This window comes from Gaoshiqia sediminis (assembly GCF_025907915.1).
GTDB classification, from domain to species: domain Bacteria; phylum Bacteroidota; class Bacteroidia; order Bacteroidales; family Prolixibacteraceae; genus Gaoshiqia; species Gaoshiqia sediminis.
Genome location: NZ_JAPAAF010000010.1, coordinates 57,672 through 115,342 on the forward strand (window position 1 = coordinate 57,672; position 57,671 = coordinate 115,342).

At 48.1% G+C, this 57,671-nt stretch carries 46 protein-coding genes (2 of these 46 cut by a window edge); 30 read left to right on the forward strand and 16 right to left on the reverse strand.

Features of this window, described 5'->3' with window-relative positions; genetic code table 11:
* The 3 genes from N2K84_RS09300 to N2K84_RS09310 form a co-directional block, all read right to left on the reverse strand.
* On the reverse strand, positions 1–754 hold the 5' portion of the coding sequence (locus tag N2K84_RS09300) for an L-threonylcarbamoyladenylate synthase (RefSeq protein WP_282591526.1). The gene continues 194 nt to the left of window position 1, outside the view; only the first 754 of its 948 coding nucleotides appear in the window; it begins with the start codon at positions 752–754; its stop codon lies beyond the left edge, outside the window.
* Positions 755–908: 154 nt separating this feature from the next.
* Positions 909–1,193 carry a hypothetical protein gene (locus N2K84_RS09305; RefSeq protein ID WP_282591527.1) on the reverse strand — a complete coding sequence of 95 codons (285 nt, stop codon included), beginning with the start codon at positions 1,191–1,193 and terminating at the stop codon, positions 909–911.
* 11 nt (positions 1,194–1,204) lie between these two features.
* Entirely contained in the window at positions 1,205–2,218 is a 1,014-nt protein-coding gene (locus N2K84_RS09310) for a phosphotriesterase family protein (protein WP_282591528.1), read from the reverse strand.
* Positions 2,219–2,375: 157 nt separating this feature from the next.
* On the opposite strand from N2K84_RS09310, the gene N2K84_RS09315 reads away from it, so the two are divergent.
* Positions 2,376–4,343 carry an alpha-L-arabinofuranosidase C-terminal domain-containing protein gene (locus tag N2K84_RS09315; protein WP_282591529.1) on the forward strand — a complete coding sequence of 656 codons (1,968 nt, stop codon included), beginning with the start codon at positions 2,376–2,378 and terminating at the stop codon, positions 4,341–4,343.
* 71 nt (positions 4,344–4,414) lie between these two features.
* Here the strand turns inward: N2K84_RS09315 and N2K84_RS09320 are convergent, their stop codons facing one another.
* The gene (locus N2K84_RS09320; RefSeq protein ID WP_282591530.1) at positions 4,415–5,338 is read right to left on the reverse strand and encodes a DMT family transporter; all 924 of its coding nucleotides are present in this window, start codon (positions 5,336–5,338) and stop codon (positions 4,415–4,417) included.
* Between the two features lie 251 nt (positions 5,339–5,589).
* Entirely contained in the window at positions 5,590–8,043 is a 2,454-nt protein-coding gene (pheT, locus tag N2K84_RS09325) for a phenylalanine--tRNA ligase subunit beta (protein WP_282591531.1), read from the reverse strand.
* A 169-nt stretch (positions 8,044–8,212) separates the two neighbouring features.
* Between pheT and N2K84_RS09330 the strand changes: the two genes are divergently transcribed.
* Together N2K84_RS09330 and N2K84_RS09335 are read left to right on the forward strand one after the other, a co-directional pair.
* Positions 8,213–8,461, forward strand: a complete 249-nt coding sequence (locus tag N2K84_RS09330) for a hypothetical protein (protein WP_282591532.1) — start codon at positions 8,213–8,215, stop codon at positions 8,459–8,461.
* Positions 8,462–8,915: 454 nt separating this feature from the next.
* The gene (locus N2K84_RS09335; protein WP_282591533.1) at positions 8,916–11,027 is read left to right on the forward strand and encodes a M3 family metallopeptidase; all 2,112 of its coding nucleotides are present in this window, start codon (positions 8,916–8,918) and stop codon (positions 11,025–11,027) included.
* 519 nt (positions 11,028–11,546) lie between these two features.
* Here N2K84_RS09335 and N2K84_RS09340 read toward each other — a convergent pair.
* The 5 genes from N2K84_RS09340 to N2K84_RS09360 all read right to left on the reverse strand — a co-directional run bounded on the left by N2K84_RS09340 (position 11,547) and on the right by N2K84_RS09360 (position 17,628).
* Positions 11,547–13,004, reverse strand: coding sequence for an MFS transporter (locus tag N2K84_RS09340; protein WP_282591534.1), 1,458 nt, complete (start codon positions 13,002–13,004; stop codon positions 11,547–11,549).
* Positions 13,005–13,059: 55 nt separating this feature from the next.
* The gene (locus tag N2K84_RS09345; RefSeq protein WP_282591535.1) at positions 13,060–13,728 is read right to left on the reverse strand and encodes a bifunctional 4-hydroxy-2-oxoglutarate aldolase/2-dehydro-3-deoxy-phosphogluconate aldolase; all 669 of its coding nucleotides are present in this window, start codon (positions 13,726–13,728) and stop codon (positions 13,060–13,062) included.
* A gap of 79 nt (positions 13,729–13,807) precedes the next feature.
* Complete coding sequence (locus N2K84_RS09350; RefSeq protein ID WP_282591536.1) at positions 13,808–14,845, reverse strand: sugar kinase; 1,038 nt, start codon at positions 14,843–14,845, stop codon at positions 13,808–13,810.
* 100 nt (positions 14,846–14,945) lie between these two features.
* Entirely contained in the window at positions 14,946–16,346 is a 1,401-nt protein-coding gene (uxaC, locus tag N2K84_RS09355; protein WP_282591537.1) for a glucuronate isomerase, read from the reverse strand.
* A gap of 34 nt (positions 16,347–16,380) precedes the next feature.
* The gene (locus N2K84_RS09360; RefSeq protein WP_282591538.1) at positions 16,381–17,628 is read right to left on the reverse strand and encodes a tagaturonate epimerase family protein; all 1,248 of its coding nucleotides are present in this window, start codon (positions 17,626–17,628) and stop codon (positions 16,381–16,383) included.
* A 263-nt stretch (positions 17,629–17,891) separates the two neighbouring features.
* On the opposite strand from N2K84_RS09360, the gene N2K84_RS09365 reads away from it, so the two are divergent.
* The 14 genes from N2K84_RS09365 to N2K84_RS09430 all read left to right on the forward strand — a co-directional run bounded on the left by N2K84_RS09365 (position 17,892) and on the right by N2K84_RS09430 (position 34,394).
* Positions 17,892–18,950, forward strand: coding sequence for a LacI family DNA-binding transcriptional regulator (locus N2K84_RS09365; protein WP_282591587.1), 1,059 nt, complete (start codon positions 17,892–17,894; stop codon positions 18,948–18,950).
* Positions 18,937–19,788, forward strand: coding sequence for an SDR family oxidoreductase (locus N2K84_RS09370; protein ID WP_282591539.1), 852 nt, complete (start codon positions 18,937–18,939; stop codon positions 19,786–19,788). The genes N2K84_RS09365 and N2K84_RS09370 overlap by 14 nt, the downstream gene beginning before the upstream one ends.
* 186 nt (positions 19,789–19,974) lie before the next feature.
* Entirely contained in the window at positions 19,975–21,054 is a 1,080-nt protein-coding gene (locus N2K84_RS09375) for a sugar kinase (RefSeq protein ID WP_282591540.1), read from the forward strand.
* Between the two features lie 42 nt (positions 21,055–21,096).
* The gene (locus N2K84_RS09380) at positions 21,097–21,492 is read left to right on the forward strand and encodes a four helix bundle protein (protein ID WP_282591541.1); all 396 of its coding nucleotides are present in this window, start codon (positions 21,097–21,099) and stop codon (positions 21,490–21,492) included.
* Positions 21,493–21,512: 20 nt separating this feature from the next.
* Complete coding sequence (locus tag N2K84_RS09385; RefSeq protein ID WP_282591542.1) at positions 21,513–22,802, forward strand: nickel-dependent putative hexonate epimerase; 1,290 nt, start codon at positions 21,513–21,515, stop codon at positions 22,800–22,802.
* A gap of 113 nt (positions 22,803–22,915) precedes the next feature.
* Entirely contained in the window at positions 22,916–23,968 is a 1,053-nt protein-coding gene (locus tag N2K84_RS09390; RefSeq protein WP_282591543.1) for a Gfo/Idh/MocA family protein, read from the forward strand.
* Between the two features lie 31 nt (positions 23,969–23,999).
* Positions 24,000–25,121 (forward strand): 4-phosphoerythronate dehydrogenase PdxB, encoded by a 1,122-nt coding sequence (gene pdxB / locus N2K84_RS09395; RefSeq protein ID WP_282591544.1) that lies wholly within the window; start codon positions 24,000–24,002, stop codon positions 25,119–25,121.
* A 58-nt stretch (positions 25,122–25,179) separates the two neighbouring features.
* Positions 25,180–26,634, forward strand: coding sequence for a decarboxylating NADP(+)-dependent phosphogluconate dehydrogenase (gnd, locus tag N2K84_RS09400; protein ID WP_282591545.1), 1,455 nt, complete (start codon positions 25,180–25,182; stop codon positions 26,632–26,634).
* 234 nt (positions 26,635–26,868) lie between these two features.
* Positions 26,869–27,498 (forward strand): hypothetical protein, encoded by a 630-nt coding sequence (locus N2K84_RS09405; protein WP_282591546.1) that lies wholly within the window; start codon positions 26,869–26,871, stop codon positions 27,496–27,498.
* Complete coding sequence (locus N2K84_RS09410) at positions 27,495–27,791, forward strand: winged helix-turn-helix domain-containing protein (RefSeq protein WP_282591547.1); 297 nt, start codon at positions 27,495–27,497, stop codon at positions 27,789–27,791. The genes N2K84_RS09405 and N2K84_RS09410 overlap by 4 nt, the downstream gene beginning before the upstream one ends.
* Before the next feature lie 58 nt (positions 27,792–27,849).
* Entirely contained in the window at positions 27,850–29,169 is a 1,320-nt protein-coding gene (gene creD / locus N2K84_RS09415) for a cell envelope integrity protein CreD (protein ID WP_282591548.1), read from the forward strand.
* Positions 29,170–29,447: 278 nt separating this feature from the next.
* On the forward strand, positions 29,448–30,650 hold the full coding sequence (locus tag N2K84_RS09420) for an MFS transporter (RefSeq protein ID WP_282591549.1): 1,203 nt from the start codon (positions 29,448–29,450) through the stop codon (positions 30,648–30,650).
* Between the two features lie 74 nt (positions 30,651–30,724).
* Positions 30,725–32,779 (forward strand): hypothetical protein, encoded by a 2,055-nt coding sequence (locus tag N2K84_RS09425; protein ID WP_282591550.1) that lies wholly within the window; start codon positions 30,725–30,727, stop codon positions 32,777–32,779.
* A gap of 118 nt (positions 32,780–32,897) precedes the next feature.
* Positions 32,898–34,394: an IMP dehydrogenase gene (locus N2K84_RS09430; RefSeq protein WP_282591551.1), complete on the forward strand. Its 1,497-nt coding sequence runs from the start codon at positions 32,898–32,900 to the stop codon at positions 34,392–34,394.
* Positions 34,395–34,463: 69 nt separating this feature from the next.
* Here N2K84_RS09430 and N2K84_RS09435 read toward each other — a convergent pair whose 3' ends face one another.
* Positions 34,464–35,219: a flavin reductase gene (locus N2K84_RS09435; RefSeq protein ID WP_282591552.1), complete on the reverse strand. Its 756-nt coding sequence runs from the start codon at positions 35,217–35,219 to the stop codon at positions 34,464–34,466.
* Positions 35,220–35,497: 278 nt separating this feature from the next.
* Here N2K84_RS09435 and N2K84_RS09440 point away from each other — a divergent pair, with 278 nt between their 5' ends.
* From N2K84_RS09440 to N2K84_RS09455, 4 genes are all read left to right on the forward strand, one after another.
* Positions 35,498–37,180 carry a dipeptidase gene (locus N2K84_RS09440; protein WP_282591553.1) on the forward strand — a complete coding sequence of 561 codons (1,683 nt, stop codon included), beginning with the start codon at positions 35,498–35,500 and terminating at the stop codon, positions 37,178–37,180.
* A 161-nt stretch (positions 37,181–37,341) separates the two neighbouring features.
* Positions 37,342–37,689 carry a 50S ribosomal protein L19 gene (gene rplS, locus N2K84_RS09445; protein WP_282591554.1) on the forward strand — a complete coding sequence of 116 codons (348 nt, stop codon included), beginning with the start codon at positions 37,342–37,344 and terminating at the stop codon, positions 37,687–37,689.
* 131 nt (positions 37,690–37,820) lie between these two features.
* A complete protein-coding gene (locus N2K84_RS09450) occupies positions 37,821–38,744 on the forward strand; it encodes a YitT family protein (RefSeq protein ID WP_282591555.1) in 924 nt (307 codons plus the stop codon).
* A gap of 102 nt (positions 38,745–38,846) precedes the next feature.
* Positions 38,847–41,135, forward strand: coding sequence for a patatin-like phospholipase family protein (locus N2K84_RS09455; RefSeq protein WP_282591556.1), 2,289 nt, complete (start codon positions 38,847–38,849; stop codon positions 41,133–41,135).
* 5 nt (positions 41,136–41,140) lie between these two features.
* On the opposite strand, the gene N2K84_RS09460 is transcribed toward N2K84_RS09455, so the two are convergent.
* Together N2K84_RS09460 and N2K84_RS09465 are read right to left on the reverse strand one after the other, a co-directional pair.
* Entirely contained in the window at positions 41,141–41,476 is a 336-nt protein-coding gene (locus N2K84_RS09460; RefSeq protein ID WP_282591557.1) for a PAS domain-containing protein, read from the reverse strand.
* Position 41,477: 1 nt separating this feature from the next.
* Positions 41,478–42,929, reverse strand: a complete 1,452-nt coding sequence (locus tag N2K84_RS09465; protein WP_282591558.1) for a glycoside hydrolase family 16 protein — start codon at positions 42,927–42,929, stop codon at positions 41,478–41,480.
* A 134-nt stretch (positions 42,930–43,063) separates the two neighbouring features.
* On the opposite strand from N2K84_RS09465, the gene N2K84_RS09470 reads away from it, so the two are divergent.
* From N2K84_RS09470 to N2K84_RS09490, 5 genes are all read left to right on the forward strand, one after another.
* On the forward strand, positions 43,064–44,167 hold the full coding sequence (locus tag N2K84_RS09470) for a gamma-glutamyl-gamma-aminobutyrate hydrolase family protein (RefSeq protein ID WP_282591559.1): 1,104 nt from the start codon (positions 43,064–43,066) through the stop codon (positions 44,165–44,167).
* A gap of 62 nt (positions 44,168–44,229) precedes the next feature.
* On the forward strand, positions 44,230–45,804 hold the full coding sequence (locus tag N2K84_RS09475) for a peptide chain release factor 3 (protein ID WP_282591560.1): 1,575 nt from the start codon (positions 44,230–44,232) through the stop codon (positions 45,802–45,804).
* Positions 45,805–45,850: 46 nt separating this feature from the next.
* Positions 45,851–46,426: a DUF2179 domain-containing protein gene (locus tag N2K84_RS09480; protein WP_282591561.1), complete on the forward strand. Its 576-nt coding sequence runs from the start codon at positions 45,851–45,853 to the stop codon at positions 46,424–46,426.
* A 197-nt stretch (positions 46,427–46,623) separates the two neighbouring features.
* On the forward strand, positions 46,624–47,793 hold the full coding sequence (locus N2K84_RS09485) for a phosphoglycerate dehydrogenase (RefSeq protein ID WP_282591562.1): 1,170 nt from the start codon (positions 46,624–46,626) through the stop codon (positions 47,791–47,793).
* Between the two features lie 161 nt (positions 47,794–47,954).
* Positions 47,955–49,988, forward strand: a complete 2,034-nt coding sequence (locus tag N2K84_RS09490; protein ID WP_282591563.1) for a transketolase family protein — start codon at positions 47,955–47,957, stop codon at positions 49,986–49,988.
* A gap of 65 nt (positions 49,989–50,053) precedes the next feature.
* Here N2K84_RS09490 and N2K84_RS09495 read toward each other — a convergent pair whose 3' ends face one another.
* Complete coding sequence (locus N2K84_RS09495; RefSeq protein ID WP_282591564.1) at positions 50,054–50,821, reverse strand: SGNH/GDSL hydrolase family protein; 768 nt, start codon at positions 50,819–50,821, stop codon at positions 50,054–50,056.
* Positions 50,818–51,366, reverse strand: a complete 549-nt coding sequence (locus tag N2K84_RS09500) for an AAA family ATPase (protein ID WP_282591565.1) — start codon at positions 51,364–51,366, stop codon at positions 50,818–50,820. The genes N2K84_RS09495 and N2K84_RS09500 overlap by 4 nt, the downstream gene beginning before the upstream one ends.
* 256 nt (positions 51,367–51,622) lie before the next feature.
* On the opposite strand from N2K84_RS09500, the gene N2K84_RS09505 reads away from it, so the two are divergent.
* Positions 51,623–53,131, forward strand: a complete 1,509-nt coding sequence (locus tag N2K84_RS09505; RefSeq protein ID WP_282591566.1) for a tagaturonate reductase — start codon at positions 51,623–51,625, stop codon at positions 53,129–53,131.
* A gap of 32 nt (positions 53,132–53,163) precedes the next feature.
* Positions 53,164–54,651 (forward strand): UxaA family hydrolase, encoded by a 1,488-nt coding sequence (locus tag N2K84_RS09510; RefSeq protein WP_282591567.1) that lies wholly within the window; start codon positions 53,164–53,166, stop codon positions 54,649–54,651.
* 110 nt (positions 54,652–54,761) lie between these two features.
* On the opposite strand, the gene N2K84_RS09515 is transcribed toward N2K84_RS09510, so the two are convergent.
* Entirely contained in the window at positions 54,762–55,949 is a 1,188-nt protein-coding gene (locus tag N2K84_RS09515) for an FprA family A-type flavoprotein (protein WP_282591568.1), read from the reverse strand.
* A gap of 161 nt (positions 55,950–56,110) precedes the next feature.
* Here N2K84_RS09515 and mltG point away from each other — a divergent pair, with 161 nt between their 5' ends.
* A complete protein-coding gene (gene mltG / locus N2K84_RS09520; protein ID WP_282591569.1) occupies positions 56,111–57,172 on the forward strand; it encodes an endolytic transglycosylase MltG in 1,062 nt (353 codons plus the stop codon).
* Between the two features lie 274 nt (positions 57,173–57,446).
* Positions 57,447–57,671 carry the start of a hypothetical protein gene (locus N2K84_RS09525; protein ID WP_282591570.1) on the forward strand. The gene runs 297 nt beyond the window's last position, so the window shows 225 of its 522 coding nt (coding positions 1–225); its start codon is at positions 57,447–57,449; its stop codon lies off the right edge, out of view.

Here is a 57,671-nt window from a genome sequence, read left to right on the forward strand (position 1 = left end):
TGTGGTTGCCGGAATACGACAACAATCCGGCTTTCGTTTTGTCAACCCGCTGCAATACGGCATCGCTCAAAACATAAAACGGCTTAGTCGGACTGTAATGCGACTTCAGCATCCCGGGCGCAACCAGACTGGCAGGTTTTGCTTTTTCGGAATAATAAGGCACAACCTGCTCGATTTCTTCGCGGGTAATGATGCCATGACGCAGAATTTCAAAGCCTTTTTTGTTGAGGGTAATGATGGTGGATTCGATTCCGACATGCGTTTTGCCACCTTCCAAAATAAAATCAACCTCAGGCAGTTGTTTTCGGACATGCTGCGGAGTTGTGGGACTGATCCGTCCGAACTTATTGGCGCTGGGAGCAGCAATCGGGCAGCCGGATTTCCGAATCAGCTCCAGGGCAATTTCGTTATCGGGCATTCGGATGCCGACAGAGGACAAGCCCGAGGTAACCAGGTCGGGCACCAGATCTTTTTTGGGCAGCACCAGGGTTAACGGTCCGGGCCAGAACTTTTCAGCCAACCGGTAAACACGTTCATCACGGTTTAGCGTCAATTTTTCCAGATCGTTCAAATCGGCGATATGAACAATTAAGGGATCGAATGTGGGACGTTCTTTCAGCTCAAATATTTTGGCCACGGCCAACGGGTTCAACGCGTTGGCCCCCAGCCCGTAAACCGTTTCGGTTGGAAAGGCAACCAGCTTTCCTTCACGGATACACTGTGCTGCCTTTTCAATGCTTTCTTGCAAAGTCATTTTCATTGGTATTAATCCTAATTTCCCTTCGTCCGAAAATAATTCAGACGCTTCCAAACAGGTACTTGTTCCGGGCTGCAATTATCGCAATTTCCTTCCAATTTACCATCATCATGAACGATAACCCGTCCTGCTCTTGTTTGTATGGCCTATTTTAACAGCATTTTCGTTTCCTGGTACCGGCGCCGCCACCGCCAAAAAAGATCATCACGCCCAGCAGATAGCCAAAATTATACCAGCCTCCGGTATTTGGAAAGGCGTAAATTTCGTAGTCGGTAAACAGGCTCAGTATAAAACTGAACAGGATAATGAAACCGTGAAACAGTCCGTGAAGAAATCCGGGTGGATTTCCGGCGGGAACCACGCTTTGGGTGGCGCAGCCGGTGAGGAACAGGCTAACAGCCAACAACGTAAACAAATAAATGACTGATCTTTTCATGTTTTATGGTTTTATGGATTTGTGAATAGCCGTTTTTTTACGGTAAAGGCCGTGGCCGGATTGGTCACCAGCAGCTGGTTGAGCTCGGCATCGGTAAAGCCTTCCTGTCGCAGGCGAGGCAAAAGTTCGTCAAACAGCGGGGTGTATGGTTTGAAGGGCTGGTCGGGTTGGCCGGGATCGAACCAACCTGCATCGTGCGACAGCAATACGTTGTGCAGCAGCCCTTCTGATTTAAATTTGAGCAACAATCGGGGATAATCCTCACGATAGTCTTCCTTCCAGCCGTATTTGTCGAGCGAGATCCAGGCCCCCAGCCGGGCCACGCGAACCAACTTGTCCCAATCTTTCTCGTCGCTGGCGTGTGTCCAGATAAACGCTTCGGGCGAAACGCCTTCTTCGCGCAGTATGTCCAATTGCTGGAAAGCAGCCACAGCCGGCCCCGTATGGGCCATGATGGTGAGGCCGGTGGCTTTGTGGGTAATGGCGGCTGCCCGAGCCAGGGTGGCATGAAATTCGGACAGAGGCTTGCGGTCGACGCCGATTTTAATGAAGCCGGGCTTGATGCCGGTGCCTTCAATGCCTTGTTCAAACTCGGCAATCCAAAATTGGGCGATGGCCTCGGCGTCCATCAGTAATACCTGTTTGGGAATAAAACGGTTGTTTTGTGCGCCGTAAAAGCCGGTGTTGGTCAGGATGTGCAGGCCGGTTTCGTCCGACAGGCGTTTCAGCAGGCGCACATCGCGGCCCACATGCATCGGAGTACACTCCACGAAGGCTTTCACCCCGTGTGCCTGCAACTCTTTCAGAAAAGGAAGCACATGGGCAACGGCTTCATCCAGGGTGTAAGGTTCGGGCGCATTATCTGCCTGGCGGGTAAAATCAACCAGCACATGTTCGTGCTCAAGGGTTAGACCTAACTCATCGGCGCTAATTTCCCCGTTGACAGTGATAATTTTTCCCGCCTGGCGGGAAACGCAACCGGTTAGCAGCAGCATCAGTATAAGAATGGGTTGAATGCGCATCATTGGTTTGTATTGAATTAACCAAAGTTAAGCCGAAGAAGTTAATTTCTCTCATAAAAGTATTTGCTACTTTTATTTTTCATTCAAAACTGCCATATTTATGCAAGAATTTATCAACCAGTTTAATCATCAAACAATAACTATTTAACTACTCAAGACTATGCTAAAGAATTTAATGACCGGAATTTTCCTGTGGGCGCTGTTTGTGCAGCCGCAGGTTTTTGCACAGTCAACCATCACGGTGCAGGCCAACAAGCCTGGTGCTGAAATATCTCCAACCATGTGGGGTGTCTTTTTTGAAGATATCAACTTTGCTGCCGATGGCGGTATTTATGCCGAGCTGGTGAAAAACCGCTCGTTCAAATTTCCCGATCCCCTGATGGGCTGGAAAGTGCCCTTCCGCGACTCGATACGGGTTATCAACTCCCGGATCGACGAAAAAGACCACCGCTATCTGCGGTTGCCATCACTCAAGTCGACTCAACTCAACTATATTCAAAACCAAGGCTTCCGCGGCATGGGCATACACGGTGGCGAGAGCTATCGACTGGTGCTTGGCTCACGCGTAGCCGAAGGCAACAACCTATCGCTGCTGGTTGAATTGTTGAATGAGAACGGAGACCCAATCAGCAAAACCCAGCTTTCGGGTTTAACGACGAACTGGGACAAAAAAGAAGTGGTTTTTGAAGCTACAGCAACCTCGGCCAAGGCCAACCTGCGCATCAGCCTGCAAGGAAAAGGTGCCGTTGATTTTAACTACGTTTCGCTATTTCCGGTGAATACGTTTAAAAACCGCCCCAACGGCATGCGCGCCGATCTGGCTGAATTGCTGAATGGGCTGAACCCAGGCTTTCTTCGCTTCCCCGGTGGCTGTATCGTTGAAGGACATCACCTGGACTTACGCTATCAGTGGAAAAAGACAGTGGGCGACCTGGACGAACGCGAGCTGATCATCAACCGCTGGAACACCGAATTTATGCACCGCCATACACCCGATTATTACCAATCGTTTGGGTTGGGTTTCTTCGAATATTTTGTGCTGTCTGAGGATTTGGGCGCTGAACCGCTGCCTATTCTGAACTGCGGGATGGCCTGTCAGTACAACACCGGCGAACTGGCCCCGCTCGATGAGATGGAGGTGTACATTCAGGATGCGCTCGACCTGATCGAGTTTGCCAATGGCGATACTTCATCCAAATGGGGCAAGCTGCGGGCCGACATGGGGCACCCGGAGCCCTTCAACCTGAAATATGTTGGTATCGGAAACGAACAATGGGGGCACCAGTACCTGGAGCGCTACGACCTGATTGCTGCTGCCGTACGAGCCAAATATCCCGACATTCAGCTGGTCACCGGCTCGGGCCCTTCTGCTGATGGCGACCGCTTCGACTATCTGTGGAAAGAACTGAAAGGACGCCAGGCCGACCTGGTAGATGAGCATTATTACAAAGACCCCAACTGGTTTTTCAACAATGCCAGACGGTACGACAGCTACGAACGTGGCGGACTGAAAGTGTTTGCCGGCGAATATGCCAGTCACGTGCGCAACGAAAATATCAAGGAGGCCACTTCAAGCAACTGCTGGTTGGCGGCTCTCTCGGAAGCTGCTTACATGACCGGACTGGAGCGAAATGCCGATGTGGTGCACATGGCCTCGTACGCTCCTTTGTTTGCCCATGTAGATGCCTGGCAGTGGCGTCCCGACCTGATTTGGTTCGACAACCTGAAGGCAGTGGCGACCCCAAACTATTACGTACAACAACTGTATTCAACCCACAGCGGCACAAATGTATTACCGGTATCGGCTGATGGTGAGATTGTGGCCGGACAGGACAGCCTGTATGCCAGCGCCTCGCTGGATAAAAACACCGGTCGCATCTATCTGAAAGTGGTGAACGCCTCCAAAGAAGCGAAGGAGCTGGTGGTAAATTTCACCGGTCTGAAACCGGCCGCCAAAGAGGCCTTGCTGACCGAGCTGGCCGAAAACGACCTGACAAAATTCAACACACTGGATCAACCCGAAAACATTATTCCGCAGAAAGACAAAGCTGCACTGAAAGGCACCAAGCTAAGCCTGATGCTCAAACCGCAGTCGTTTGTGCTGGTGGATGTGGCGGGGAAGAAATAGGCTGTAAGATTTCGGATTAGCGATTACTGATCAGGGATTTTATGATTTTTTGGGATACCAAAGCCCTTCATTCATTCGGATGAGGGGCTTTCTGTTTTCTTCCGTTTCTTTTTCACCACCAACACGGCGCCGGTGAAAACAATAGCCGCACCCAGCAGTGAATACACTGAAAACCGTTCGGCATCTATCCACGAAACCTGTAATTCGGAAAAGATTCCCATCGTGATGAAGGTAATAATCGGGTTGAGCAGGATGATGATGCTGACTTTGTTGGCTTCGGTGTGGCGTAAGGCCACAGCCAACGAACTGTAGGCTATCAGCGTGTTTAGCCCCAAAAAGATCAGCAAGGCCCACCACACCCATTCCAGTTGAGCAAGCGGGGCAAAATCGACAAAGGGCAGGTAAACCAGCGCCGGAAACCCAAACAAAAACAGGTTGAGCACCGCCGGGGCATGGCTCTGAACCAGTTTCTTCTGCAGAACAGCATATATCGACCAAGCCGCCGCTCCGCTCAGGGTAAACAAGTATCCCAGGTTGTACTGGCTCTCCTGACCAATCATCAGCTTGATTTGCTGGCTGTAAAACAGGAGGAAACCGGCAATGGCGAGGACAAAGCCAAACAGTTGCTGAAGGCGAAGCCGCTCTTTGAAAAAAATAACCCCGGCCAACGCAAGCAGAATCGGGCCGGTTTGGATAACCAGCTGGGCATTGCTGGGACTGGTATAGTGGATCCCCAACATAAATCCCAGGTAGTTCCACGAAAGGGCTATGGCGGCAAAAATAAGCAGCAGTGGCGGACGCACCAGGATTTTCAGACTCTGGGGTTTGTGAACCAATTGCCAGACCGATAGCACACTAAAAGCCACGACAAACCGAAACCAAACAATGGTTTGCGGTTCCACTTTCTGCACGGCCACTTTCAGCGCAATGGCCAAGAAGCCCCAGAAGAAAGCCGTTAGGCAAGCAAATGCGATCCCTTTTTGGTTGCTGGTCATTGGTTACTGGTTATTGGTCATTAATTGTCAGTGGGCCTTCGACTCCCCCTTGCGCTTTTTCCTTAGATCATGAATCGTTATTCTGTAATCGCTAATCCGCTTACCTCATTCCAGGTGACCCGATCATGAAGTCATCAAACCATTTATCACCCCAATCCGATTGGGGGATATCGCTAACCCACCGCTTTCTCAACCCCGAAGCGGGTTGAACAAAAAAGCCACCGGATAAATTCTGGTGGCTTTCGGATCGTTTATCTGAGCTGTGCCCCAAGTTCTTTTTCAAAAGTGAAGATCAGCTTTTGCATGATTTTGTCAATTTGCTTATCGTTGAGGGTTTTCTCGTCGTCGCGCAGAATGAAGCTGACAGCATACGATTTTTTTCCTTCCGGAACGCCTTTGCCTTCATACACATCAAACAAATCAACCAAGCGCAACAATTTACGTTCTGATTTTACGGCCAGATCGCGGATTTGCACAAAGCGGACATTTTTATCGATCAACAAGGCGAGATCGCGACGAACTTCCGGGTATTTGGGCAGTTCAGCAAAAAGCGTTTTGTTGTTCTTTTGCTCCAGCAGCAGGTTGTCCATCAAAAAGTCGGCATAATACACCGGGTTTTCAATTTCAAACTCCTTCAGCAGCTTTTTATGAACGATTCCAAACTCCACCAGCTTGCGGCCGTTGGGGGCCGAATAGATCAATCCTTCTGCAAAAAAATCGGTGCTTAAGTCTTCCAATTTCAGATTTTCAGCTTTCAATCCTAATTTCAGCAACAGGTTTTCCACATATCCTTTCAGCTGGAAAAAGCTGCTGCCACTTTGCGGGATGGCCCAGCTTTCGCGTTCTTTTTGTCCCGAAATGAACAGCGCCAGGTGCTCGTCTTCCGAATAACTTTTCAGTGGGTTCTCAACCAACTCGGCGCCGGTAGTGTGGTAGCAATTGCCAAACTCGTACAGTCGCAGGTCGCCGTTGCGGCGGTTGGCATTGTAGGCGATGGCTTCCAGTCCGCCAAACAGCAACGTTTGACGCATGCTGCCCAGGTCGGCGCTCAAGGGGTTAAACAGCTTCACCGTATGTTCTGCAGATAAGCTCTCTCGATTTTCGTAGTACGAGGTTTTGGTGAGCGAATTCGACCAGATTTCGTTGAAGCCCTGAGCCGAAAGCATGTCGGCCATCAGGTTGCGCACCTTCACCGGATCCGGTTTTACCGAATATTGCAGCGAAGCATTCACCTGGGTAGGAATTTCAATGTTGTTGTACCCATAGATGCGCAAAATTTCTTCAATCACGTCGGCCTCGCGTTTCACGTCCACGCGGTAGGGAGGCACGGCCAGCGAAAGACCGGTTTCGGTTTCGCTTTCAATCTTGATTTCCAGCGCGGTCAAAATATTTTTGATGGTTTCGGCGCCCAGGTCTTTTCCGATCATCCGCTTGATGTTGACGTAAGTAACGTCAAATTTAAAATCCTCGATTGGCGTTGGATAAATGTCCACAATGTCGGACGAGATTTTTCCGCCAGCCACTTCTTTGATCAGCAGGGCAGCGCGTTTCAGGGCGTAAATGACGCCGTTGGGGTCGGTGCCGCGCTCGAAACGGAAGGATGCATCGGTATTCAAACCGTGGCGGCGGGCAGTCTTCCGGATGAAAACCGGGTCGAAACAGGCCGACTCCAGGAAAATGTTTTTGGTTTCATCTTTCACGCCCGATTTGATACCGCCAAACACACCGCCGATACACATGGCCTCTTCCGTGTTGCAGATCATCAGGTCGTCCTGATGAAGTTCGCGCTCCACCTCGTCGAGGGTGGTGAATTTGGTTCCGGCCGGCATGGTTTTCACCAACACTTTTCTCCCGGTAATTTCGTCGGCATCAAACGCGTGGAGGGGCTGGCCACATTCAAACAGCACGTAGTTGGTCACATCCACCACATTGTTGATCGGGTTCAGGCCAATCGCTTTCATCCGGTTTTTCAGCCAGTCGGGCGATTCTTTGATTTCCACCCCGCTGATGGTCACTCCTGCATAGCGCGGGCAGGCTTCGGGATTGAGCACCTCAACCGGGATTTGCAGCGAGTGGTCGTCCACGCAGAAAGCCTCCACCGAAGGCCTTTTATAATGAATATCCTGTGTTTTTTTCAGGAAGGCGGCCAGGTCGCGGGCCACGCCGATGTGCGAGGCGCTGTCGATGCGGTTGGGCGTCAGGTCCACCTCGATGGAGTAGTCGGACTCCACCTTGAAATACGTGCTGGCAGGCGTTCCCACCACGGCATCGCCGGGCAGCACCATGATACCGGCATGGTCGTGTCCCAGGCCAATTTCATCCTCGGCACTGATCATCCCTTCCGAAACTTCACCGCGGATTTTTGATTTTTTAATTTGAAATTCGTTGTCTCCGTCATACAGGGTTGTGCCGACTGTGGCCACCACTACCTTTTGTCCGGCCGCCACATTGGGCGCTCCGCAAACGATGGGCAGAATTTCGCCGTTGCCCACATCCACCGTAGTTTTGCTGAGATGGTCGGAGTTAGGGTGTTTTTCGCAGGTAAGCACCTGTCCGATCACCAGGCCGCGCAGCCCCCCTTTGATGCTTTCAACTTCGTCAATGCTGCCCACTTCCAGGCCAATCTGCGTGAGGATGTTCTCCAGGTCTTTCGGTTGCAGGTCGGTGTCAATGTAGTCTTTCAACCACTTGTATGAAATATTCATAATGCAATGCTTTTTTGCTGAGGTTCAGAGAGCGACAAAAGTAAGCATTTTTTGGCTGGAGCAAAAGACGATCCGATTAGAATTGCAGGGAAATCGTCTTTAAGATATAGTTCACCGGTTCAATGCGCACATGCTCAAAAACGTCAAATGGCAGAGGCGTTTCCGACAGATGCAGGATAAGTTAATATGGGCGTTCCACGGGGCAATGGCACGTTGGTTACGACGTGTCGTGACCAACGTGGCTTTCCCGTTTTGGGGCGTTTCGGATTTTATCCGGCGTGTAAGGGCACGGCATGCCGTGGCCGGACGAATGGTGATGAGCTTAAAAGGTCAGTTTAATATCTTCTCTTTGAAAGGACAGCATTATTCATTCCGAAAAGTGATTTCACTGGGGGTGAATTGCAGGGCTGGAGAGTAATTGCAAGGGCAACCCGGCAGGGAAATCGTCTTTAAAATATAGTTCACCGGTTCAATGCGCACATGCTCAAAAACGCCAAATGGCAGAAGCGTTCCCGACAGATGCAGGATAAGTTAATATGGGCGTTCCACGGGGCAATGGCATGTTGGTCACGACGTGTCGTGACCGTACGTGACTTTCCCTTTTTAGGGCGTTTCGGATTTTATCCGGCGTGTAAGGCCACGGTATGCCGTGGCAGAACGGGTGGTGACGACCTTAAAAGAGCAGTTTAACATCTTCTAATAGAAAGAATGGCATTTAATTCCTAAAAGCGATTTCCCTGGACAGCCAGAGGATTGTATTATTTTAGCCTTTTGCCATTTTACTTTTGCCTGCCTCGAACTAACATTTGTCAGGGAATTCGCGGCGGAGTTTTTGTATTTTTCGGGCCGAAATTCCAAAATCCAATCGTTATATGAAGAAAATTACTCCAACTCTTGTTGTATTAGTGGCTACTTTTGTGGCTTGTAATTCAACTAAAGAGACGAAAACAGACATGCAAAACCCATTTTTTGCGGCTTACGAAACGCCGTTCCAGGTACCGCCATTCGACCAGATCAAAGAGGAACATTACCTGCCTACTGTGGAAGAAGGCATTAAACAACACGAACAGGAAATTGCGGCAATTACTGCCAATACCGAAGCGCCCACTTTTGAAAACACGATTTTACCCTTCGACGAATCGGGTGATTTGCTGCGTCGGGTAGATGCCGTTTTTGGCAACCTGAACTCGGCCAATACCAACGAACAGATGCAGGCACTGGCCCGCGAAATCTATCCGAAGATGACGGCCCACGAAGACAACGTGATGCTGAACAAGGCCTTGTTTGAGCGGGTGAAAGCGGTGTACGAACAGCGCGAGGGAGCTGGTTTTGATGCCGAGCAAATGCGTGTGGTTGAAAAATATTACCAGGATTTTGTGCGCAACGGCGCTAACCTGTCCGATGAGGATCAGGCCAAACTGCGTGAGCTGAATCAGGAACTCTCGAAGCTGAGCCTTCAGTTTAGCGAAAACCTGCTGGCCGAAACCAACAAGAATTTTCAGCTGGTGGTGGACAACGAAGCCGACCTGAAAGGCTTGCCCGAAGGCGTAATTTCGGCAGCAGCCGATGAGGCTAAAAAAAGCGGGTTGGACGGCAAATGGGTGTTCACACTGCAAAAACCCAGCCTGATCCCATTCCTGCAATATGCCGAAAACCGCGATCTGCGGGAGAAAATTTACCGTGGCTATTTTATGCGCGGCGACAATAACAACGAGTTCGACAACAAGGAGATTATCTCCAAAATGGTTGAGCTGCGCGATGAGAAGGCCCGGCTGCTCGGCTTCGAAAACCATGCTGCCTATGTGATTGATGTAAACATGGCCAAAACACCGGAAAATGTGTACGATTTCCTGTATAAACTATGGAAACCGGCATTGGACGTTGCCAAAAAGGAGCGGGCTGAAATGCAATCCATCATTAAAAACGAGGGTAACAACTTCGAGCTGGCTTCGTGGGATTGGTGGTATTATGCCGAAAAGCTGCGCAAGCAAAAGTACGACTTGGACGAAGAAGAAACCAAGCCCTATTTCAGCCTCGACAACGTTCGGGAAGGAATTTTCTACGTATCGAACCAACTCTATGGCATTCAATTTGAACGGCGCACGGACATTCCGGTTTATCATCCCGAAGTGGAAGCCTGGGAGGTAAAAGAAGCGGATGGCTCGCATGTGGGTGTGTTGTATATGGACTTCCACCCGAGAGACGGCAAACGCGTGGGCGCCTGGAATACCGGCTTCCGCGACCAAGCCTACAAAGACGGCCAAAAAGTGCAGTACCCGATCACCTCGATCGTGTGCAACTTCACCCGACCGAGCGGCGACCTGCCGGCCTTGCTCACGTTTGATGAGGTGACCACCTTCTTCCACGAGTTTGGCCATGCCCTGCACGGCTTGTTTACCGATGGCCCGTACCAGCGCACTGCCGGTCGTGTGCCGCGCGACTTTGTGGAGCTGCCTTCGCAGATCATGGAAAACTGGGCCGCCGAACCGGAAGTATTGAAGGTTTACGCCAAACATTATAAAACCGGCGAGGTGATACCGGAAGCGCTGGTTCAGAAAATCGTAAACAGCGGACATTTCAATCAAGGGTTTGCCACGGTGGAATACCTGGCCGCTTCGGTGTTGGATATGGATTGGCACACACAGGAATTTTCCGGCGATGTAAACGCGTTCGAAAAAACGTCGATGGAGCGCATCGGACTGATCGACGAAATTATTCCGCGCTACCGGAGCACTTATTTCTCACATATTTTCAGCGGAGGTTATTCGGCCGGCTACTATGTGTACATCTGGGCTGCCGTGCTGGACACCGATGCTTTCCATGCATTCAAGGAATCGGGCGATTTGTTTAATGCGGAGCTGGCTGCCAAATTCCGCACATTGCTGGCCAAGTCGGGCTCGGACGAAGGCATGACAATTTACCGGAATTTCCGGGGGCAAGATCCGTCAACAGAGCCTTTGCTCGAAAAGCGTGGCTTGAAATAATCAAAACAAACACAAATAGCATTATGGGAGAGAGGGTTCCGGAGATTTCCGGGCCCTTTTTTTTGATGTATTTTTCGGGCTTTTCTCATGGTCAAGCTACAAGGCCTTTCTGCTTGTCAAGAAGAGCTACGGCCTACTGGCGACCAAACTAACACCCAAGATAATTCCGTCCGGAAGGGAAGGGTGCGCCCCCGATGCCGATGTGAAATTGACGGAAATAAACCTGAAAAACTGCATAGAAACTTGAAAATCAATGGAGCTGATTTGGTTCGGCCATGTCTGTAAGTTAACTAGTATTGTCACCCACAAAATAGACACAGGAACTACAACTCATACACACCGAACAGGAACAGACAGCAACTTTATCCGTTTGATAATTTCGGACTTAAAGCTGATTTGGACACCAAAATTAAAAAAAACCGGTATTGACAATTTGCACGAATAAAAAAATCCGGGAGGTCCTGCACCAAGCAAAACCATCCCGGATTTTATTTTAACCGTTAATTCGTCCTAATAAAATTAAGTCAGGTCGGTAATTGGTTTGTATTTCGGGACCAATGCTTTCATCACGACCCAGCCAATCAGGTAAGCAATGGCACAGATACAGAAAATGATGAAATAACCGGACTCTACACCTTTAAACCCGAAGAAGCTCATTTCGGTTTCGCGGGCAAAATCGAACAATACGCCGGAGCCTTTATTGATCACCACAGAACCTAAACCACCAGCCAAACCGCCAATACCGGTAATGGTAGCGATAGCAGCTTTCGGGAACATGTCGCCAACCGTTGAGAAGATGTTGGCCGACCAAGCCTGGTGTGCCGCACCGGCAATACCGATGATAACAATGGGGAACCAGTATGAAAAATGTCCTAAGGGTTGTGCAACTACAGCCAGCAGCGGGAAGAACGCAAAAATCAACATCGACTTCATACGGCCGGCATAAGGGTGCATTCCTTGTTTTTCGACAAAGTAAGTAGGCAGCCAGCCACCGATGATCGAAAGCAGTGTAATGGCATACAGAACAAACAGACCAAGCTGGGCTTTGGGATCAGATGATTCGAGTCCGTAAACCGAACTCAGGTAAGCCGGTGTCCAGAACAGGTAGAACCACCACACACCGTCAGTCATAAACTTACCAAAGGCAAAAGCCCAGGTTTGCTTGTAGCGCAGGCATTTCCGGAAGCTGATCCGCTTTCCGGCAGCCAGTCTTTTGGCTTCCGATGCTGCTTCATCAGCATCATGATCCTGGTTGATGTAGGCCAATTCAGAACCATTTACACGGGGGTGATGCTCCGGCTTATGGTAGCCAATCTGCCACCAGATCATCCAAAGAAAACCGAGGGCGCCAATCACAATGAAAGCTGACTCCCAGCCCCAATGTTTAGCAATCAACGGAATAGTGATCGGGGCGGCAAGTGCGCCCACCGTAGCACCGGCATTAAAAATACTGGTTGCATAGGCACGGTCTTTTTTGGGAAAATATTCAGCGGTTGTCTTAATAGCTGCCGGGAAGTTACCCGCTTCACCTATTGCCAATACAAGACGAGCAAAGATGAACAAGACCACGCTCACGTTCAATACCCGGGCAACATCCTCCACTCCTTCGATGATGTGACGGGCTTCGGCAAAACCAACAAACCAGTTGCCGGTAAGAATACCAGAAGTCGCGATTCCGCAAAATGCGTGAAGCACAGCGCCAACAGACCAGATACCAATGGCCCAGTGAAAACCTTTTTTGGTGTCCAACCAGTCGATAAACCGACCGGCCAAGACCAGGCTGATGGCGTAGAAGAGAGAGAACAGGGAAGTTATCGTTCCATAATCACTGTCAGTCCAGTGGAACTCTGGTGCGATAAAGTCTTTCCAGGTTAGCGATAACACCTGGCGGTCCAGGTAGTTAATGGTTGTTGCCATGAAGAGCATGCCAACAATTGTCCATCGGTACTTGGACATCTTCTCGTTAATTGTATTCAAAGACATAACAAATTTTAAATATTACTACTAGGTTTAATTGCTTATTGGTGTAAACTTACCGAAGCTTCTTTACTAAATCAAGCGCCTCCTTGCACTTATTGGTGATAAATGTCCAATCTTTATTTACCAACACTTCTTTGGGAAATAATTGAGAACCCATTCCCACACAATGAACACCGGCTTTAAACCAGCCAGCGAGGTTTTCTTCGTCAGGAGAAACGCCACCGGTAGGCATGATGCTGGCATACGGCATGGGGCCTTTTACAGCTGCAACAAAGCTGGGGCCTCCAACTTGCGAACCGGGGAAGATTTTCACCACTTCACAACCCAGTTCGTGGGCACGGCCAATTTCGGTAACCGAACCGCAACCGGGGCTCCAGGCTATTTTCCGTTTGTTGCAGATTTTCGCCATTTCTTCGTCAATCAGTGGCGACACAATAAAGCTGGCGCCCAACTGAATGTACAAAGCGGTTGTTGGCCCATCCACGATAGAACCAACGCCCAGCATCATTTCAGGACATGCTTTCGCTGCCCATTTGTTCAGCTCACCAAACACTTCGTGGGCAAAGTCGCCACGGTTGGTGAATTCGAACACGCGGATGCCGCCATCGTAGCAAGCTTTTACCACCGACTTGCATACTTCGACATCCTGATGGTAGAAAACCGGAACAATGCCAGTTTCTTTCATCTTAATTGCTACCTCAATGCGAGAAAAACGAGCCATAATTATCAGCTAAAAAGTAAATTAATACAATAAAAAACAAAACTCAAAAGCCCCCTCCTTTCGAAGGGGGCTTGAAAATTTATCGGGATACACGCCCGGAAGCGTCTCCACCCATCAATTTTTCAACTTCTGATACCGTTACCCGGTTATAATCACCGTAAATGGTATGCTTCAGGCATGAAGCTGCAACAGCGAAGTTCAGTGCTTTTTGATCGTCGCCGGTGTAAGTTAACAAACCGTAGATCAAACCGCCCATAAATGAATCGCCACCACCTACGCGGTCAACAATGTGGGTGATTTGGTAAGTTGGAGATTCGTACAGTTTTTGTCCATCCCAAAGAACACCGGCCCAACTGTTGTGGTTAGCGTTAACCGATCCGCGTAAAGTTGTAATAACTTTTTTCACGCGTGGATATTTCGCCATAATTTGTTTTGAAACCGACTCGTAAGCAGCTCCTTCCACATGACCACCGGTTACATCAACTCCTTCGGGGTGAATATCCAAAGCCATAGCGGCATCTTCTTCGTTACCCAATACAATGTCAGTCCCGGCAACCAAAGCAGGCATCACCTCGCCGCAAGCTTTACCGTATTTCCACAGGTTTTTGCGATAGTTCAAGTCACACGAAACAGTTACTCCCATTTCGTTGGCGATTTGAATAGCTTCCAAACAGGCATCGGCAGCACTTTGCGAAATTGCCGGTGTAATACCCGTCCAGTGGAACCATTTTGCATCTTTGAACACCTCTTTCCAGTTCACCATTCCTGGTTTGATTTCAGCGATAGCCGAGTGAGCGCGGTCGTAAACCACTTTCGATGCACGGCTAACAGCACCTGTTTCGAGGAAGTAGATACCCAAACGGTCGCCACCCCAAACAATGTGGTTTGTACCAACGCCATACTTTCTCACGTCCATACGGCAAGCTTCGCCGATGTCGTTTTTTGGCAAACGTGTTACAAATTCTACATCAATACCGTAATTGGCCAATGAAACAGCTACGTTTGCCTCTCCACCACCATAAGTAGCGGTAAACGTGTCGGTTTGTGCAAAACGCAAATAACCGGGAGTTGCTAAGCGCAACATGATCTCCCCGAATGTAACAACTTTCTTATTCATCTTTCAAATCATTAAATTTCTTTGTGCAATCGATTGCAAAAATAGAAATCTTTTTCTTTTTCACAAGATAAATGAATGTATTTCAGCTTATCTGGAATGACTAAAAATTAAAATAGTTCTTCGCATTATTGAAACAAATATTCTCGACCATGCTGCCCAGAAGTTCCATATCCGCAGGGATTTCGCCGTTCTCTACATCGTTGCCAAGTAAGTTGCACAAGGTGCGGCGGAAATATTCGTGACGGGTGTATGACAGGAAGCTCCGGGAGTCGGTAAGCATGCCCACAAAGCGGCTCAACAAACCGAGGTTCGACAGTGCGTTCATCTGTTTCACCATACCGTCTTTCTGATCGAGGAACCACCAGCCGGAACCGTACTGGATTTTTCCAGGCACCGAGCCATCCTGGAAGTTGCCCAGCATGGTGGCGTACAATTCGTTGTCGCGCGGGTTCAGGTTGTACAGGATCGTTTTGCACAGTTTGTTTTCCATGTCCAGGCGGTCGAGCAGCTTGGCCAACGGCTCAGCAACCGGTTTGTCGCCAATAGAGTCGAAGCCAGTATCAGGTCCTAATCTTTTGAACAAGCGGGTATTGTTGTTTCGTTGAGCGCCAATATGCAATTGTTGTGTCCAGCCACGCGAGTGGTCCATCACTCCAAATTCGTACAGCATGCACGACTGGAATTTTAGAATTTCTTCTTCAGTCAGTTTGTTACCGCCTCTAATTTTAGCAAAAATAGCTTCAATCTCACCGGCTGTATATTCCTCGGCATAAGCAGTGTCCAAGCCGTGGTCAGACAATCGGCAACCATTGTCGTGGAAGAACTGGTGACGCTTATCCAGGGCAGCAATCAAATCACCGAACGATTTGATGTCCATCCCGGCAGCTTTTTCCAACTGGCCCATATAATCGTTGAAGAAAACAGGGTCGGCCACCATCATGGCTTTATCGGGACGCCAGGCTGGCAATACGGCCACTTCGAAGCCGTCATTTTTGATTTGCTGATGGTATTCCAGCGTATCAACGGGATCGTCGGTTGTACAAATGGTGTGTGCATTGGCTTTGCGGATCAGGCCACGAACACTGTAGCCGGGTTTACTCAGCAATTCGTTGCAATGGTCGTAAATCTCCTTCGCCGTAGCCGGATTCAGTAATTTCTCTACACCAAAGAACTTCTTCAGTTCAAGGTGAGTCCAGTGGTACAGTGGATTACGCAACGTGTGCGGAACCGTTTCGGCCCACTTTTCAAACTTTTCCCAGTCTGAAGCGTCTCCGGTACAAAAGCGTTCGTCAACGCCGTTTGTACGCATGGCACGCCATTTATAATGGTCGCCGTAGAGCCACACTTCGGTGATGGTTTTAAACTGACGGTCGTCTGCAATATCTTTTGGATTGATATGACAGTGGTAGTCGAAAATCGGCATGTTGGCCGCATGATTGTGATACAACTTCTGTGCAGTTTCGGTCTGCAACAGAAAGTTTTCGTCCATGAACTTTTTCATCTTTCTATCTTATTTTCTGATTTTTGGTGTGTATTTACAAATTAAATAACCGTTTCAGGTGACGGTCGTAAATGTTTTCTTCCACACAACCACCAACGATGGCGGCATGCTTCTTCAGCAAACCAGTGTACTTCTCTCCCATTTCGGCAGCCACTTTATACCCCACATGAATCAACTGACGGAAATTGGAGTTATACTCCGGGTGTCCGGGAATGTGGCGTAGCGTACTGGCAAATTTTTCGCTGCTCCATCCGGCCACTTCTTCGGGGCTTGGCAGTTTCGAGTCGTCGATATCGATCACATCGGCATACGGCCCACAAAGTTCTTCTTTTCTGTCCAATGCCTTTGTATAAATTTCTTTGGCAGCATCGAGCGCCTCGCCACCTGCCACGGCCAAACCAATTACTTCTTCCAGCCAGGTGGTACCGGCTGTTTTCACATGCAAACCCTTGTCGTGTTTCTTGATAATATTGGCCATAATGGGATAAATGGTGAACTTGTCGCTTCCGGAATGCACGGATAGCTTCAGGTTTTTGGGCAATCCGAAATGCTTCACGGCATAGTCGATCACGAGCACATCCTGCTCAAATTCTTTGGCAAACTGATCAACATCACCCACATAGTCCACACCTTTATTAAAGCGGCCGGTAAATTTCGGAGCAATGGTCTGGGCGGGTATTTTTTCATCGGCAATCATTTTCAGGATAAAGAACATGTCAACCGGAGTTTGCGGCGTTTCCACTTCATCCATCGACACTTCGGTAATAAAATTACCTTTCCCTTTTACCGATTCGATGTGGCGGTAAATTTTGCCGGCTTCTTTGATGGCCGCCAGGAATTTTCCGGCAACTTTTTTCAACAAATCGTTGGTAATTACAATAGGTTCGGCAATACCTTCAATTTTCACTTCATTACCCAATGCTTTGCACGAAGCGATAAAAGCAGCTTCATCAGCAGCATCCGAGGGGTTACCAATATACATGGCCACATCCAGCGTAAAGAAGTCGGAATAATCGATAAAGCGGTCCACATTGCTCAGGTTGATGTGGTCGGCATCCACACAATACGCCCCCGTCCAGCCCAGCGCCTTAACAGCAGCATCGGCTTCCTTACGGGTTTCAACTGGTTCGGAGTGCACAATGTTGTGCTCGCGGTTTGACTTGTTCCACACGGGTATCACTTCAACACCCTGTGCATTGGCTTTCATTAGCGCTTTCAACTGCGCTTCACCTTCATGACTGAAGCGGTCGCCTACCCCAAAGCTGTACTTTCCTAGTTCCATAATCGTATTGATTTATTGATTATTAATGTTAGGTTGACAAACAGCGGCAATCACCGTGTTCGCACACGAAAATAGACTTATTTATTTAGTTGGGCAATAAAAAAAGTGCAAATGCATCCAAAAATGTTTTTAAATATATTTGTCCGTGTGCGAACACGACAAATAGAAAAATTGTTTAGCTTTGTTTTCAACCTGAATTATCACATCCATTAACTCTAAATTACACTGCCATCAAACCAATAAAAAGAATACGGATTAAAGATATCGCCGAACAAGCCAACGTATCCATTGGCACTGTTGACCGGGTTATTCACAACCGGGGCGAAGTAAACCCGGCCACACGGGAAAAGATCATGAAAATACTGGCGGAGATGAATTACCAGCCCAACATTTTGGCAAGCACGCTGGCGTCCAAGAAAACCCATGTATTTGCCATTCTTTTCCCCGAGCCCCAGTCCGACGAAGCCTACTGGAACAAACCCATCACGGGGGTTCGACGGGCTTTCTCTGAACTTCAACAATATGGCATTCAAATTACCAGTTATCAATATTCCCAAACCGATCCGCACTCGTTCGAGGAAAAAGCTGCGGAAATTATAGATAGTCATCCCGAAGGAGTTGTGCTTGCCCCTTTTTATTCGCGCGAATCAAAAGCTTTTATCGCCAAGCTGAACGAACAAAACATACCCTTCATTTTTATTGATTCGAACCTGAAAGAGTGCAATAAAATCAGCTATATCGGGCAAAACTCATTTCAGTGCGGAGCGCTGGCTGCCAAGCTGTTCGACTTTTCGCTGCCAGGCCGGGCCAATATTCTCGTGGTTCATTTTGCCAAAGAGATGGACAACCAAAACCACCTGGTGCAACGGGAAAACGGTTTTTATGACTATTTCAACCAAACCGACCCCGGAAAGCAGAAGACCCTGCATACCCTGGAAATTGAAAATACAGCAGACACAAATTTCTACTACCTCCTTGACCAGGAAATAGAAAAACTGGGAGGGCTTGATGGCGTATTTGTGACCAACTCACAAGTTTACCGGCTGGCTGATTATTTGGTTGAGCGGGGCCTGAAGCATGTCCGTTTGATCGGTCACGATCTAATCCTGCAAAATGTGAAACACCTGCGCAGCGGCGTTGTTGATTTCCTGATTTGCCAACGACCGGAAGAACAGGGGTATCAAGCCATTAACACCCTATTCGAGCATGTCATACTAAAAAAACAGGTGGCTGCCGAAAACTATACCTCCATTGATATCGTTACCAAAGAAAACGTGGACTATTATAAAGAATTTAACCTAAGCAGTTATGGAACCAATTAGTTTTAAAGACCTAACCGGTAAAGTATGTGTAGTAACCGGAGGATACGGAGTCCTCGGTTTGGAAATGGTGAAAGCATTGGCCTCTGTAAAAGCCAAAATTGCCATTTTGGGACGAAACAAAGAAGCCGGTGAAAAAGCAGCTGCCGCAATCAGCAATCAGTACGGAACCACAGCCATTGGTGTCCAGGCCGATGTACTCGATCAGGAATCGCTGGTAAAAGCAAAGTCCATCATCAACGAAAAATTAGGCGACATCGAAATCCTGATTAACGGTGCCGGAGGAAACAGTCCGGCAGCGACAACGAAAGTTGAAGAAATAAACGACAGCAACATCGACAACCTGGAAGACTCCTTTTTTGGCTTGAAAATGGAAGGCTTCGACCACGTTTTCGATCTAAACTTTAAAGGAACCTTGCTCCCGACCATGGTGTTTGCCAAAGACATGATTAAAAACCGAAAAGGGGCGATCCTAAACATCACGTCCATGAATTCGTACAAACCATTGACAAAAATTCCGGCATACTCAGCAGCCAAAGCAGCTATCAACAATTTCACCGAATGGCTGGCCGTTCATTTCGCCAAAACCGGAATTCGTGTTAACGCTATTGCTCCGGGCTTCTTCATCACCGACCAAAACCGTTTTCTGGTATTGGATGAAAAAACCGGAGGTTACTCTGCCCGCGGACAGAAAATCGTGAATGGCACCCCGATGGGCAAATTTGGCGATCCGGACGATATGCAAGGTGCAACCTTATTCTTATTGTCCGACCTGGCAAAATTCATTACCGGCGTGGTCATTCCCGTTGATGGCGGCTTTAACGCTTACAGCGGCGTATAGGGATTGGTGAATGATGATTGGGGAATGTGGAATGGTCATCGGTCATCGGTCATCTGTCATCTGTCATTAATGTCATTCGTAGTCATTTCTTTACGATAAAAATCCTGGAACTTGAAACCTGGAACTTGGAACCTGGAACTTGAAACTTGGAACTTGAAACTTGGAACTCAAAATTTCACAAACGATATGAATCTTCAACTTAAACAAAATTGCAAATATGCGTTGCTTGTGCCCACCAGTATGGGCGTGCGCATTACACCGGTAAACGGACAACCGGTTCACAGCAGTAACCTCTTTGAAATGCAGGCCACCAGCGCCGAAACCAACGTGGCCAGCATTTCGTCGTACCTGGGTTTGCCGGTAAAAGTGCTTACTACGTTCGTAAAAGGCAGCCCGATTGCCGCCTTCATAAAAAGCAACCTGAAAGCCCGCCACATGGACTACGAAGGGCCGGAAGTTCCGCAAGGCGACCCATGGGGCTACCGGCACCAGTTTAACATTGCCGACAGCGGTTTCGGCTCACGCGGCCCACGTGTGCAAAACGACCGTGCCGGCGAAGTTGGCCGCACCCTGAATGTGAACGATTTTGATCTGGAACGGATTTTCGGACAGGAAGGCGTGCAAATAGTGCATCTGTCGGGATTGATTGCCGCGCTTTCGCCCGAAACCAGCACATTCTGCCTCGAAATTGCCCGTGCGGCCAAAAAACACGGCACACGCATCTCATTCGACCTCAACTACCGCGCTTCGTTCTGGAAAGGCCGCGAAGAAGAATTACGCAAAAATTTCGAGGAGATTGCCTCGGTTTCGGATATCCTGATTGGTAACGAAGAAGACTTCCAATTGTGCTTCGGCATTAAAGGACCGGAAGCCGGAGGGAAAGGTATCAAAGACGAAATTGAAGAATTCAAGGGATTGATCAACAACGTAAAAGCTGCCTTCCCGAATGCTCAGGTTTTTGCAACGACGCTTCGGCAGGTAATCAGTACCAACGAGCACCTTTGGGGAGCCGTATTGCGTGCAGGCGACGAATGGCAGGTGATCGAACCACGTAAAATTAACGTACTCGACCGTATCGGCGGAGGTGACGGTTTCGTGGGAGGAATGCTGTATGCCATCCTGAAAGGTTGGGAACCGGAAAAATGGCCGCAGTTTGGCTGGGCAACCGGCGCTTTGGCAACCACGTTCCTGACCGACTATGCCCAACCGGCCGACGAAGAAATGGTTTGGAGCATCTGGCAGGGTAATGCCCGCGTAAAACGCTAATTAAATTGACCATTTACAGATTTACGATTTCCCATTTTCAAAATGGATAAAGACATTCTGAAAAAGAGACTAAAGTCATTTGCTTTAAGAATAATCAAGCTTTCCGAGAGTTTACCCAACTCGATTACCGGGCGAACTCTCGGAAATCAAATTATCCGTTCGGGAACGTCACCTGGCGCAAACTATCGCTCCGCTTGCTTAGCAAAATCAGACCGGGATTTTCTGAACAAACTGAAAATGATCGAAGAAGAACTGGACGAAACCCTTTATTGGCTGGAACTCATCATTGAATCCAGTACAATTGAAGAAAAACTGTTGACAGATTTAATGCAGGAAAATCGGGAATTATTCAAAATTATTGCAAGTTCAGTTGTTACTATGAAACGCAAACTGAATTCGCAGTATTTGAATTCTAAAATGGTAAATGGTAAATGGTAAATAGCTAAATAGTAAATTCTATGATGTACTACGAAATTGGCTCAACAAGCCACGAGTTAAGCAAAGAAGACCTGAAAAAAGGTTTGTTTGCTGCGTTTGACCAATTAAAGGAAATAAACAAAGTTTTGGCTATTCCGCCCGACTATACCCGTTTACCCAGCCGCTCGGGCGATTTGACCGAATTGACCTGGCAATATTACGGCGATAAACTGACCGACGTGCTACCGGCTTTGGGCACTCACTCTCCGATGACTCCCGGGCAAATCAGCCACATGTTTGGAAGCCTGCCTGCATCGCTCATCCGTGAGCACGACTGGCGCAACGATGTGGTGACCGTGGGTACCGTTCCGGGAGAATTTGTAAGAGAAGTATCAGAAGGAGCTGTCGATTTCCCATGGCCGGCACAGGTAAATAAATTACTGATTGAAGGCAAGTTCGATTTGATTCTTTCCATCGGCCAGGTTGTTCCCCACGAAGTGGTGGGCATGGCTAATTACAACAAGAATATTTTTGTGGGAACAGGCGGCTCTGAAGGCATCAACAAAAGCCACTTTATTGGCGCTGCTTATGGCATGGAACGCATGATGGGCCACGCCGACACCCCGGTGCGCAAGGTATTTAACTATGCTTCGGAACATTTCACCAACGATTTGCCAATTGTATATGTGCAAACTGTTGTAGGACTGGATAAAACCGACGGTAAAATTAAGTGTCGCGGACTGTTCATCGGTGACGATTTCGAGGTGTTCGACAAAGCCGCCAAACTGTCGCTCGATGTCAACTTTGAGATGCTCGACCGACCGTTGAAAAAAGTAGTGGTCTGGCTCGATCCCACCGAGTTTAAATCAACCTGGCTGGGTAACAAGTCGGTGTACCGAACCCGCATGGCCATTGACGATGGCGGCGAACTGATTGTGCTGGCTCCTGCCCTGAAAGAGTTTGGCGAAGACAAAGAGATTGACCGTTTAATTCGCAAGTATGGCTACTTTGGCACACCTGCCACCCTGAAAGCCACTGCCGAAAACGAAGAGCTGCAAAACAACCTGGGGGCAGCGGCCCACCTCATCCACGGCTCTTCGGAAGGACGCTTCAGCATCACCTATTGCCCGGGTAAAAAACCAGGCAACCTGACTCAACAGGAAATAGAAAGTGTTGGCTTCATTTACGGCGATTTCGATGAAATGATGAATAAATACCAGGTGGAAAAACTGAAAGATGGCTTCAACATCCTGCCGGATGGCGAAGAAATCTTTTATATTTCGAACCCGGCCATTGGTTTGTGGGCGTACAAAGAACGGTTCAAATATTAACAGTCTCCCCCACCCCCTCCAAAGGAGAGGAGTAAAATACAACGTCATCCCGAACTTGTTTCGGGAACTGTAAAGAACGAAATTTCGAAACGCGGAACCTGAAAATCAAAACGTTGAACTCAAAACTCGAAACTGTCAACTGGGGCATCATTGGTTGCGGCGATGTAACCGAAGTGAAAAGCGGACCGGCTTTTCAAAAAACCGAACATTCGAAGCTGGTGGCCGTCATGCGCCGCAATAAAGAAAAAGCAGCCGACTACGCCCGCAGGCACGGTGTTCCCAAGTGGTACCACTCGGCCGATGACCTGATCAACGACCCGGAGGTAAACGCCATTTATATTGCCACGCCGCCCGACACCCATGCCAGCTATGCCATCCAGGCCATGCGTGCTGGCAAACCGGTTTACGTGGAAAAACCCATGGCCATGAACTACAGCGAGTGCCGTAAAATGATCCATGTTTCCAAAGAAACCGGCATGCCACTTTTTGTGGCCTACTACCGCCGTACGTTGCCTGCTTTTTTAAAGGTGAAAGAGTTGGTTGAAAGCGGCGCCATCGGCATCCCACTAAGCGTTTCGGTCACCTTAATAAAAAGTGCTGCCGAAAAAGGGAAAGATCCGGAAGAACACAACTGGCGTGTAAATCCTGAAGTTGCCGGAGGTGGCCATTTTTTCGATCTGGCCTCGCACCAACTTGATTTTCTTGACTTTGTGTTCGGACCGGTTAACGAGGTGCATGGGATAGCCTATAACCAAGCTGGCTATTACGAAGCCGAAGATACCGTCACCGGCACTTTTGCTTTCGAAAACGGCGTGGCCGGCACCGGGCTGTGGTGCTTCGTTGCCGACGAATCAGCCGAAAAGGACGATATCGAAATTATCGGCACCCAGGGAAAAATTAACCTGCCCTGTTTTATCCACGGCGATTTGCGCTTGACAACTGCCAAAGGCGCCATCAATTTTAGTTTTCAAAACCCGGAGAATATTTCTCACAACCTGGTTAAAAACGTCGTCAGTTCGCTGCGTGGCGAAGAGGAATGTGTGAGCACAGCAGAAACAGCAGCCCGCACCAACGCCGTGCTCGATGAAATGGTGAAAGAGTATTATAAAAACAAAGATTTTCTCCAAAAATCGACAAACCACAAAGGAAGTTGTCGTTTGGACTGATACTTTCGTGTATCAAATAACGATCAAAAAAATGAAATTTATAATCGACGATAAAATTCCTTACATAGAGGGAGCACTCGAACCGTTTGGCGAGGTGGTTTATCTCCCCGGTTCAAAAACTACTGCTAAGATTGTAAAAGATGCTGACGCCATTGTTACACGCACACGAACCATCTGCAACGAACAATTGCTGAATGGCTCGTCTGTGAAATTCATTGCCACAGCCACCATTGGCTTCGACCACATCGACACGAATTACTGTGATCAGGCCGGGATCAAATGGACCAATGCCCCCGGTTGCAACAGCAAATCGGTTGAACAGTACATCGCATCTGCCCTCTTCGTTTTGGCTAAGAAACACAAATTCAAACTAAAAGGAAAAACTATTGGCATTGTCGGTGTGGGCCAGGTAGGATCAAAAGTGGCCCGCTTATGCGAAATCATCGGAATGAAGGTGTTACTAAACGACCCGCCGCGTGAGCGCTCCGAGGGACCTGACCAATTTGTCAGCCTCGAAGAAATCAAACAGCAAGCCGACATTATCACCCTGCATGTTCCGCTGAATATGACAGGCGAAGATGCCACTTACCACTTGGCGGACGCCGTTTTTTTTAACAGCCTTGCGAAAAAGCCTATCCTCATCAACTCGTGCCGGGGCGAAGTTGTCGATGCGGCTGCGGTAAAAACAGCCTTGGATAAACAGCAAATTTCGGGACTGGTGCTCGACTGCTGGGAGAACGAACCTGATATCGACCTGGAACTGTTGGACAAATGCGACCTGGCCACTCCGCACATTGCCGGGTATTCAAAAGATGGAAAAGCCAACGGCACGAGCATGAGCATACAGGCCATCAGCCGGTTTTTCAAACTCGGAATTGATAACTGGCAAGCCCGCGAAGTGGAACTTCCTGCACAAACAGTAATCCGGCTGGATGGTTTGAATGGATCCGAGGAAGAAATCATCGGCAACGCCATTCTGGCTACATACGATATCCGGGATGACGACCGTGCCTTGAGAAACGATCCCGCGCAATTTGAAAAGCTGCGTGGTGATTATCCGGTGCGACGTGAGTTTCCGGTGTTTACCATCAAAGCGGAGAATGTGCCAACAGATGTTTTGGGGAAACTTCGTGAAATTGGCTTTAATTTTTAACCGCAAAGAGAACAGAGTGGTTAAAAAGAAATATACAAACATTTAAATTCATCATAAAATGAAAAAACTTGCAGATATTGGCTTGATTGGTTTGGCCGTGATGGGCGAAAACCTGGTTTTGAACATGGAAAGCAAAGGCTTCACGGTAGCCGTTTACAACCGTACGGTTGAAAAAGTGGACAATTTCATCAATGGACGGGGGGCCGGTAAAAATTTCATTGGCGCCCATTCCATCGAAGAACTGGTTGCCTCGTTGGAAAAACCGCGTAAAGTAATGATGTTGGTGAAAGCCGGAAAGCCCGTTGACGACTTCATCGAACTGCTGATCCCCCATCTGGAACCGGGTGATATCATCATTGATGGCGGTAACTCGCACTTCCCCGACTCCATTCGTCGTACTCAGTATGTGGAAAGCAAAGGCTTGCTGTTTATCGGCACCGGTGTTTCGGGTGGCGAAGAAGGCGCCCTGAAAGGGCCGTCGATGATGCCCGGCGGAAGCCCAGCTGCATGGCCAGCCGTGAAAGAGATCTTCCAGGCCGTGGCCGCCAAAGTGGAAGACGGCTCTCCCTGCTGTGAATGGGTGGGCGAAGACGGCGCCGGACACTTTGTGAAAATGGTCCACAACGGGATTGAGTACGGCGATATGCAAATCATCAACGAAGCCTACCACGTCATGAAAGACCTGCTGTGCATGAGTGCCGACGAAATGCACGAAGTATTTAAAAAATGGAATACCGAAGAACTGGACTCGTACCTGATTGAAATTACACGCGATATCCTGGGCTACAAAGATGAAGACGGCGAGCCGCTGGTTGAAAAAATCCTGGACACTGCCGGCCAAAAAGGTACCGGAAAATGGACCGGTGTTTCGGCCCTCGACCTCGGAATTCCGTTGACATTGATCGGCGAGTCGGTATTTGCCCGTTGCTTATCGGCACAGAAAGACCTGCGCGTTCAGGCTTCAAAAGTGATCAGCGGACCGAAACCATCGTTCACCGGCGAAAAAGCACAACTGATTGAAGACCTGAAAATGGCCTTGTACGGTGCAAAAATCATTTCGTACGCGCAAGGTTACAACCTGATGATGGAAGCCGCCAAAGAATACAAGTGGAACCTGAACTATGGCGGCATCGCGCTGATGTGGCGCGGCGGTTGCATCATCCGTTCGGCCTTCCTCGGCGACATCAAAAAAGCATTCGACAAAAATCCGGAATTGCCCAACTTGTTGCTCGACCCGTTCTTCAAAGAAAAAGTGGAAGCTACACAAGCCGGATGGCGTCGCGTGTGTGCCGCTGCCCTGACTAACGGCATCCCCGTACCAGCGTTAACTTCGGCCCTTTGCTACTTCGACGGTTTCCGCAGCGAACGTTTGCCAGCCAACCTGTTGCAAGCCCAGCGCGACTACTTCGGAGCCCACACCTACGAGCGCATCGACAAACCGCGTGGCCAATTCTTCCACACCAACTGGACCGGCCGCGGCGGCGACACCGCCTCGACAACTTACGAGGTGTAAGATACCAGCATCCACTGGCCCCTCCGAAGGAGGGAAAAGAAACTGCTCTGAGCGTAGTGAGGGATTCACTTTAAGCTGAGCCTTGACTGCGCCAAACACACAAAAGCCACTTCCGATTCAGGAGGTGGCTTTTTGTGTGAAAGCAGTCTGTGAAAAATCTTCTCCAAACGATTGTCTGGATGAAAAAAATGTTTTACTTTGCAATTCAAAGCACTTTTAATCCAACCAAGAGAAATGAAACCAACAGAACACTATCTGAACGAGATAACAGAGATAAAAAAAATGATGGAGCAATCGAGCCGCTTCCTCTCGCTAAGCGGACTGTCCGGAGTACTTGTGGGTATTTATGCACTAATCGGCGCTTTTATTGCCTATCAGCTAATTTACATTCCCGGTTCGTTATATTACCGTGAATATTACTCGAACCAGGTTTTGGGAGAAATGTTGCTACTGGCAGCTGTTCTGCTGGTGGTCTCGTTCGTCACGGTTATTTGGCTGACCACATCAAAAGTGAAGCGCAAGTCTGAAAAATTCTGGTCGCCCGGAACCCGGATGTTGTTGACCAACCTGGCCATTCCCCTGGTCACCGGCGGAATTTTCATGCTGATTTTTCTCTCCCGCGAAATTTACAGCGTTGTTGCCCCGTGCTGCCTCATTTTCTATGGATTGGCATTGGTAAATGCAGCCAAATACACCCGCCGGGAGATTTTCTACATGGGACTTTTTGAAATTGGATTGGGGCTATTGGCAGCTGTTTTGCCCGGCATGGGACTGTTTTTTTGGGTCGTTGGTTTTGGATTGGTGCATATTATTTACGGCACCATCATGTATTTTCGCTACGAACGAAAAACAGCAAACAAGTGAAAAATCTGTTTCAATACCTGGATAAAGCCTTCGAAAACAAGCTGCGGCTGGGCATTATGTCTATTTTGCTTGTCAACGCCTCGGCGACCTACAACACGCTCAAGGAGACACTCGAAGCAACCGACGGAAACCTGGCCAGTCACCTGAAACACTTGGAAAAACTAGGCTACATTTCGGTTTACAAAAGCTTTGTTGACCGCAAACCAAATACAGAATATGCCATCACCGACAACGGAAAAATTGCTTTCGAGAAGCATCTCAACACGCTGGAAGAAATATTGAAAAACCTGTAATTTTTTTATCCATACACTTTGAATGACAAAGTACTTTTACAACTTAAATTCTACCCGTATGAAAACACAAGAGTTCATCGAACAAAAAGTAAAAAGCCAAGGTTTTCGCATGAGCGTGAAATTGATCACCATCGCGATCATCGTCTTGTTTCTGCTTATTCCGAAGTTTATGATTATGGAGCTTATCCGGGAGCGCAAAATGACGGCAGACGCCGCCCAACTGGAAGTTGCCAACTCATGGTCGAACCAGCAAATTGTGAGGGGGCCAATGCTAACCATCCCATACACCGAACAGGTTTTGGACAAAGATGGGGAAACGGTCCAGGAGATTGTCCGCGAATACCATTTATTACCCAAAACACTTCGGGTTGAAGGTGAACTTTTCCCGAAAAAGCTCAACCGCAGTATCTACCAAAGCATTGTTTACGAAAGCAGCCTGCAACTGTCGGGGGCTTTTGAAAAACCTGACCTTTCGGGTTTGAGCATCAAGCCTGAAAATATAGAATGGGAAAAGGCCAAATTGGAAATCGCCATCAGCGACTTGCGCGGAATCAGCTCAGTAGTTGAGTTGAAATGGAACACGGAAACCATCCCGTTTTCACCGGGCATGCAAAACCGGATTTTAGGCAGCAACGGCATTTCGTTGCAACTGCCCGATTCGTCGATCCAATCCATGCCTGCCAATTTCCAGATCGACCTGAAACTGAAAGGTTCAAACTCCATCGCCTTTGCCCCGGTTGGCGAAACAACCGACGTGCATTTGCAGTCGGCCTGGAATGACCCGAGTTTCCAGGGTCAATTTTTACCTATCGACCGAAACATCAATAAAGACGGATTCACGGCCGATTGGAAAGTACTGAATTACAACCGCGATTTCCCGCAAAGTTGGATCGACAATGCCTATGATATAAAATCGAGCGACTTTGGTGTAAGCTTGATAAATATGGCAGACCATTACCAGAAAAATGAACGCAGCGCCAAATATGCCATCATGATTGTATTGCTGATTTTCCTTTCATTCTTCCTGAACGAAATGCTGACCAAACAGCGGGTACACCCTTTTCAATACATTCTGGTGGGCTTTTCAATCCTTATTTTTTACCTGCTCTTACTGTCGTTCTCGGAACACGTTGGATTCAACCTGGCTTATCTGGTCGCATCGATGTCAGTAATTCTGCTGGTACTGATTTACTCGAGGTCGTTCTTAAAGACCTGGGGCAATTCCCTTGCGCTGACGGCCATTCTGTCAATCTCGTTTCTATTCATCTTCATCTTGTTACAGCTTGAATCGTTTGCCTTGTTGGTGGGGAGCGTCGGTCTGTTTGTGATGTTAGCAATGACCATGTATTTCACGCGAAAAATAAATTGGTACGAATAAATTGACCACCAGAAAAAATCGATTTAACAAAGCTGTATTCCTAAAAGGATGCAGCTTTTTTTGCTCAAACAGCGTTTCTTGAATTGTCCTGTTCGCTGATGATTCCACCCCTCCTAACAATTCCTTCACAAACCCGTCAAAATAAACCCCATCCGATACGCGAAATCTCTTTTTTTATATTTTCGCCGCCATATTGTAGATCATACACAATAAACCGACAAACTGAACAACCCTACGCGTATTTCTGAATTCGATTTTAATACTGAAAAACCATGTCGTTGAAACGAATATTGCTATTGGACCGCAACTATTTTCCGGCTGCCCAGCTGTTTCTGAGCCTCAGCCTGATGTTTGGCACCTGGGTGGTGTACATTCCTTCCATCACCCAAAAACTGAACATGAGCAAAGGAGATTTGGGCATCGCCTTGTTTGCCGCTGCTGTTGGTTCGCTGATTTCCATTTACATCGGCAAAAAACTGGTGGTCCGTTTTGGTGAAGGGAAACTTGCCCTGGGCGGCGTACTGGGAATGACCCTGTTTATTTTTAGCTACTTCCTGGCCACTTCCTTTTTACAGTTGACCGTGCTGATGTTTTTCTTCGGATTGACCAGCGGAATCCTGCAGATTGGGCTGAACACGGTGGTTTCGACCCTTGAAAAGCGCGATAAAATTTCCATCATGTCATCCTGCCACGGCTACTTCAGCTTGGGCGGATTGTTTGCCGCAGGCTTTGGTACCGTCCTGCTCATCTTGCTGAACAATCCGGTATTGCATATCAGCCTGGCAGCCCTGAGTGTTGTATTATTACAAATTTTCACTTACAAGAAATTTATTTCCCTGAAATCGTCGGTTGAACAAGTCATCACCGCCAATAAACAGCCTGGCCGGTTGAATCCCCGCTTGCTTGCCCTGGCCGTAATCGCGGTGGCAACGATGGTAGCCGAAGGCGCCATAGCCGATTGGAGCAGCCTTTACCTGCGCGATGTGGCGCTGGTCCCCGAAACGCAATTAGGCCTCGGGTATGCTGGTTTTTCACTCACCATGACGCTGGGCCGCTTTGTTGGCGATCATTTCAGCCAACGCTTTGGGCCATGGCAAATCCTGCTGAATGGTTTTGTGATCAGCATCCTGGGTTTCGGCTTTGTCCTTGTGGCACAGCCTATGGCAACACTCATCGGATTCGCGTTGGTAGGTGCCGGTTTCTCCATCATTGTTCCCGAAGCCTATCGCCTCTCCACTCAAATCGATGGGATCAGCCCCTCAAACGGAATTGCTTTCATGGCCGGTTCAGCCTATCTCGGATTTTTGGGTGGCCCGGTTGCCCTGGGAGCAATCGCCGAAAAATCAGGGCTCCATACCAGTTTTGTATTTATCATGGCACTGGCCATTGTGGGCCTGGCAACTACGTTTTTTGTCTGGCTGAAGCTTTTTGTTCCAATCAAACTTAATCTTTTACGCATTTTCGTCCGTAACAAAGCCTGACACGAGCAAAAACCACTTCCCCGGCTGAAGAAAGATTTGTATTTTTAGCATCACCTTACTAAAAATACAACTCCATGAAACCAGGAACCGTCCACCCGCTACTAGCAATCATCCTCAGCCTGATTATTTCCTCATGCCAGCCGGAGGCCCGGCAAGTTGTTCTCTTGGATGAAAACTTTTCGCAGCAGCACCCCGGTCCGTTGCTGACCGATATTGGCGCTCACACCGAATATCACTACCTGCCCGAAGCCCGTCCCCGCTCCAACTGGGTGGTGTCAACCTTCCGCTACAACCTCCCGGCATCGTGGGAAATCCGCTCCATCGATAATAACCGGAAAATGATGGTGCAACATGCCACTAACCACAATTCTCACTGGCATCCGATGGTAATTACCGGTTCGCCGTTCTGGACCAACTACACGCTGGAAGCCGAATTTAAACCGGGAAACTCCAGCAACCGCAACGGGATGGTTTTTCGCTACCGTAACGACCGTTGCTATTATTTTCTGGGACTGGAAGACGAAGTGATCGTGTTGATGAAAGTGAACCATGCCACCGGTTTCCGCCAGCCTGATGAAACAATCCTTGCCAAAACATATTACAGTCCGCTTTCAGAAGAACCAGTTCATCTGAAAGTTACGGTGAATGAGTCTCAAATCACCGTGTACTTGCCTGACGAGCAGGTCTGGGAGATACAGGACGCAACCTTTGCCGCGGGAAAAATTGGCTTGCTTTCGGATTCATACACCGAGTTCTATTCGGTAAAAGTGAGTACCGACAAAAGAAATTTTCGCGAAACACAGCAAAATGAACTCGCTTTCAAGCAGGAACAGGACAGCCTGATCGCACAAAACCCCAAAATGGTGATGTACAAAAAAACGTACCTGGCAGATTTTGGCGTGGGCCGCAATCTGCGTTTTGGCGATTTGAACGGTGATGGCAAAGTGGATATTTTGTTAGGGCAAGTGGTCCACCATGGCCCCAAAGACCGCAATAGCGAACTCAGTTGCCTCACGGCCCTCACCTTCGACGGACAAATCCTCTGGCAACAAGGAAGTCCTGACCCCTGGAAAACCGATCTGACAAACGATGTTGCCTTTCAGATACACGACATCGACCAGGATGGGAAAAATGAAGTGATTTACACGATGAACCAGGAAATTATTATTGCCGAAGGAGCTACCGGGAAAATCCTGAAGAAAGCCCCTACCCCGCCCACTCCGGGCGGAAAGCCCATGGAATCGGGGCACAACAGTTTCCCGCGCATTTTGGGCGACTGCATCTATTTTCTCGATTTGCAGGGAAAAGGGTACGCCAGCGATTTCATCCTGAAAGACCGCTACCAGTACCTGTGGGCCTACGATGCCAACCTGCGGCAACTGTGGAACAACAAATGCCGCACCGGCCACTACCCGTTTGCCTTTGATACAGATAGCGATGGAAAAGACGAATTATTGATGGGGTATTCCCTGTTCGACCATGATGGCACGATGCTCTGGAGCCTGGACGATCAGCTTTCGGACCATGCCGATGGCGTGGCCATTGTTCGTCTGGGTGAAAATGAAGACCCTCAGATTGTTTGTGCCGCCAGCGACGAAGGGATGTTTTTTGCTGACCTGAATGGCCGGATTACCAAACATCACTACATTGGGCATGTTCAAAATCCCGCTATGGCCAATTTCCGCGACGACCTGCCCGGGCTGGAAACCGTTTCCATCAACTTTTGGGGCAACCAGGGTATCATCCATCTTTTTGATAAAGAGGGTAATATCTACCATGATTTTGAGCCCAACCAATACGGCAGCATGTGCCTCCCGCTAAACTGGACCGGCAAAACCGAAGAATTTTTCGTCCTGAATGCCAATGCAGCCGAAGGCGGCGCCTGGAATGGCTACGGGCGAAAAGTACTCGAATTCCCTGACGACGGCCACCCGGACAGGTGTTATGCCGTGCTCGACATTACCGGCGACTGCCGCGACGAGATTGTAGTTTGGGACACCAACCAATTATGGGTGTACACACAGGATGATAACCCCTTGCTTCAAGAAAATTTGTACAACCCCAAACGCAACCCACTGTATAATTATTCAAACTATCAGGCTACTATTTCGACAGAAATACCACGATAGCAATCATTTACACTAACAAGCAGATGGCGGGTAACGTAAATTTGACCTGAGATGCAAGGCTGAAAAGAAAAATAAATGTAATTTCGCACAATTTTTTAACGCAAAAAGCTGGCACATCATGGCAAAATACTCGAATGAAGTTTCAAGAACCTTTAGTGAATATCTGCTGATCCCGGGCCTGACCGATAAAAACTGCAATCCATCAAATGTATCGTTAAAAACGCCGCTGGTAAGTTTCAAAAAGGGCGAACAGCCTGCCATGGAATTGAACATCCCGTTTGTTTCGGCCATCATGCAGTCGGTGTCAGACCACAACATGGCCATAGCCCTGGCTCGCAACGGTGGATTGTCGTTCATTTTCGGGTCGCAACCCATCGAAACGCAGGCAGAAATGGTGCGCAAAGTGAAAAAATTCAAAGCGGGTTATGTTGAAAGCGATTCGAACCTCACCCCGGAACACACACTTCAGGATGTGCTGGAGCTGGTGAAAAAAACAGGCCACGCTACGCTGGGGATCACCGAAGACGGCAGCCCCAACGGAAAACTGCTAGGCATTGTCACCGGCCGCGATTACCGCCCCAGCCGCGATGCGCTGGACAAGAAAGTGAAAGAGTTCATGACTCCGTTCAACAAACTGATTACCGGAAAACTGGGCATCAGCCTGAACGAGGCCAATGATATTATTTGGGACAATAAGTTGAACAGCCTGCCGATTATCGACGAAGAGCAAAATTTGCACTTCTTCGTTTTCCGCAAAGACTACGAAAGCCACAAAGAACACCCGTACGAATTTTCGGATGCCAATAAAAAGCTGATGGTGGGCGCCGGGATTAATAGCCGCGACTACAAAGAGCGGGTTCCCGCCCTGGTAAACGCCGGAGCTGATGTGCTTTGTGTAGATTCGTCCGACGGCTTTTCTGCCTGGCAGCGCGAAACAATTGAATACATCAAGAAAGAATATAACGGAACGGTCCGCGTAGGAGCCGGCAACGTAGTTGACCGCGATGGCTTCCTGTACCTGGCCGAAGCCGGTGCCGATTTCATTAAAGTGGGAATTGGCGGTGGTTCTATCTGTATCACCCGCGAGCAAAAAGGAATTGGCCGCGGACAAGCAACATCCATTATTGAAGTGGCTGCCGCCCGCGACGAATACTTTGAAAAAACCGGTACGTATATTCCTATTTGTTCGGATGGCGGTATTGTGCAGGATTACCACATGGTGCTTGCCCTGGCCATGGGCGCCGATTTCCTGATGATGGGCCGCTACTTTGCCCGTTTCGATGAAAGCCCCACCCGCAAGCTGATGGTGAACAACCGCTATGTGAAAGAATACTGGGGCGAGGGCTCGAACCGTGCCCGCAACTGGCAGCGCTACGACATGGGTGGCAGCGAAAACCTGAAATTTGAAGAAGGGGTTGACAGTTACGTACCGTACGCCGGGAAACTGAAAGACAACCTGGACATCACCCTGGGCAAGATCAAATCAACCATGTGCAGCTGTGGCTCCATCACTATTCCCGAATTGAAAGAAAAGGCAAAGATTACGCTCGTATCGGCAACCAGCATTGTTGAAGGCGGCGCACACGATGTGATCCTGAAGGATGCAAACATGTAAACAAACATCTTCCATATAAAAAAATCCCGGCTCTTCTGAAGTCCGGGATTTTTTTTTTATTTCTGCAAATCAGATTTTTTTGAAATACTCTTTCGTCGCATTGCAAATCGGACAACGGTAATCTTCCGGCAACTCTTCAAAGGGGGTTCCCGGTGGGATATCCCGGGTAGGATTCCCTTTTTCAGGATCGTACACATACCCGCAAATCACACACACACGCGGCGCTGCCTCCGGCTTTTGTGGTCCACCTTCCACATGGACAGGTTCTTCTGCTTCAGCTTGCAATTGCGAATCCACGGTCTTCTCTGCCTCCAGTTTTTCCCGTTCCAAATAGGTTGGCGAATTTTTGGGCGACAGCATCTTGTATTTTTCCCGGTAATCGGCATAGGTTAGCGGCTCTTCATCCAACAGCAGGTCACTGTCAACTACTTCGCCAATAATCAGCCAGTGCGATCCCAAATCACTCACTTCCTTCACTTCACAATCAAACCAGGCAACGGATTCATCCAATACAATTGGCACACCGGTTTTTGCAGTCGTGAGATTCCGATTGGCAAACTTATCAATGTCGCTGCCCGACATAAAACCAAAATCACCGATCAACTTTACATCGAGTTCTTTCTTCAACACGGAAATGGAAAAAGCCCCGGCATGTCGGATGACACTGGCGCTTTCATTATTTTTATGACAGGAAATGGCCACCAGCGGAGGTTGCGAAGTAACCTGAAAAACCGTGTTGGCAATATACCCGGCCTTTTTCCCTTCAAACGCCGAAGCCACCAGGTAAAGTCCGTAGGATAATTTATGGAAAGCATGTAGTTTCATACGCCGGAATTTTGATGAATGCCTATAAAGTTGTCAATATTTTCATCAACATGCAAACTACGGCAAAGGCAAAAGTCTAAAGTCAAAAGGGGAAAGGGCATTTAAAATTTCGGGGCACATAAGAACAACCTGCAATATTGACAAGACATCTCCCCTCCAAAAAATAAACAATCTGAGCTTTCTCATAGTTATTCCTATTGATTATCCCCTTTTTTAGCAGTTCGCAACGGAATGTTTATCTTTGCTTTCATGCTGAAAAACTTAAAACAAATAGCATAATGATCAGAAAAATAAGTTTCTTACTACTAGCCGCCACGCTTGCGGCGGGGCAGGTACTGGCCTGCACCAATTTCTTAATTACCAAAGGCGCCTCGGCCGATGGTTCAACCATGATTACTTACGCGGCCGACTCGCACACGCTGTACGGCGAATTATACTACCAACCGGCCATGGATTACCCGGAAGGGGCCATGCGCGACATCTACGAATGGGACACCGGCAAATTCATGGGACTCATTCCCCAGGTTGCCCACACCTACAGCGTGGTTGGAAACATAAACGAACATCAGGTTGCGATTGGTGAAACCACCTATGGCGGACGAAAGGAACTGGCCACTCAGGAAGGCGCGATTATGGACTACGGAAGCCTGATTTACGTGGCCCTGCAACGGGCAAAAACCGCCCGCGAAGCCATTGAGGTGATGACCAACCTGGTTGAAGAATTTGGTTACGCCAGCTCGGGCGAATCTTTTTCCATTTCAGACCCGCACGAAGTTTGGATCCTGGAGATGATTGGCAAGGGTGAGGGTGAAAAAGGGGCAGTTTGGGTGGCCGTTCGTGTTCCGGACGGTTACATCAGCGGACATGCCAACCAGGCCCGCATCACAACCTTCCCGTTTAACGATCCGGACAACTGCCTGTATTCAAAAGATGTTATTTCCTTTGCCCGTGAAAAAGGCTGGTTCGAAGGGAAAAACAAGGATTTCAGCTTTTCGGACGTATATGCTCCCGTAGATTTTGGTGGCGCCCGTTTTTGCGAGGCCCGCGTTTGGGCCGGCTTCAATAAGGTTGCGGCAGGCATGGAACAATACACCGAATACGCAAAAGGGCTGATTGAACATACCGGCGAAAATAATTTTGCCAGCAACCGCATGCCCTTGTGGATCAAGCCTGACAAAAAACTGACAGTAAAAGATGTGATGGAAATGATGCGCGACCACTTTGAAGGCACGGAACTGGATATGACCCAGGATATTGGCGCCGGACCGCACAAATTACCCTACCGATGGAGAAACCTGACATGGACTGTTGATTCGGTGGAATATTGCAACGAACGGGCCATCTCCACCCAGCAAACCGGCTTTTCGTTTGTAACCCAGTCACGCTCCTGGTTGCCCGGCCCCATTGGCGGCATTATCTGGTTTGGGGTTGACGATACCTACAGCACTTGCTATGTTCCCATGTACTGCGGAGTCACCGAAATACCCGAATGTTTCCGTGAAGGCAACGGCGACATGCTCACCTATTCCGAAACTTCCGCTTTCTGGGTGTTTAATGCGGTGACCAACTTTGCGTACCTGCGCTACGATGCCATGATTGAGCATATCCGCGATTTACAGGGGCAGCTGGAAGGCAGATACATCGCCTACACCCCGGCTATCGACCAGGCAGCCAAAATGCTTTACGACAAAGAAGGTGCGGCTAAAGCCCGGGAATTCCTGACCACGTATTCGGCCAATGAAGCTAATAACATGACCGCCGAATGGAAAAAATTGTTCCAATATCTGCTCATCAAGTACATCGATGGGAATGTGAAGAAAGAAGAGAACGGGCAGTTTGTCCGCAACGAATATGGGTTGCCGGCGAGCCCCGATTTTCCGGGTTATCCGGAATGGTGGTACGAAGCTATCGCCAAAAGCACCGGCTCCCATTTAAAAGTAATTGGCGGAGCCGGACACTAATAGGCAAACAATTAATTTTTAGGCACATTCCGACCGATTATTTATTTCAACATAAATGAAAGGAAAGTTTTGAACCTATCTGATTTTTATTAATTTTGCGCAAAATTTTTGCAATCTCTTACACGCGAAAATGTGTAATATTGCCCTAAAACTTAAAGAAAATGGATTTAATAAAAGTAGCAGAAAACGCGTTCGCCGTTGAAAGTAACCTGCCTAAATTTGGCGCCGGCGATACCATTACTGTTCACTACAAAATCAAGGAAGGAAGCAAGGAACGTATCCAGGATTTCCGCGGTGTAGTGATTCAGGTAAAAGGAACAGGCGTTACCAAAACATTTACGGTTCGTAAAATGTCAGGCAACGTTGGTGTTGAAAGAATTTTTCCGGCTTCTTCCCCATTCATTGATGGTGTTGAAATCAATAAAAAAGGTAGCGTACGTCGCAAACGTATTTTTTACCTGCGTGGTCTTACCGGCAAAAAAGCCAGGATCAAAGAAAAACGAGTTTAAGAAAAAACTTGACCATACGAAGAAGGCCTCCAAATTGGAGGCTTTTTTTTATCACTTTCCTAAAATATTTCTTGATAAAAATCAACGATTGTTAGGCATAATTACGGTTATTTTGCTAAAAAAAGAAGGTCATGGCATTCCTCCAAAAAGAAAAACTTTTTACCCTGAAATGGTTCCGGGACTACAGCTACATCACTCTTGGTGCATTCATCCTGGCAGTTGGTTTTGTGTACTTTATTTCACCACATAAAATTGTGCCCGGCGGCGTGTATGGCATTGCCATCGTGGTTCACTATCTCACCCAAGGACTGTTCTCATTTTGGCCGGATGGAATTCCGATTGGTTTGTTCGGTCTGATCCTGAATATTCCGCTCACCATTGCGGGCATCAAAATACTGGGGCCGCGGTTTGGCGTAAAAACAGTAGTGGGCTTTGTACTGTCTTCCGTTTTTATGGACCTAATCACGTACCTGCGCGAGGATGGCGATGCGCCCCTGGTGCCCGATGTACTGCTTTCCTGCGTGTTTGGCGGCGTACTCATCGGTTTTGCCCTCGGGCTCATTTTCAAGTCGCGGGCCACTTCGGGCGGCTCCGACATTATTGCCATGATCATTGCCAAATACACCGGCATGCAGCTCGGGCAGCTCATGATTTATGTCGATTCGGCCATCGTACTGCTGGGGCTGGCTGCCTTTCAGGATTGGCAAATTCCACTTTATTCGTGGCTGGTAATTTACATCACCGGCAAAGCCATCGACATTACCCTGGAAGGGGCAGATTACAACAAGGCACTGTTTATAATTTCCGACAAACACGAGGAAATAAAAGAAAAGTTACTGATAGATCTGGAACGCGGCGGCACGTACCTGCAAGGCAGGGGCATGTTTACCGGCGAAGACAAACAAATTATTTACACCGTGGTCAGCAGGCGCGAAGTAGCTATTCTCGAGCAATTTATCAGCCAGATCGATCCGGATGCGTTCATTACCATCATGGACACCCGCGAGATCCTGGGCGAAGGGTTCCAATCCCTGAAAATAAAATTGGACTCCTGAAAGTTCGGGCATGATTAAACAACACCCAAAGCCTATCATCTTTGCGCCTAATTTTATAAATTTGGTGTTCACACCAAAATAGACATAAAATACTTCCGGGCCATGAAACAACTGCTTTCCCTGCTAATTTTACTGCTGCTCTTTTCTGAAGCTTCTGCTCAAAAGGTTGCCTTGGTACTCAGCGGCGGTGGCGCCAAAGGGCTCGCCCACATCGGTGTGATCAAAGCCCTGGAAGAAAATCAAATCCCGATCGATTACATTGCCGGTACGTCGATGGGCGCCATTGTCGGCGGCCTGTATGCTGCCGGATTCTCTACCGACGAAATGGAAGTACTCTTCAAAAGTGAGCAGTTCAAGTTTTGGGCAACCGGAAAAATACAGGAAGAATACCGCTATTTTTTCCGAAAGCTGGAAGACAGCCCTTCCTGGCTAAGCCTGGACCTGGAAAGACGCGAAGATAAACTCAAGCTTCTGCTGCCCACCAACCTCATTCCGGAAGAACAAATGGATTTTGCGTTTATGGAACTGTTTGCATCCACCAATGCAGTATGCCAGTATGATTTTGACCAACTATTTGTCCCCTTCTTTTGTATTGCCACCGATGTGTACAACAACAAGGAGGTGGAACTCCGGTCGGGCGACCTGGGCGAGGCCATCCGGGCATCGATGACGTTCCCGTTCTATTTTAAGCCGATTGTAATTGACGGCGCCTTGGTTTTCGATGGCGGCATTGTAAACAATTTTCCGGTTAAAAATGCCTTGGAAGCCTTTAAGCCCGATGTCATCATCGGACATAAGGTGGCCAACAACGCCAGGAAACCGGACGAAGACGATGTGATGGCCCAACTGGAAAACCTGATCATGCAAAAAACCGATTACGAAATCAATCCCGAAAAAGGAATCCTGCTAGAAACTTCCTTCAACAATATCAACCTATTGGATTTTAACAAAATAGACATCATTCAAAAAGCCGGATACGATAAAACCCAAAGTGTAATCGACAGTATTAAATCGCGGATTGAAAGGCGGGTGCCACTGCACGAGGTACAAAAAAAACGGCAAGCCTTCAACGCCCAAAAGCCGGAATTGCTCTTTCAAAACGTTCAGGTTGAAGGTGTTCCCGACCCCATGCAACGCAAGTATATCATTCAGAGCCTCAAACACCGGTCGAACATCATTCCGCTGGATGAATTAAAAAAAGAATACTTCAAACTGGTAGCCGACCCTCAGCTGCGCTCCATTCGACCCATTTCCATTTATAATCCGGAAAATGGTTATTTCGACCTTCACCTGAAAGTAAATCAGGAAAAGCCGGTTGAAATCAAATTTGGAGGCAATGTTTCCACCAAGCCAATCAACCAGGGTTTTCTGAGTTTAGATTACCGTTTTTTCAATAACCGTGCTTATACCTTAAGTTCGAATATATATTTCGGACGTTTTTACAGTTCAATCAATTTAGGAGGACGCATCGACTTTCCCACCAAGTTGCCCTTCTACCTCTCCGGGGCGCTTACCTTTAACAGATGGGATTATTATTCAACCAGTAACGAATTCTTCTTTGAAGACGTGCTTCCGCCTTATATCATTAAAGATGAAAACAATGTACGCCTCGAAATGGGATTCCCACTCGGAACAAAAGGAAAACTGATGCTCGGCACAAGCTATTCGGCTGCCAGCGACGATTATTACCTGAACGAACAAGTCAAAAAAACCGACAATGCCGATAACACGCTGTTTGAAGCTTTTGCCGCCAGCCTGCGTTTTGAGGAAAATTCGTTCAATTACAGGCAGTTTCCAACGGAAGGGATCTCCACGTTTCTTGGCTTTACACTCATTGACGGCAACGAAGATTTTACACCCGGCTCAATCACTGCAGAACAAGTGGAAAGTCATCGTCAGCATCAGTATTACTCCCTAAAAGGGAATTTCGACAAGTATTTTAAAATAAATAATCAATTTACGGTGGGGTTATTGGGCGAAGCTGTTTACAGCAATAAAAAAACCTTCAGCAACTACCGGTCCACCGTGCTCAATGCTCCCGGCTTTACCCCAACGCCCTACAGCCAAACGATATTTACCGATAATTTCAGGGCAACCAAGTATGTTGCTTCCGGACTAAAAACTATCGTTCACCTAAGCGACCAGCTTCATTTTAGGGCCGAGGGATATGCTTTTATTCCAATGAGAAACATCCTAATGAAAGATGATTACCTGGCTGACTACAATGAAAAAACCTTTTCGTCTTTCAATTTCATGGGGCTTGGCGGGCTGGTTTATCACACCGGCATGGGGCCGGTTAGCTTAACGCTGAACTATTTTGAGAGTAAAGACACTAACCTGTTTATGGTGTTCAGCTTCGGCTATATCCTGTTTAACAAACGGGGCTATTAACGCGGTTAACTTCGTACATGAGATGGCATATCGGCAGGCAATTCGAATGAGATTTCCACCACGCCCTTAAATTCACCGTCTTCCATCCACGGAGTTTGCAAAATCTGCTTTTTTCGTCCGTTTTTCTCCGTTGTATAGGCATTTTGCATGGGTGCCGCCAACATTTCCTTCAATCGTGTTTTGGAGGGTTCGGGGTGACAATCCAGCAGGTTTCTCCCCAACAGTTCTCCACCGCCATACTTTTGAAATTGCCACCGTGAAACCTTATTCATATAAACAACAATCCCATCCCGGTCGCAAACAGTTATTGCGCCCGAAAAATCATCCATCCAATTAACCATGTTACGATTTTTTTTGATACAAGCGGACCCAGTCAATTTCAAAATAATGCGGAAGGTCTTCAACCGGTTCTACAACAAGTGAACTTATATTCAGACTCATCGGCACATCCGGCACAGACTGCGCGAGTGTAAAAATCTCCTGATTATTTATTTTCCAACACACCTTGCCCGGCTCCCACTCCATCCGGAAAATATAAAATTGCCCTGCCTGCAAACCCGACAATGACTCATGTTGTGTGGCTCCGTTAGATGAAGCATACCCCAAACGGCACACCGCGCCACTTTCAACCAGATTCAAACGATGATGGTTCTGAAAGTCGGACAGGTAAAAAAGGTCAACCAATTGGTTCTTAGGCTGATATTTCACTTTGGCTTCCAAGATTCCAAACCTCGTTTGGAACAACTCGCCGGTGGTTAACAATCCCGATGAATAATTGAAAGACGCTGGTGTGAAACCAATGGGGAAGTTCCAGGTAAACGAATCCGTTTTTTCCTTTTTAACCGCCAGTTGCAGATGGCTATTTCTTACCTGCACGTTGGCCCCGTCGGTATAGGCTTGCAAATCGCCGGCTTTGGAAAAGTTGCGCCCCAATGTTTTCTGTCCCATTGGGCTGATGGTTTGCCACTTGGAAGTATCCAGCGAAGATTGGTCAAAATGATCTTCAAAAACCACCTCCCAATTGTTGAAAAAGTCAAAGGCATTCGTACCCCGGTATTTCAGGTAATTAACAAACCGAGGCTGCTGCTTCAAGTCCAGATAGGCCTGTTCCTCTTTAAAAAGTTCAGATTTCTCCCACTTTTGCGCATCCTCGAGATAGGTTTTCCGAGCCTTAAATTCTTCCGATTCCACTTCGGCCTGCAACTCTTCAAAACGTTTCCGCTCGGATGAGTTGGCCATTTTTTGGTAATTCCGGTAGGCGGTACTTTTCTGAAATTTCTGCCAAAACAGTACCGATTCAGACGATTTCAGCTGCTGGTACTCCATATATTTCTTATGAGCCTCGGTGTCTTCAAACCGGTCATCTTTCCTTTTTTGTTGCTTAAAAGCTGCTTTGTCTGCCTGGTATAGTCTATCCTGCACATATCTCGCCAACAGCTGAAAGCGCCGGATCTCTTCGCTTTCCTGTAATTCCTGAAAGCGTTTCAGATCAGATGATGACTGCACCTGGTAAAAATCGCGCAGTTTTCTGTTCTTTTCCAACTTTCGAAATTCCAAAAGGGATTTTTCTTCCGGGCTACCTTTAAACCGCAATGAGCGAATCTCCGCTTTCTCCTTCTTAAATTCGGACGAATCAACCCGCTTTTCCAACGCAAGGAATTGCGGTAATTCGCCACTTTGTTCAAGCTGAATAAACAACTGATAGTCAGCCCACAGATTATCTCTGGAAGTTTCTACTTTTGAGGTATTCCTGAGTCCTTTGAATGTGCTCAGAAAAAATAGTTTGAATGACATGTGCTAGTTAATTTGCGTATCACAACAAAGTTTAAAAATAATAATAAAAAATATACATCTTCACATTTTTTAACTTCTCCCCGAAAAAGATTAATTTCATCCGGTATTTTAAGATTGTTAAAACGAACACCCTTATGAGAGAAAGAAGAATCTTCCTGCAATTCTTGTTGATCTTTAGCTTTTTATTTTCCGTTGATGGAATTGGTCAGAATTTTTTCAATACCGATTACGATCCGGCCAAAACCTACATCCTGATGACCAATCCTACTGTTGAGAACATCGAAAAGGTGCGTTACTTATTGGATAAACACCTGTTGTTTGTGGGCGAAACCGAGTTCATCGGCGTTTATTTTTATGCCGAACGATACGATTACTCACAGTCAATCAGGCACATCCGCGACAACAACCTGGAAAAATTCCATTTACAACGCCTCACCGGTACGCTAACTGCGGAGAATGTATTTGAGACGAATGATTTTACCAACAATTTCGACATCATGTTCGGCCAAACGAAAGGTATTTTCCTGTTCGACGGCCCCGATATCCAACCGGAGATTTACGGCGAAGAGAAAAAATTTGCCGATGTTACCGATCCCCAGCGGCATTTATTTGAGGTTTCGTTTGTTTTCCACCTGCTGGGAAGCAGCAAAAACCCGAACTACACCCCGTTTTTGGAACGCAACCCCAAATATTTTGTCATCGGTTTCGGGCTGGGCATGCAAACCATGAACGTAGCCACCGGCGGCACACTTATTCAGGATATTCCCGCTGAACTTTACCAGGCAACCATCCACCAGGATATTGTCCAGCTCGATCAGGACAACCTGCACCGCAACTACTGGCAGGAAATTTTCGACAACCCGCAACTGATGCAGATCAGCTTTCACCCGCTAAGGCTCGAACTTAACGGCTTTTTCATGAAAGAAGTGAAATGGAAATCAAACATTTCGCCACCGGTATTGAGCGCACACCACCAATCGGTGGAGAACCTGAGCGAGGCGTGGGAAGTTACGGCGCGGTCCATGGACGGGAAAGTTATCGAGGGCATTCGCCACACAAAATACCCAAACGTATTTGGCACCCAGTTCCTTCCAACGGAACCCGGCTTATACGAACAGCGCGGGCAATACAAATTTTCGCCACGCGATGTGCTGCAAAGTTATTTTGAGCGCACCGGCAAGGACGGTGTAAAATTTCACAAACGGTTCTGGAAACGCGTTTCGAAAGCACTGAATTAATCCATTTGCCAAATCAGTCTTTTTCTTCAAAAAGTGCTACTTTTGCAGCTCAAATTTTCAATATGGGCTTTTTAGAAGAAATTAAACGCAGACGCACGTTTGGAATTGTCAGTCACCCCGATGCCGGGAAAACCACGCTCACCGAGAAATTACTGCTTTTTGGCGGGGCCATTCGTGTGGCCGGCGCTGTGAAAAGCAATAAAATCAAAAAAGGGGCAACTTCCGACTTTATGGAAATTGAACGTCAGCGCGGGATTTCAGTAGCCACTTCGGTAATGGGCTTTGAGTACCGTGGTTACAAGGTGAACATTCTGGACACCCCGGGGCACCAGGATTTCCAGGAAGACACGTTCCGTACGCTCACGGCTGTTGACAGTGTAATCATTGTGATTGATGCGGCCAAGGGAGTTGAACCGCAAACCGAAAAGCTCATGAGTGTTTGCCGGATGCGAAAAACGCCCGTGATCGTGTTCATCAACAAACTCGACCGTCCCGCCCGCGACACCTTTACCCTGCTGGATGAGATTGAAGAACAGTTGAAAATCAAAACCCGTCCGTTGAGCTGGCCCATTAACAGTGGCGCCGATTTCAAGGGCGTTTACAATATTTACAAGCGTAGCCTGAACCTGTTCAACCCCAGTGTACAAGAAATTGAAAAGGGCTTCCTGTTTGAAGACATCCTGGATCCGGAACTGGAAAAACATATTGGCGACGACGCGCATACCCTGCGCGAAGAACTGGAACTGGTGGAAGGTGTTTATCCGGAATTTGAAGCCGAAGAATACCTGAACGGAGAACTTGCCCCCGTGTTTTTCGGGAGCGCCCTTTACAACTTCGGTGTGCAGGAATTGCTCGACGCGTTTGTGGAGATCGCCCCCAGCCCGCGCCCAAGTTTTACCGAAGAACGGGAAGTGAATCCCGAGGAAGATGGGTTCACTGGCTTCGTGTTCAAGATCCACGCAAATATCGACCCCAACCACCGCAGCCGTATTGCCTTTGTGAAGGTGTGTTCCGGAAAATTTGAACGCAACAACGTTTACAAACACATCCGTTCCGGAAAAAACATCCGCATCTCGAGCCCAACGGCATTCATGGCGGCCCAGAAAGAAGTGATCGACGACGCTTATCCGGGCGACATCATCGGGGTGCCCGATACCGGCAACTTCATCATCGGCGACACCATCACCTCCGGCGAGGATGTTCATTTTAAAGGACTCCCCAGCTTCAGCCCCGAACTGTTCCGCTTCATCGAAAATGCCGATCCGATGAAATCCAAGCAACTGGCCAAAGGGGTCGATCAGTTAATGGAAGAAGGCGTTGCCCAGCTGTTTACCAGTCAGTTTAATGGCCGGAAAATTATCGGAACCGTGGGCCAGCTTCAGTTCGAAGTTATTCAGTACCGCCTGGAACACGAATACAACGCTAAATGCCGGTTCGAAAATATGCCCATGCACAAGGCCTGCTGGATTGAATGTGCCGACAAAAAAGTATTGACCGAATTTAAGAAACGGAAACATCAAAAAATGGCCGTTGACAAACGTGGCCGGGATGTCTTTTTGGCCGATTCGCCGTTCATCCTTCAAATGGCACAGGATGAATTTAAGGACATCAAATTTCATTTCACCAGTGAGTTTTAATCCGCTGATATATTTCCTATATTCGTAGATAAACGAGCCGCTTACCATGGAAGAATTTTACCAAAGCGATCTGTTTTCATATCTGGTACTGCCACTCATGATTTTTGTTGCCCGGGTTAGCGATGTAACCATCGGGACCCTGCGCATTGTCATGGTGTCCAAAGGGCAAAAACTCATTGCACCCGTCCTTGGATTTTTCGAGGTAATCATCTGGCTGCTGGCTATGAGCAAGATCATTCAAAACATCGACAACTGGGTAGCTTATTTCGCCTACGGACTGGGATTTGCCGCAGGAAATTACATTGGCCTCATCCTCGAAGAAAAACTGGCCGTGGGCATTGTCCAACTGCAGATCATCACCCGGGCCAATGCCGATAACCTGATTGCGAAGCTCAAAGCCCGGGGCTACGGCATTACCTACCACGAAGCCCATGGAGCTACCGAGAAAGTCGGCGTCATTTATTCCATCATCAAACGGGCCGACATTAAGCCGGTCATCGAAATCATTCGCACCTACAATCCCAACGCCTTCTACTCCATTGAAGATGTGAAGTTTGTCAGCAAAGGCGTTCAATCCACTGCCAAGCCCCTGCCCCTGCAACGCTGGCGAAAGGGTAAATAGTCAATTTAACAAGCTGCATCCAACAAAAACACCCGGGTTCAACATCCCGTTTTCGTAACATGAATTTAATGTTAGCAGTGTTTCGAATCGTTAAAAAAAGGGAGGCTTTGCTTACCATTTCTTAAATAAAATTGTGATCTTTGTCACACTTTTATACTTCTCATTATTAAAGGCACTATACAAAAATTTATAAACACATGTTTAAGATTCAGACCTTAAATAAGATTGATCCCGTCGGGCTAAAAAAGTTTCCGTTGGATCAGTACGAAATTGCCAGTGAGTTTCAAAACCCGGATGCGATTATTGTCAGAAGCCAGTCGATGCACGACATGGAACTGCCCAAAAGCTTAAAAGCGATTGCCCGCGCCGGTGCCGGTGTAAACAACATTCCTATTGACAAATGCACGGAAAAAGGCATTGTGGTGTTCAATACGCCCGGAGCCAATGCTCACGCGGTAAAAGAACTGGCCCTGGCCGGTTTGCTGTTGTCGTCGCGCGGCATTGCCCAATCCATTGAATGGGCTAAAACACTGGTTGGCAAGGGCGATGAAGTTCCTGCGCTGGTGGAAGCCGGCAAGAAAAATTTTGGCGGCAACGAAATCCGCGGAAAAACCCTTGCCGTTATTGGCCTGGGAGCCATTGGCGTGCTGATTGCCAACGCCGCACAAGCGCTCGGAATGGACGTAATTGGCTACGACCCGTACATTTCGGTGAAACAAGCCTGGAAACTAAGCCGCAACGTGAAACGCGCCGAAGGTATTGAAGTATTGCTCTCGCAAGCCGACTATGTGACCATCAACATCCCGCAAACAGCCGAAACCAAAGGCTACATCAACAAAGACAAAATCAAGATGATGAAGCCCGGTGTTCGCATCATGAATTTTGCCCGTGGTGGACTGGTAAACTCAGCCGACATGAAAGAAGCGCTTGAATCGGGTAAAGTGGGTTGCTACGTGACTGATTTCCCGGACGAGGAAACCTTGAAAATGAAAAACGTAATCGCAATTCCCCACCTGGGCGCATCTACCGAAGAATCGGAAACCAACTGTGCAGTGATGGCCGTTGATCAGGTTCGCGACTATCTGGAAAAAGGGAACATCGTAAACTCGGTGAACTTCCCCGAAGCAGAAATGGAGCGCAACGGTGGCCCGCGTTTGGTTATTGCCAATAAAAACGTGCCCAAAATGGTCAGTCAAATTTCGAGCCTGCTGGCTTCCGAAGAACTGAACATTGCCAACATGCTCAATAAAAATAAAGCGGACATTGCCTACAATATAATTGATATCGACGGCCCTGTTCCTTCAAATGAATTGGCTGAAAAGCTGTTAGCCATTGAAGGTGTCATCATGGTCCGCATACTTCCGTAATAAAATCAGACAATGAAAAACATCGATACCGGTATATGTTAAGCCTTTGCGAAACTTACCGGTATCTTTTTTTCAGCAAGTCTTTATCTGGAAATTATTTTATTTTTGCAACCGATGTCTTAAAATCGAAAGATTAATTCTGGCAAAAAATTTTAAAAATCATGAGTAACAAGTTGATTGAAAAGGCAGCAGACAATGTACGAATCCTGTCGGCTGCAATGGTTGAGAAAGCAAAATCGGGCCATCCTGGTGGTGCCATGGGCGGAGCTGATTTTGTAAGTGTTTTATATTCGGAATTCCTGAACTACGATCCGAGCGACATGACCTGGATGAATCGCGACCGGTTTTTCCTGGATCCCGGACACATGTCGCCAATGTTGTACTCCATCCTGGCCATGACCGGCAATTACAACATGGACGACCTGAAGAATTTCCGCCAATGGGAAAGCGTAACCCCGGGTCACCCCGAAGTGGATGCCTCCCGCGGTGTTGAAAACACATCCGGACCGCTTGGACAAGGTCATACGATGGCTGTAGGTGCTGCCATTGCCGAACGTTTCCTGACCCAGCGTTTTGGAGAATGGATGTCGCATAAAATTTACACCTTCATCTCGGATGGCGGTGTACAGGAAGAAATTTCGCAGGGAGCGGGCCGCATTGCCGGATACCTTGGACTGAGCAACCTGATCATGTTCTACGACTCGAACGACATTCAGCTCTCAACCGAAACCAATGAGGTAACCGCCGAAGATACGGCCAAAAAATACGAAGCCTGGGGCTGGAATGTGATCACCATAGAGGGCAACAATGTGGAGCAGATCCGCTCGGCCCTGAAAGCTGGCAACGCCGAAACCGAAAAGCCAACCCTGATCATCGGTAAAACGATCATGGGAAAAGGCGCGGTTACAGCTACCGGCGAAAACTACGAACGCAAATGCGCAACCCACGGTATGCCACTTGGTGAAGCCGGTGCATCCCTGGAGAAATCCATACAGAACCTGGGCGGAGATCCTGAAAACCCATTCGTCATTTTCGACGATGTGCAGGAACTGTTCAACAAACGCAAAGAAGAGTTGGTGAAAGCCGCTGCCACCAAAAAAGCAGCCCAGGCCGAATGGGCTAAAGCCAATCCGGAGTTGGCAGCCAAACTGGATACTTTCTTCTCGAAAGAAGCTCCGGCATTCGACTTCGACAAAATTGAACAAAAAGCAGGCTCAGCTACCCGCGCAGCCTCATCAACTGTATTGGCAGCCTTTGCCGGTAATGTTGAAAACATGATCGTTGCTTCGGCCGACTTGTCGAACTCCGACAAAACCGATGGCTTCCTGAAAAAAACCAAAGCCTTCACCAAAGGTGACTTCAGTGGCGCTTTCCTTCAAGCCGGTGTTTGCGAGCTTACCATGGCTTGTTTGATGAATGGTATGGCCCTGCACGGCGGCGTTATCCCGGTTTGCGGTACCTTCTTCGTGTTCTCCGACTATATGAAACCTGCCGTACGTTTGGCTGCCCTGATGCAACTTCCGGTAAAATACGTGTGGACACACGATGCTTTCCGGGTAGGCGAAGACGGCCCGACCCACCAGCCGGTTGAGCAGGAAGCCCAAATCCGCCTGATGGAAAAACTGAAAAACCACCATGGCCAAAACTCCATGCTGGTACTGCGTCCTGCCGATGCCGACGAAACAACCGTGGCCTGGAAACTGGCCCTCGAAAATACATCGGCTCCAAGCGCCCTGATTTTGTCGCGTCAGAACATCAAAAACCTGCCGTCAAAAGCCAGCCGCTACGAGGAAGCTTTGCAAGCTGAAAAAGGAGCTTATATTGTTACCGACTGCGAAGGCACTCCGGATGTGATCCTGCTGGCCAGCGGCTCGGAAGTGAGCACCCTGGTGGCCGGGGCCGAAATACTGGAAAAAGAAGGCGTAAAATGCCGCATCGTTTCGGTTCCTTCGGAAGGACTGTTCCGCAGCCAAAGCAAAGCATACCAGGAATCGGTACTTCCTGCCGGTGTAAAAAAATTCGGTATGACAGCCGGATTGCCTGTCACGCTGGAAGGGTTGGTAGGCGCCGACGGTACCGTGTTTGGTATGGAATCATTCGGGTTCTCTGCTCCTTACACCGTTTTGGACGAGAAACTGGGTTTCACCGGTCAAAACGTGTACAACCAGGTGAAAGAACTATTGGTATTAGCATAATTCGCAATTGCTACCTACATAAAAAGGCCGGAAATTCCGGCCTTTTCTATTTCTTGTTCACAGAGTTACCCGTTTACCACTTTCAGCCAGGCCTGGGCCATCAGCTGGGCGCCGGCCATCGACGGGTGAACGCCATCCGGGCACCAGTAGGCAGCAGGGGCATGCTTCAGCGCTTCTTTGAAGATAGCGTGATACGGCACAAACAAGGTGTTGAACTCCTCCGACAACTTTTTGGCTACCTGCCGGTAAGGTGCAAACTCTTCCTGCCATCCGTCGCCGATAGCCTTCCCGCCATCCACCGAAAACGGCTCACAAATCACCAGCGTAACGCCGGGAAGTTCCTGTTGGGTGCGTTTCAATAAGGCCCTAAAGTCGCGTTCATATACCGCTACCGTTCCGTCGTAATGGCCGTTACGCTTATGCCAGTAATCATTCACACCGATTAAAATGCTCAGCACATTGGTTTTCAGGTCGATACAATCCGTTTGCCAGCGTTCATCCAACTGGAAAACTTTATGGCCGCTAATACCCCTGTTGTAAATGGTAAGCTGCTTTTCGGGGTACTGCTCCAGCAACGAAGCTGCTGTCATCAGCGCATATCCGTTGCCGAATGAGCCGGCATCGTTGGGTTTTTGCGCTTCTTTGTTCCGCCCGGCATCGGTGATGGAGTCGCCTTGAAATAAAACCACTCCGCCCGGGGTGAAAATTTGCGATGTTTTATTCTTTTTACTCTTTTCGGCCGGCAAGGTGGCCGACAAAATCATGGGCACACTGGCAACCCCGGCCACCTGCACGGCCGAGCGCCTGAGAAAATTTCGTCTTGAAAGGTTCATTTGTTTTGTAGTTTTAATTGATCTATAATAAATCGGGCGCGGCTTGCCGTATCCGTCAGCGGAAGCTCCGTCAATTGGTAACCGAGTTCCAGATACGTATCACAAATATACTGATGCAGCAAGCAAGCTTCTTCAAAATTTTCGTTCCGGGTTTGGTCTGTCGTGTAAATTTCGCGCCAAGGCGGCGCCACAAAAACAGTTTCAGCATAACGGTACAAGCGGGCGCTTTTCCAAAGCAAGGCCGAAGGCTCGAAGCCCCGAAAACGGGCAAAAGCCAACTGGTCGGGAATGGCACGGTCGCAAAAGGCTAGTTCATGCTCGCCTACCGACTGGTAAAACCCAATCCGCCGGTTTAAAATTTCGCTCTGAAAAGCTTTAATGTTTTTCCAGGGCAGCATATCCCCTCCCGATTGCAGCTGCTGCTGAATCAGTTCGCGGGCAAATTCGCTGCCTGTCCGATAGCCCAGGTTCGCAAGCTCCCGAATCGTTTGGGTTTTGCCAAAGCCTGGCCCACCTGAAATTACAGAGATGTTTTGTTTCAACATTTTACAATAAGAAACACCTAATTTAATGAATTCAGACTTCTGCCAAAAACCCAATTTAAAATTAATATTAAAATTTTCGGAAGCCCCTACACAACACATTGAACTATTGCCGTTTGCATTTTTTAACAGATTAACAAGAAACCGATCAAAAATATTTTTCATACATTTGCAGCGCTTATCGTGTGCGAACACGATTTTTTAAAATCAATTACCGTGTACGAAAACGGAAAGAATAAATTATTAATAAACCAAGATCATGAAACTAGACAGAACAAACGTAAAGAGCGCTGCAAAATATCCGACAAAGGTGCTGCAGTTTGGAGAAGGTAACTTTTTAAGAGCATTCGTTGATTGGATGATCCAAAAGATGAATAACGAAATCGGCTTCAATGCCGGTGTTGATGTGGTACAACCGCTGCCAACCGGAATGGTTGACCTGCTGAACAAACAAGACGGTTTGTACCATGTGTACCTGAAAGGGATCAAAAACGGTCAGCCTGTGAAGGAATACGAATTCATCCAGTGTATCAACCGGGGCATCAATCCGTACACCGAATTCGAAACCTACAAAGAAACTATCCTGAATCCGGAATTACGTTTTGTAGTATCGAATACCACCGAGGCAGGGATTAGCTGGGACGAAAACGACACCCTCGACATGCAACCGCAACAGTCGTTCCCCGGCAAAGTAACTGCTTTGCTTTACGAACGCTTCAAAGCCTTTAACGGCGCTGCCGACAAAGGGCTGATCTTTTTCACCTGCGAGCTGATCGATCGCAATGGCGATATGCTGAAAAAATACGTGCTGAAACATGCCGAAAGCTGGAACCTGGGCGCCGAATTCAAGCAATGGGTCGAAACCGCCTGCGCTTTCTGCAACACGCTGGTTGACCGCATTGTACCCGGATTTCCGAAAGACGATATCAAAGAAATTCAAGCCGAACTGGGCTACGAGGATAACCTGGTGGTTGTGGGCGAATATTTCCACCTGTGGGTGATTGAAGGCCCGGAATGGGTAGCCAAAGAGTTCCCCGCCGACAAAGCCGGCTTGGAAGTGAAATTTGTAAAAGACATGACCCGTTTCCGCGAACAAAAAGTAGCCGTTCTGAACGGATGCCACACCGGCAGCTACGCTGTTTCGTACCTGAGCGGCATTGAAACCGTACGCGAAGCATACGAACACCTCGAAGTAGGCGACTTTATGAAAGGCCTGGTGTACGACGAAGTACTCCCAGGACTGGACGGAACGGAAAAAGAACTGAAACAGTTCGCCAACAAAATCCTGGAACGTTTCTCCAACCCGTACATCCGCCACCTGTGGCAAAGTATTGCCCTAAATGCCATGTCGAAATGGGAAACCCGTAACCTGCCTTCGTTGCTCAACTTTGTAAATAACTACAACATGCTGCCACAAAAACTGGTTTTCTCGCTGGCTGCCATGATCGCCTATTTCAAAGGTGAAACCGAAGGGCAAAGTTACAACGTTCAAGATGACGAATGGATCCTCAATTTCTACCAAAAAGCCTGGGAAGAATGCGACGGACGGCCGATTTCGGTTTACCGCCTGGTAGAAAAAGTATTGGCGCTGGAAAAAGTTTGGAAACAGGATTTGAACCAAATCCCCAACCTGACCATCACCGTGAGCCACTACCTGTTCCTGATTCAGCAAGTGGGCATGAAACGCGCCATGAAAGCCGTTCTCAACGCCAAAAACCCCTTGATGAAAATGACCATTGAAGGTAAAGCAAAAGAAGCCGCTCAATAGCCGAACATATTCACGATTTATTACGCATATAAATGGCAAACTTTATTAAAATAAACCCGGCCGACAATGTCATCATCGCCTTGACCGACTTCACGAAGGGCGAAACCATTGACCTTGGCAGCCAACAACTGACACTTGCAAACGACGTTCCGCGAGGGCATAAAATTGCCTTGGTAAACATGGGCGAAGGTGAAAATGTCATCAAGTATGGCGCACCAATTGGCCATGCCACACAAGGCATTGCGGCAGGTGAGCACGTGCATGTGCACAACACCAAAACCAATTTGTCGGGAACCATTTGTTACGAATATACCCCCAAGTTGAACGAACTGCCCCATGCCGGCAAAAAGCTCACGTTCAAAGGATTTAAGCGGAGTAACGGCGAAGTGGGCATCCGCAACGAACTGTGGATTGTGCCCACAGTTGGCTGTGTAAACGGGCAGGCCGAGCAGATCATTTCCCGGTTCAAGGAAAATAATGATCCCACAGATATCGATAGCATCCACGTGTTTAAACACAGCTATGGCTGCTCTCAGCTGGGCGATGATCATACCAACACGCAAAAAGCGCTGGCCCAGCTCATCAACCACCCGAACGCCGGGGGTGTGCTGGTCCTTGGTTTGGGTTGCGAAAACAACCAGATCGATCATCTGAAAAAGTTCATTGGAGAATACGACCCCAAACGGGTTAAATTTTTAGTTGCTCAGGAAGTAGAAGATGAAGTAGAGGAAGGCCTGAAACTGTTTCAGGAGATTTATGGGCAAATGCGCCATGACCAGCGGGAGGAAGTCCCTCTCGCCAGCTTAAAAGTCGGGTTAAAATGTGGTGGTTCCGACGGTTTGTCCGGAATCACCGCCAACCCGTTGGTCGGCGAGTTCTCCGATTTTCTGGTGGCGCAGGGCGGAAGCACCATCCTGACAGAGGTGCCCGAAATGTTTGGCGCCGAGCACCTGCTGATGGAGCGTTGCGAAAGCACCGAAGTTTTCGGGAAGACCGTGCAAATGATCAATGGCTTCAAAGAATACTATTTGAGCCACAACCTGCCGGTTTACGAAAACCCGTCGCCCGGCAACAAAAGCGGTGGCATCACCACCCTCGAAGACAAATCGTTGGGCTGCACCCAAAAAGGTGGCGTTGCAACTGTAACCGACGTGCTGGCTTATGCCGAACCTATCAAAAAGAACGGCCTCAACTTGTTGAGCGCACCGGGCAACGATTTGGTAGCTGCGTCGGCGCTGGGTTTCAGCGGTTGCCAGATTGTGTTGTTTACAACAGGGCGCGGAACACCGTTTGGCAGTTTCGTTCCAACCATGAAAATTTCGACCAACACCGCCTTGTTTGAAAAGAAGTCCAACTGGATTGATTTTAACGCCGGTAGACTGGTTGAAGACCAAAGCATGGAAGAAACACTGAATGACTTCATCGAAGAAATCATTGCCGTGGCCGAAGGTAAAAAACTGAAACACGAACTGAGCGGATTCAAAGAAATTGCTATCTTTAAAACCGGAATTACCTTATAATTAAGATATCCCCTCGGGTTAGGGGTGGTTAGTAGTAATTGAGTAGTAGTAGTAAAAAAGCCATCCGGCATTCGCTGGATGGCTTTTGTTTTATGAAGGATTGCCCATGTTTAGCCCAACAATTTATCGGCCATGGCGTTGGCCAGTTCAATGCACTGTTCATATTTGTCTTTTTTCAGCGCTCCTTTTTCCTCTACCGGATCATACACCAGTTCCCATTTCACCGCTTCGGCAAACTTCATCAGGTTTTTCACGCCGCCGCCATTCCACGAGAAGTTGCCGAACACACCCAGGTAGTGATCTTTGATACCCATGTGCTCAATCTTGGTCAACAAGGTTTCCACGTTGGGGAACATGGCGTTGTTGTAAGCACAGCTGCCTACAATAAAGGCCTTATACTTGAAAATGTCGTTGATGATATAAGATGCATGCGTCTTCGATGCGTCATAAACGCGAATGTCCTTAATGCCCCGTTCCGAAAGCTGGCGGGCAATCACTTCAGCCATTTTTTGCGTGTTCCCGTACATCGAACCGTAAACCACCACCACACCATTTTCGGTAGTGTAGGTGCTCCACTTATTATAACGGCTCAACACCCAATCCAGGTTGGTGCGCCAGATAGGCCCATGTGTTGCCGCAATCATCCGAATATCCAGGGGTGCCAGCTTTTTGATGGCGCGCTGGGTGTGCGGACAGTACTTCCCGACAATGTTGGTGAAATAGCGCATGATTTCCTCTTCATAAAAGTCGAGGTTGATCTCATCGTCAAACACACCGCCATCCAAGGTGCCGAAACTGCCAAAAGCATCGCCCGCAAACAGGATTTTGTTGGTTTCTTCGTAGCTGATCATCGTTTCGGGCCAGTGAACCATCGGGATCATCTGAAACTGAAGCTTGTTTTTTCCCAGCTCCAGCACATCGTTATCGTTCACTTCCAAAATGTTGACCGGCTTCATGTAAAAGCTTTCCACGAACCCAAAGGTTTTTTTATTGCCCACCAGAATGATGTCGGGATATTTGGCCACAATGGCCCGTAAAGCGCCGGAATGGTCGGGCTCCATGTGGTTGATCACCAGATAATCAACCTTACGACCAGCCAGAATCGCATCGATATCCTCCAGGTAGTCGTCGATATATTGACGCTCAACGGTATCAATCAAGGCCACTTTTTCATCCACAATCAGATAGGAGTTGTAGGAAACTCCGTGCGGAATCGGCCAGATGTTTTCAAACAAATGGGTACGGCGGTCGTTATAACCTAAGTAATAGATGTTTTCAGCAAGTTTTACCTGATGCATATTTCTAGTTTTTTTTATGAATTTTCAGCACTCACGAAAATAGGTAATTTAGATTAAACCGATGTTGGCGGCTTGACTGAATCGGCTAAAAATTAAGGTAAAACTTACACCTGACCGGATTCGCAGAAAAGATTATTTTTGCAGGACAAAATTTTCGAAAAATGAACTTGAACACAAATAACCGGATTATGCTTTTCCCCAAGCTCAACAAACTGCTGATTGTGGTTTTTGCCATTGCCTTCATCCTGGCCGGGCTGCGGGGCTATCAACTTTTCAACTATGTGTTTGATGAAAATGTGAAAAACCCCGGAAGCATAACCATCCCCCACGATGCTAACTACGAACAGGTGCTCGATTCGATCCGGGCGATGGACATCCTGGAAAATGAAAAAGCATTCAGATGGGTGGCCAAAAAGAAAAACTACCCGGAAAGCATCAAGCCCGGGAAGTATGTTTTCGACAAAGGGATGAACACCAACTCGATGATCAACATGCTGAAAGCCGGTAACCAGAAACCAATTGCCATCACCTTCAACAACCTGCGTTTCATGGAAGAGCTGGCCGGAAAAGTGGCCAACTACATTGAACCGGACTCGACCGAACTGATCGCTTATTTCCGGGATTCGATCGTGATCAGCCGGATGGGCTTCGACGCCTATTCGTTTCATGCCATGTTTATCCCCAACACCTACGAAATATACTGGACCACCAGCCCGGAGCAGTTCACCGAACGCATGAAAGCAGAATACGACCGCTTTTGGAACAACGACCGCAAGGCAAAGGCCGAAGCGCTTGGCCTCTCGCCCATCGAGGTGATTACCCTCGCGTCCATTGTGCAGGAAGAAACCATCAAGGCCGACGAAAAACCCATCGTTGCCGGACTTTACATCAACCGCATCCGCAAAGGCATGTTGCTGCAGGCCGACCCGACCGTGAAATTCGCCCTGGGCGATTTTGGCATCAAGCGCATCCTGACCCGCCACCTCGAAATTGATTCGCCCTACAATACTTACAAATTTGCCGGACTTCCTCCCGGCCCCATCAATTTTCCGGAGATTTCGAGCATCGATGCCGTGTTGAACCCCAACGACAACAACTATCTGTACATGTGCGCCCGCGAAGACTTTTCGGGCTACCATAACTTTGCCCGCACCCTGCGCGAACACAACGCCAACGCCCAACGATACCGCCAGGCCCTCGACCAAAACCAGATCTGGCAGTAATCGACGGATGCCAAACTGATATTTACCCGTTAAGATTAGCAATTACTGATTAGCGATTTACGGTTTACGGTTTGCAGCAAAGGCGAAAAGCGAGCCCGGCCCAATGAACACAAATGACTAAATGACCAATTCCCCAATAACCAATGACCAATAACCAATTCCCTAATGACTAATTCCCGATCCCGCAACATCATTTAACAACGTTTCAAATTTGTTGGCTAAGATTAATTAATCTTAACACTCCGGCGAGCTAAGTTTGTATGAAAAAAACTGAATGAAACGTTTTTTTCTGCTAATCTCCCTGCTCCTGGCTCTTCCGGTCTTCGCCCTGGCCCAATCACCGGAACTCTTCGCGTTTGAAGGCTACCTGTTCAGCGAAGATTCTGTGCCGGTTGAAAACGCCTACCTGATCAACTACCGCAGCCTGAAAATTGTAGCCACCGATAGTACCGGCTACTTCAAAACGTTTGTCCAGCAAGGCGATTCGCTGATGATCAAC

Bases quoted from the DNA above. Each gene is read 5' to 3' on its own strand.
- N2K84_RS09305 (WP_282591527.1), bottom strand. From the start codon at position 1,193: ATGAAAAGATCAGTCATTTATTTGTTTACGTTGTTGGCTGTTAGCCTG.
- N2K84_RS09310 (WP_282591528.1), bottom strand. From the start codon at position 2,218: ATGATGCGCATTCAACCCATTCTTATACTGATGCTGCTGCTAACCGGT.
- N2K84_RS09315 (WP_282591529.1), top strand. From the start codon at position 2,376: ATGCTAAAGAATTTAATGACCGGAATTTTCCTGTGGGCGCTGTTTGTG.
- N2K84_RS09320 (WP_282591530.1), bottom strand. From the start codon at position 5,338: ATGACCAGCAACCAAAAAGGGATCGCATTTGCTTGCCTAACGGCTTTC.
- pheT (WP_282591531.1), bottom strand. From the start codon at position 8,043: ATGAATATTTCATACAAGTGGTTGAAAGACTACATTGACACCGACCTG.
- N2K84_RS09330 (WP_282591532.1), top strand. From the start codon at position 8,213: ATGCAGGATAAGTTAATATGGGCGTTCCACGGGGCAATGGCACGTTGG.
- N2K84_RS09335 (WP_282591533.1), top strand. From the start codon at position 8,916: ATGAAGAAAATTACTCCAACTCTTGTTGTATTAGTGGCTACTTTTGTG.
- N2K84_RS09345 (WP_282591535.1), bottom strand. From the start codon at position 13,728: ATGGCTCGTTTTTCTCGCATTGAGGTAGCAATTAAGATGAAAGAAACT.
- N2K84_RS09350 (WP_282591536.1), bottom strand. From the start codon at position 14,845: ATGAATAAGAAAGTTGTTACATTCGGGGAGATCATGTTGCGCTTAGCA.
- uxaC (WP_282591537.1), bottom strand. From the start codon at position 16,346: ATGAAAAAGTTCATGGACGAAAACTTTCTGTTGCAGACCGAAACTGCA.
- N2K84_RS09360 (WP_282591538.1), bottom strand. From the start codon at position 17,628: ATGGAACTAGGAAAGTACAGCTTTGGGGTAGGCGACCGCTTCAGTCAT.
- N2K84_RS09370 (WP_282591539.1), top strand. From the start codon at position 18,937: ATGGAACCAATTAGTTTTAAAGACCTAACCGGTAAAGTATGTGTAGTA.
- N2K84_RS09375 (WP_282591540.1), top strand. From the start codon at position 19,975: ATGAATCTTCAACTTAAACAAAATTGCAAATATGCGTTGCTTGTGCCC.
- N2K84_RS09380 (WP_282591541.1), top strand. From the start codon at position 21,097: ATGGATAAAGACATTCTGAAAAAGAGACTAAAGTCATTTGCTTTAAGA.
- N2K84_RS09385 (WP_282591542.1), top strand. From the start codon at position 21,513: ATGATGTACTACGAAATTGGCTCAACAAGCCACGAGTTAAGCAAAGAA.
- pdxB (WP_282591544.1), top strand. From the start codon at position 24,000: ATGAAATTTATAATCGACGATAAAATTCCTTACATAGAGGGAGCACTC.
- gnd (WP_282591545.1), top strand. From the start codon at position 25,180: ATGAAAAAACTTGCAGATATTGGCTTGATTGGTTTGGCCGTGATGGGC.
- N2K84_RS09405 (WP_282591546.1), top strand. From the start codon at position 26,869: ATGAAACCAACAGAACACTATCTGAACGAGATAACAGAGATAAAAAAA.
- creD (WP_282591548.1), top strand. From the start codon at position 27,850: ATGAAAACACAAGAGTTCATCGAACAAAAAGTAAAAAGCCAAGGTTTT.
- N2K84_RS09425 (WP_282591550.1), top strand. From the start codon at position 30,725: ATGAAACCAGGAACCGTCCACCCGCTACTAGCAATCATCCTCAGCCTG.
- N2K84_RS09430 (WP_282591551.1), top strand. From the start codon at position 32,898: ATGGCAAAATACTCGAATGAAGTTTCAAGAACCTTTAGTGAATATCTG.
- N2K84_RS09435 (WP_282591552.1), bottom strand. From the start codon at position 35,219: ATGAAACTACATGCTTTCCATAAATTATCCTACGGACTTTACCTGGTG.
- N2K84_RS09440 (WP_282591553.1), top strand. From the start codon at position 35,498: ATGATCAGAAAAATAAGTTTCTTACTACTAGCCGCCACGCTTGCGGCG.
- rplS (WP_282591554.1), top strand. From the start codon at position 37,342: ATGGATTTAATAAAAGTAGCAGAAAACGCGTTCGCCGTTGAAAGTAAC.
- N2K84_RS09450 (WP_282591555.1), top strand. From the start codon at position 37,821: ATGGCATTCCTCCAAAAAGAAAAACTTTTTACCCTGAAATGGTTCCGG.
- N2K84_RS09455 (WP_282591556.1), top strand. From the start codon at position 38,847: ATGAAACAACTGCTTTCCCTGCTAATTTTACTGCTGCTCTTTTCTGAA.
- N2K84_RS09460 (WP_282591557.1), bottom strand. From the start codon at position 41,476: ATGGTTAATTGGATGGATGATTTTTCGGGCGCAATAACTGTTTGCGAC.
- N2K84_RS09465 (WP_282591558.1), bottom strand. From the start codon at position 42,929: ATGTCATTCAAACTATTTTTTCTGAGCACATTCAAAGGACTCAGGAAT.
- N2K84_RS09470 (WP_282591559.1), top strand. From the start codon at position 43,064: ATGAGAGAAAGAAGAATCTTCCTGCAATTCTTGTTGATCTTTAGCTTT.
- N2K84_RS09475 (WP_282591560.1), top strand. From the start codon at position 44,230: ATGGGCTTTTTAGAAGAAATTAAACGCAGACGCACGTTTGGAATTGTC.
- N2K84_RS09480 (WP_282591561.1), top strand. From the start codon at position 45,851: ATGGAAGAATTTTACCAAAGCGATCTGTTTTCATATCTGGTACTGCCA.
- N2K84_RS09485 (WP_282591562.1), top strand. From the start codon at position 46,624: ATGTTTAAGATTCAGACCTTAAATAAGATTGATCCCGTCGGGCTAAAA.
- N2K84_RS09490 (WP_282591563.1), top strand. From the start codon at position 47,955: ATGAGTAACAAGTTGATTGAAAAGGCAGCAGACAATGTACGAATCCTG.
- N2K84_RS09495 (WP_282591564.1), bottom strand. From the start codon at position 50,821: ATGAACCTTTCAAGACGAAATTTTCTCAGGCGCTCGGCCGTGCAGGTG.
- N2K84_RS09500 (WP_282591565.1), bottom strand. From the start codon at position 51,366: ATGTTGAAACAAAACATCTCTGTAATTTCAGGTGGGCCAGGCTTTGGC.
- N2K84_RS09505 (WP_282591566.1), top strand. From the start codon at position 51,623: ATGAAACTAGACAGAACAAACGTAAAGAGCGCTGCAAAATATCCGACA.
- N2K84_RS09510 (WP_282591567.1), top strand. From the start codon at position 53,164: ATGGCAAACTTTATTAAAATAAACCCGGCCGACAATGTCATCATCGCC.
- N2K84_RS09515 (WP_282591568.1), bottom strand. From the start codon at position 55,949: ATGCATCAGGTAAAACTTGCTGAAAACATCTATTACTTAGGTTATAAC.
- mltG (WP_282591569.1), top strand. From the start codon at position 56,111: ATGAACTTGAACACAAATAACCGGATTATGCTTTTCCCCAAGCTCAAC.